This is a genomic window from Amycolatopsis sp. NPDC102522, assembly GCF_055584485.1.
The window spans coordinates 1-54,088 of the sequence record NZ_JBVJLY010000006.1 but is presented as its reverse complement, the minus strand read 5'-3'; the positions used below and the strand labels follow the sequence as shown (position 1 = coordinate 54,088).

General features: G+C 68.3%; 64 protein-coding genes, 1 pseudogene and 1 other annotated feature (1 of these 66 cut by a window edge). Of the genes and pseudogenes, 36 read left to right on the top strand and 29 right to left on the bottom strand.

The window, feature by feature from the left end:
• On the bottom strand, positions 1-187 hold the 5' portion of the coding sequence (locus ACZ6YV_RS17005) for a hypothetical protein (protein WP_465510478.1). The gene continues 47 nt to the left of window position 1, outside the view; the window shows 187 of its 234 coding nt (coding positions 1-187); its start codon is at positions 185-187; the stop codon falls past the left edge of the window.
• Between the two features lie 180 nt (positions 188-367).
• Between ACZ6YV_RS17005 and ACZ6YV_RS17000 the strand changes: the two genes are divergently transcribed.
• The 6 genes from ACZ6YV_RS17000 to ACZ6YV_RS16975 all read left to right on the top strand — a co-directional run bounded on the left by ACZ6YV_RS17000 (position 368) and on the right by ACZ6YV_RS16975 (position 5,020).
• A complete protein-coding gene (locus tag ACZ6YV_RS17000; protein WP_465510477.1) occupies positions 368-1,552 on the top strand; it encodes a sensor histidine kinase in 1,185 nt (394 codons plus the stop codon).
• A complete protein-coding gene (locus ACZ6YV_RS16995; RefSeq protein WP_465510476.1) occupies positions 1,553-2,224 on the top strand; it encodes a response regulator in 672 nt (223 codons plus the stop codon).
• A gap of 100 nt (positions 2,225-2,324) precedes the next feature.
• Positions 2,325-2,900 carry a dihydrofolate reductase family protein gene (locus ACZ6YV_RS16990; protein ID WP_465510475.1) on the top strand — a complete coding sequence of 192 codons (576 nt, stop codon included), beginning with the start codon at positions 2,325-2,327 and terminating at the stop codon, positions 2,898-2,900.
• 69 nt (positions 2,901-2,969) lie between these two features.
• Positions 2,970-3,794: an ABC transporter ATP-binding protein gene (locus ACZ6YV_RS16985; RefSeq protein ID WP_465510474.1), complete on the top strand. Its 825-nt coding sequence runs from the start codon at positions 2,970-2,972 to the stop codon at positions 3,792-3,794.
• Between the two features lie 131 nt (positions 3,795-3,925).
• Positions 3,926-4,444, top strand: a complete 519-nt coding sequence (locus tag ACZ6YV_RS16980) for a DUF4232 domain-containing protein (protein ID WP_465510473.1) — start codon at positions 3,926-3,928, stop codon at positions 4,442-4,444.
• A 24-nt stretch (positions 4,445-4,468) separates the two neighbouring features.
• A complete protein-coding gene (locus ACZ6YV_RS16975) occupies positions 4,469-5,020 on the top strand; it encodes a DUF4232 domain-containing protein (protein WP_465510472.1) in 552 nt (183 codons plus the stop codon).
• Positions 5,021-5,062: 42 nt separating this feature from the next.
• Here ACZ6YV_RS16975 and ACZ6YV_RS16970 read toward each other — a convergent pair whose 3' ends face one another.
• Positions 5,063-5,476: an ATP-binding protein gene (locus ACZ6YV_RS16970; RefSeq protein ID WP_465510471.1), complete on the bottom strand. Its 414-nt coding sequence runs from the start codon at positions 5,474-5,476 to the stop codon at positions 5,063-5,065.
• Between the two features lie 153 nt (positions 5,477-5,629).
• Between ACZ6YV_RS16970 and ACZ6YV_RS16965 the strand changes: the two genes are divergently transcribed.
• Positions 5,630-5,980: an STAS domain-containing protein gene (locus ACZ6YV_RS16965; RefSeq protein ID WP_465510470.1), complete on the top strand. Its 351-nt coding sequence runs from the start codon at positions 5,630-5,632 to the stop codon at positions 5,978-5,980.
• A 13-nt stretch (positions 5,981-5,993) separates the two neighbouring features.
• On the opposite strand, the gene ACZ6YV_RS16960 is transcribed toward ACZ6YV_RS16965, so the two are convergent.
• Together ACZ6YV_RS16960 and ACZ6YV_RS16955 are read right to left on the bottom strand one after the other, a co-directional pair.
• Entirely contained in the window at positions 5,994-6,449 is a 456-nt protein-coding gene (locus tag ACZ6YV_RS16960) for an STAS domain-containing protein (RefSeq protein WP_465510469.1), read from the bottom strand.
• Between the two features lie 230 nt (positions 6,450-6,679).
• Complete coding sequence (locus tag ACZ6YV_RS16955; RefSeq protein WP_465510468.1) at positions 6,680-7,018, bottom strand: winged helix-turn-helix transcriptional regulator; 339 nt, start codon at positions 7,016-7,018, stop codon at positions 6,680-6,682.
• A 68-nt stretch (positions 7,019-7,086) separates the two neighbouring features.
• Here ACZ6YV_RS16955 and ACZ6YV_RS16950 point away from each other — a divergent pair, with 68 nt between their 5' ends.
• Positions 7,087-7,644: a carboxymuconolactone decarboxylase family protein gene (locus ACZ6YV_RS16950; RefSeq protein WP_465510467.1), complete on the top strand. Its 558-nt coding sequence runs from the start codon at positions 7,087-7,089 to the stop codon at positions 7,642-7,644.
• Here the strand turns inward: ACZ6YV_RS16950 and ACZ6YV_RS16945 are convergent.
• Together ACZ6YV_RS16945 and ACZ6YV_RS16940 are read right to left on the bottom strand one after the other, a co-directional pair.
• Positions 7,641-7,847 (bottom strand): hypothetical protein, encoded by a 207-nt coding sequence (locus tag ACZ6YV_RS16945; RefSeq protein WP_465510466.1) that lies wholly within the window; start codon positions 7,845-7,847, stop codon positions 7,641-7,643. The two genes, ACZ6YV_RS16950 and ACZ6YV_RS16945, sit on opposite strands and share 4 nt — an antisense overlap.
• A gap of 89 nt (positions 7,848-7,936) precedes the next feature.
• Entirely contained in the window at positions 7,937-8,923 is a 987-nt protein-coding gene (locus ACZ6YV_RS16940) for a LysR family transcriptional regulator (protein ID WP_378237003.1), read from the bottom strand.
• 90 nt (positions 8,924-9,013) lie between these two features.
• On the opposite strand from ACZ6YV_RS16940, the gene ACZ6YV_RS16935 reads away from it, so the two are divergent.
• The gene (locus ACZ6YV_RS16935; RefSeq protein WP_465510465.1) at positions 9,014-10,429 is read left to right on the top strand and encodes an aminopeptidase P family protein; all 1,416 of its coding nucleotides are present in this window, start codon (positions 9,014-9,016) and stop codon (positions 10,427-10,429) included.
• A gap of 44 nt (positions 10,430-10,473) precedes the next feature.
• On the opposite strand, the gene ACZ6YV_RS16930 is transcribed toward ACZ6YV_RS16935, so the two are convergent.
• On the bottom strand, positions 10,474-11,607 hold the full coding sequence (locus ACZ6YV_RS16930) for a metalloprotease (protein ID WP_465510464.1): 1,134 nt from the start codon (positions 11,605-11,607) through the stop codon (positions 10,474-10,476).
• Positions 11,608-11,860: 253 nt separating this feature from the next.
• Between ACZ6YV_RS16930 and ACZ6YV_RS16925 the strand changes: the two genes are divergently transcribed.
• The 6 genes from ACZ6YV_RS16925 to ACZ6YV_RS16900 all read left to right on the top strand — a co-directional run bounded on the left by ACZ6YV_RS16925 (position 11,861) and on the right by ACZ6YV_RS16900 (position 17,218).
• The gene (locus ACZ6YV_RS16925) at positions 11,861-12,460 is read left to right on the top strand and encodes a helix-turn-helix domain-containing protein (protein ID WP_465510463.1); all 600 of its coding nucleotides are present in this window, start codon (positions 11,861-11,863) and stop codon (positions 12,458-12,460) included.
• A 78-nt stretch (positions 12,461-12,538) separates the two neighbouring features.
• Positions 12,539-13,699, top strand: coding sequence for an NAD(P)/FAD-dependent oxidoreductase (locus tag ACZ6YV_RS16920; RefSeq protein ID WP_465510462.1), 1,161 nt, complete (start codon positions 12,539-12,541; stop codon positions 13,697-13,699).
• On the top strand, positions 13,696-13,962 hold the full coding sequence (locus tag ACZ6YV_RS16915; protein WP_378236998.1) for a (2Fe-2S)-binding protein: 267 nt from the start codon (positions 13,696-13,698) through the stop codon (positions 13,960-13,962). The genes ACZ6YV_RS16920 and ACZ6YV_RS16915 overlap by 4 nt, the downstream gene beginning before the upstream one ends.
• Positions 13,959-15,308: an FAD/NAD(P)-dependent oxidoreductase gene (locus ACZ6YV_RS16910; protein WP_465510461.1), complete on the top strand. Its 1,350-nt coding sequence runs from the start codon at positions 13,959-13,961 to the stop codon at positions 15,306-15,308. Before ACZ6YV_RS16915 ends, ACZ6YV_RS16910 begins: the two co-directional genes overlap by 4 nt.
• The gene (locus ACZ6YV_RS16905; RefSeq protein WP_465510460.1) at positions 15,305-16,216 is read left to right on the top strand and encodes a dihydrodipicolinate synthase family protein; all 912 of its coding nucleotides are present in this window, start codon (positions 15,305-15,307) and stop codon (positions 16,214-16,216) included. The genes ACZ6YV_RS16910 and ACZ6YV_RS16905 overlap by 4 nt, the downstream gene beginning before the upstream one ends.
• On the top strand, positions 16,217-17,218 hold the full coding sequence (locus ACZ6YV_RS16900; RefSeq protein WP_465510459.1) for a proline racemase family protein: 1,002 nt from the start codon (positions 16,217-16,219) through the stop codon (positions 17,216-17,218).
• A gap of 249 nt (positions 17,219-17,467) precedes the next feature.
• On the opposite strand, the gene ACZ6YV_RS16895 is transcribed toward ACZ6YV_RS16900, so the two are convergent.
• From ACZ6YV_RS16895 to ACZ6YV_RS16885, 3 genes are read right to left on the bottom strand one after another with little or no spacing between them, the layout of a single operon-like run.
• A complete protein-coding gene (locus ACZ6YV_RS16895; RefSeq protein ID WP_465510458.1) occupies positions 17,468-18,682 on the bottom strand; it encodes a metal-dependent hydrolase family protein in 1,215 nt (404 codons plus the stop codon).
• Entirely contained in the window at positions 18,679-19,122 is a 444-nt protein-coding gene (locus ACZ6YV_RS16890; protein ID WP_465510457.1) for a GAF domain-containing protein, read from the bottom strand. Before ACZ6YV_RS16890 ends, ACZ6YV_RS16895 begins: the two co-directional genes overlap by 4 nt.
• Positions 19,119-20,510, bottom strand: a complete 1,392-nt coding sequence (locus ACZ6YV_RS16885) for an MFS transporter (RefSeq protein WP_465510456.1) — start codon at positions 20,508-20,510, stop codon at positions 19,119-19,121. Before ACZ6YV_RS16885 ends, ACZ6YV_RS16890 begins: the two co-directional genes overlap by 4 nt.
• A 135-nt stretch (positions 20,511-20,645) precedes the next feature.
• Between ACZ6YV_RS16885 and ACZ6YV_RS16880 the strand changes: the two genes are divergently transcribed.
• From ACZ6YV_RS16880 to ACZ6YV_RS16855, 6 genes are all read left to right on the top strand, one after another.
• Positions 20,646-21,572 carry a MurR/RpiR family transcriptional regulator gene (locus ACZ6YV_RS16880; protein WP_465510455.1) on the top strand — a complete coding sequence of 309 codons (927 nt, stop codon included), beginning with the start codon at positions 20,646-20,648 and terminating at the stop codon, positions 21,570-21,572.
• An 80-nt stretch (positions 21,573-21,652) separates the two neighbouring features.
• Complete coding sequence (locus tag ACZ6YV_RS16875) at positions 21,653-21,826, top strand: hypothetical protein (protein WP_465510454.1); 174 nt, start codon at positions 21,653-21,655, stop codon at positions 21,824-21,826.
• Between the two features lie 96 nt (positions 21,827-21,922).
• Positions 21,923-22,228, top strand: a complete 306-nt coding sequence (locus ACZ6YV_RS16870) for a hypothetical protein (RefSeq protein WP_465510453.1) — start codon at positions 21,923-21,925, stop codon at positions 22,226-22,228.
• Positions 22,221-23,303 (top strand): VanZ family protein, encoded by a 1,083-nt coding sequence (locus tag ACZ6YV_RS16865; protein WP_465510452.1) that lies wholly within the window; start codon positions 22,221-22,223, stop codon positions 23,301-23,303. The genes ACZ6YV_RS16870 and ACZ6YV_RS16865 overlap by 8 nt, the downstream gene beginning before the upstream one ends.
• An 85-nt stretch (positions 23,304-23,388) precedes the next feature.
• Positions 23,389-24,354 carry a hypothetical protein gene (locus ACZ6YV_RS16860; RefSeq protein WP_465510451.1) on the top strand — a complete coding sequence of 322 codons (966 nt, stop codon included), beginning with the start codon at positions 23,389-23,391 and terminating at the stop codon, positions 24,352-24,354.
• A gap of 99 nt (positions 24,355-24,453) precedes the next feature.
• Positions 24,454-24,840, top strand: a complete 387-nt coding sequence (locus ACZ6YV_RS16855; protein WP_465510450.1) for a hypothetical protein — start codon at positions 24,454-24,456, stop codon at positions 24,838-24,840.
• Here the strand turns inward: ACZ6YV_RS16855 and ACZ6YV_RS16850 are convergent, their stop codons facing one another.
• The gene (locus ACZ6YV_RS16850; RefSeq protein ID WP_465510449.1) at positions 24,841-25,935 is read right to left on the bottom strand and encodes a S1 family peptidase; all 1,095 of its coding nucleotides are present in this window, start codon (positions 25,933-25,935) and stop codon (positions 24,841-24,843) included.
• Between the two features lie 427 nt (positions 25,936-26,362).
• Between ACZ6YV_RS16850 and ACZ6YV_RS16845 the strand changes: the two genes are divergently transcribed.
• Entirely contained in the window at positions 26,363-27,532 is a 1,170-nt protein-coding gene (locus ACZ6YV_RS16845; RefSeq protein WP_465510448.1) for an LLM class flavin-dependent oxidoreductase, read from the top strand.
• A 168-nt stretch (positions 27,533-27,700) separates the two neighbouring features.
• Positions 27,701-27,823 (top strand): annotated as a pseudogene (locus tag ACZ6YV_RS16840) (pentapeptide repeat-containing protein); the annotation flags it as partial.
• Positions 27,824-28,248: 425 nt separating this feature from the next.
• Here ACZ6YV_RS16840 and ACZ6YV_RS16835 read toward each other — a convergent pair.
• Positions 28,249-29,022 (bottom strand): S1 family peptidase, encoded by a 774-nt coding sequence (locus tag ACZ6YV_RS16835; RefSeq protein WP_465510447.1) that lies wholly within the window; start codon positions 29,020-29,022, stop codon positions 28,249-28,251.
• 935 nt (positions 29,023-29,957) lie between these two features.
• Positions 29,958-30,335 (bottom strand): hypothetical protein, encoded by a 378-nt coding sequence (locus ACZ6YV_RS16830; RefSeq protein ID WP_465510446.1) that lies wholly within the window; start codon positions 30,333-30,335, stop codon positions 29,958-29,960.
• On the opposite strand from ACZ6YV_RS16830, the gene ACZ6YV_RS16825 reads away from it, so the two are divergent.
• Complete coding sequence (locus tag ACZ6YV_RS16825) at positions 30,325-30,450, top strand: hypothetical protein (protein ID WP_465510445.1); 126 nt, start codon at positions 30,325-30,327, stop codon at positions 30,448-30,450. The genes ACZ6YV_RS16830 and ACZ6YV_RS16825 overlap by 11 nt on opposite strands.
• A gap of 296 nt (positions 30,451-30,746) precedes the next feature.
• On the opposite strand, the gene ACZ6YV_RS16820 is transcribed toward ACZ6YV_RS16825, so the two are convergent.
• Both ACZ6YV_RS16820 and ACZ6YV_RS16815 read right to left on the bottom strand, forming a co-directional pair.
• Positions 30,747-31,328 (bottom strand): MepB family protein, encoded by a 582-nt coding sequence (locus ACZ6YV_RS16820; RefSeq protein ID WP_465510444.1) that lies wholly within the window; start codon positions 31,326-31,328, stop codon positions 30,747-30,749.
• A 209-nt stretch (positions 31,329-31,537) separates the two neighbouring features.
• Positions 31,538-31,927 (bottom strand): hypothetical protein, encoded by a 390-nt coding sequence (locus ACZ6YV_RS16815; protein WP_465510443.1) that lies wholly within the window; start codon positions 31,925-31,927, stop codon positions 31,538-31,540.
• Positions 31,928-32,171: 244 nt separating this feature from the next.
• On the opposite strand from ACZ6YV_RS16815, the gene pip reads away from it, so the two are divergent.
• Complete coding sequence (gene pip / locus ACZ6YV_RS16810) at positions 32,172-33,128, top strand: prolyl aminopeptidase (RefSeq protein ID WP_465510442.1); 957 nt, start codon at positions 32,172-32,174, stop codon at positions 33,126-33,128.
• A 774-nt stretch (positions 33,129-33,902) separates the two neighbouring features.
• On the top strand, positions 33,903-34,145 hold the full coding sequence (locus ACZ6YV_RS16805; protein WP_465510441.1) for a hypothetical protein: 243 nt from the start codon (positions 33,903-33,905) through the stop codon (positions 34,143-34,145).
• Between the two features lie 844 nt (positions 34,146-34,989).
• Here the strand turns inward: ACZ6YV_RS16805 and ACZ6YV_RS16800 are convergent.
• Positions 34,990-35,532, bottom strand: a complete 543-nt coding sequence (locus ACZ6YV_RS16800) for an IS3 family transposase (RefSeq protein ID WP_465510723.1) — start codon at positions 35,530-35,532, stop codon at positions 34,990-34,992.
• A gap of 37 nt (positions 35,533-35,569) precedes the next feature.
• Here ACZ6YV_RS16800 and ACZ6YV_RS16795 point away from each other — a divergent pair, with 37 nt between their 5' ends.
• Positions 35,570-35,956, top strand: coding sequence for a helix-turn-helix domain-containing protein (locus ACZ6YV_RS16795; protein ID WP_465510440.1), 387 nt, complete (start codon positions 35,570-35,572; stop codon positions 35,954-35,956).
• Positions 35,946-36,146 (top strand): hypothetical protein, encoded by a 201-nt coding sequence (locus ACZ6YV_RS16790; RefSeq protein WP_465510439.1) that lies wholly within the window; start codon positions 35,946-35,948, stop codon positions 36,144-36,146. The genes ACZ6YV_RS16795 and ACZ6YV_RS16790 overlap by 11 nt, the downstream gene beginning before the upstream one ends.
• A 45-nt stretch (positions 36,147-36,191) precedes the next feature.
• On the opposite strand, the gene ACZ6YV_RS16785 is transcribed toward ACZ6YV_RS16790, so the two are convergent.
• Both ACZ6YV_RS16785 and ACZ6YV_RS16780 read right to left on the bottom strand, forming a co-directional pair.
• Complete coding sequence (locus tag ACZ6YV_RS16785) at positions 36,192-36,791, bottom strand: hypothetical protein (protein ID WP_465510438.1); 600 nt, start codon at positions 36,789-36,791, stop codon at positions 36,192-36,194.
• Between the two features lie 49 nt (positions 36,792-36,840).
• Complete coding sequence (locus ACZ6YV_RS16780) at positions 36,841-37,401, bottom strand: hypothetical protein (RefSeq protein ID WP_465510437.1); 561 nt, start codon at positions 37,399-37,401, stop codon at positions 36,841-36,843.
• A gap of 1,087 nt (positions 37,402-38,488) precedes the next feature.
• Here ACZ6YV_RS16780 and ACZ6YV_RS16775 point away from each other — a divergent pair.
• The 3 genes from ACZ6YV_RS16775 (at position 38,489) to ACZ6YV_RS16765 (ending at position 42,092) form a co-directional block, all read left to right on the top strand.
• A complete protein-coding gene (locus ACZ6YV_RS16775) occupies positions 38,489-39,121 on the top strand; it encodes an LppU/SCO3897 family protein (protein ID WP_465510436.1) in 633 nt (210 codons plus the stop codon).
• Positions 39,122-39,631: 510 nt separating this feature from the next.
• Positions 39,632-40,282 carry a hypothetical protein gene (locus ACZ6YV_RS16770; protein ID WP_465510435.1) on the top strand — a complete coding sequence of 217 codons (651 nt, stop codon included), beginning with the start codon at positions 39,632-39,634 and terminating at the stop codon, positions 40,280-40,282.
• 778 nt (positions 40,283-41,060) lie between these two features.
• Positions 41,061-42,092 carry an ankyrin repeat domain-containing protein gene (locus ACZ6YV_RS16765; protein ID WP_465510434.1) on the top strand — a complete coding sequence of 344 codons (1,032 nt, stop codon included), beginning with the start codon at positions 41,061-41,063 and terminating at the stop codon, positions 42,090-42,092.
• 424 nt (positions 42,093-42,516) lie between these two features.
• Here ACZ6YV_RS16765 and ACZ6YV_RS16760 read toward each other — a convergent pair whose 3' ends face one another.
• On the bottom strand, positions 42,517-43,089 hold the full coding sequence (locus ACZ6YV_RS16760; RefSeq protein ID WP_465510433.1) for a hypothetical protein: 573 nt from the start codon (positions 43,087-43,089) through the stop codon (positions 42,517-42,519).
• 92 nt (positions 43,090-43,181) lie between these two features.
• Here ACZ6YV_RS16760 and ACZ6YV_RS16755 point away from each other — a divergent pair, with 92 nt between their 5' ends.
• The gene (locus ACZ6YV_RS16755; protein WP_465510432.1) at positions 43,182-44,060 is read left to right on the top strand and encodes an oxidoreductase; all 879 of its coding nucleotides are present in this window, start codon (positions 43,182-43,184) and stop codon (positions 44,058-44,060) included.
• 13 nt (positions 44,061-44,073) lie between these two features.
• Here ACZ6YV_RS16755 and ACZ6YV_RS16750 read toward each other — a convergent pair whose 3' ends face one another.
• Positions 44,074-44,940 (bottom strand): LysR family transcriptional regulator, encoded by an 867-nt coding sequence (locus ACZ6YV_RS16750; RefSeq protein WP_465510431.1) that lies wholly within the window; start codon positions 44,938-44,940, stop codon positions 44,074-44,076.
• Positions 44,941-45,060: 120 nt separating this feature from the next.
• On the opposite strand from ACZ6YV_RS16750, the gene ACZ6YV_RS16745 reads away from it, so the two are divergent.
• Positions 45,061-45,648 carry a dihydrofolate reductase family protein gene (locus ACZ6YV_RS16745; protein WP_465510430.1) on the top strand — a complete coding sequence of 196 codons (588 nt, stop codon included), beginning with the start codon at positions 45,061-45,063 and terminating at the stop codon, positions 45,646-45,648.
• On the opposite strand, the gene ACZ6YV_RS16740 is transcribed toward ACZ6YV_RS16745, so the two are convergent.
• On the bottom strand, positions 45,636-45,935 hold the full coding sequence (locus ACZ6YV_RS16740) for a helix-turn-helix domain-containing protein (protein ID WP_465510429.1): 300 nt from the start codon (positions 45,933-45,935) through the stop codon (positions 45,636-45,638). The two genes, ACZ6YV_RS16745 and ACZ6YV_RS16740, sit on opposite strands and share 13 nt — an antisense overlap.
• 212 nt (positions 45,936-46,147) lie before the next feature.
• On the opposite strand from ACZ6YV_RS16740, the gene ACZ6YV_RS16735 reads away from it, so the two are divergent.
• Positions 46,148-46,507 carry a hypothetical protein gene (locus ACZ6YV_RS16735; protein ID WP_465510428.1) on the top strand — a complete coding sequence of 120 codons (360 nt, stop codon included), beginning with the start codon at positions 46,148-46,150 and terminating at the stop codon, positions 46,505-46,507.
• Positions 46,508-46,593: 86 nt separating this feature from the next.
• A protein-coding gene (locus tag ACZ6YV_RS16730) for an IS3 family transposase (protein WP_465510427.1) occupies positions 46,594-47,833 on the top strand; the annotation gives its coding sequence in 2 pieces (ribosomal slippage) (positions 46,594-46,886 and positions 46,885-47,833; 1,242 coding nt in all).
• Positions 46,877-47,005 (top strand) — a sequence feature (AL1L pseudoknot). Its footprint overlaps the gene before it by 129 nt.
• A gap of 54 nt (positions 47,834-47,887) precedes the next feature.
• On the opposite strand, the gene ACZ6YV_RS16725 is transcribed toward ACZ6YV_RS16730, so the two are convergent.
• From ACZ6YV_RS16725 to ACZ6YV_RS16705, 5 genes are all read right to left on the bottom strand, one after another.
• Positions 47,888-48,100 (bottom strand): hypothetical protein, encoded by a 213-nt coding sequence (locus ACZ6YV_RS16725; protein WP_465510426.1) that lies wholly within the window; start codon positions 48,098-48,100, stop codon positions 47,888-47,890.
• 114 nt (positions 48,101-48,214) lie between these two features.
• The gene (locus ACZ6YV_RS16720; protein ID WP_465510425.1) at positions 48,215-48,520 is read right to left on the bottom strand and encodes a hypothetical protein; all 306 of its coding nucleotides are present in this window, start codon (positions 48,518-48,520) and stop codon (positions 48,215-48,217) included.
• A gap of 1 nt (position 48,521) precedes the next feature.
• Positions 48,522-48,743, bottom strand: a complete 222-nt coding sequence (locus tag ACZ6YV_RS16715) for a hypothetical protein (RefSeq protein ID WP_465510424.1) — start codon at positions 48,741-48,743, stop codon at positions 48,522-48,524.
• Positions 48,740-49,426, bottom strand: a complete 687-nt coding sequence (locus ACZ6YV_RS16710; RefSeq protein ID WP_465510423.1) for a response regulator transcription factor — start codon at positions 49,424-49,426, stop codon at positions 48,740-48,742. Before ACZ6YV_RS16710 ends, ACZ6YV_RS16715 begins: the two co-directional genes overlap by 4 nt.
• The gene (locus ACZ6YV_RS16705; protein ID WP_465510422.1) at positions 49,423-50,634 is read right to left on the bottom strand and encodes a sensor histidine kinase; all 1,212 of its coding nucleotides are present in this window, start codon (positions 50,632-50,634) and stop codon (positions 49,423-49,425) included. Before ACZ6YV_RS16705 ends, ACZ6YV_RS16710 begins: the two co-directional genes overlap by 4 nt.
• A 193-nt stretch (positions 50,635-50,827) precedes the next feature.
• Here ACZ6YV_RS16705 and ACZ6YV_RS16700 point away from each other — a divergent pair, with 193 nt between their 5' ends.
• Positions 50,828-51,961 (top strand): alpha/beta hydrolase family protein, encoded by a 1,134-nt coding sequence (locus tag ACZ6YV_RS16700; RefSeq protein WP_465510421.1) that lies wholly within the window; start codon positions 50,828-50,830, stop codon positions 51,959-51,961.
• Positions 51,962-51,980: 19 nt separating this feature from the next.
• Here the strand turns inward: ACZ6YV_RS16700 and ACZ6YV_RS16695 are convergent, their stop codons facing one another.
• The 3 genes from ACZ6YV_RS16695 to ACZ6YV_RS16685 form a co-directional block, all read right to left on the bottom strand.
• Complete coding sequence (locus ACZ6YV_RS16695) at positions 51,981-52,784, bottom strand: hypothetical protein (RefSeq protein ID WP_465510420.1); 804 nt, start codon at positions 52,782-52,784, stop codon at positions 51,981-51,983.
• Positions 52,693-53,427, bottom strand: coding sequence for an AbiV family abortive infection protein (locus ACZ6YV_RS16690; protein ID WP_465510722.1), 735 nt, complete (start codon positions 53,425-53,427; stop codon positions 52,693-52,695). Before ACZ6YV_RS16690 ends, ACZ6YV_RS16695 begins: the two co-directional genes overlap by 92 nt.
• 215 nt (positions 53,428-53,642) lie before the next feature.
• Positions 53,643-53,984 (bottom strand): DUF4760 domain-containing protein, encoded by a 342-nt coding sequence (locus ACZ6YV_RS16685; RefSeq protein WP_465510419.1) that lies wholly within the window; start codon positions 53,982-53,984, stop codon positions 53,643-53,645.
• Between the last annotated feature and the right edge of the window lie 104 nt (positions 53,985-54,088).

The following is a 54,088-nucleotide window of genomic DNA, read 5'->3' as shown; positions in this document are numbered from 1 at the left end:
CCGTTCCGGCCGCGGCGAGCAGCAGGAACACGATCAGCCTGCCGCTCCACTCACCGGGTACCCAGTCGAACGCTCCCCATAACTGGGTCGCGGAATGGTCGAAGAGACCGCGGATGCTCGCCTGCACGAAGACGGCGACGGCCACCATCCCGAAGATCTGCAGCCCTAGATAGCCGCCCTTGCCCATGCTCCCCGCCCCCTGTTTCCCGGTCTTGGGACCAGCGTCCCGCGGGCGCGCCGCGACCACATCGGCATCGCGTCGCGCGTCTTGTCCGACCAAAGTCGAGCCCTGCCGCGACCGAGGTCGGGGCCGGGATCGTCCCGTGTCCGGCTGCGCCGCCCCTGGCGGGTCCACCATGATGGGCCCGTGATCACCGACGACGGCGCCCAGCCGCTTCTCCGTCCGTGGGGACAGGCCTGGCGCCTGCTCGCCGCGGCCGCGCTGGGTGTGGTGCTCTGGATGATCACCGCGGCGCAACTGCCGGTGGGCGCGGCGGGACCGAGGGTCGAGTGGCTGATCACCGGTGATCCGCTGCTGGCGCTCGCCGGCCTGATCGCGCTGCTGTGGCGCCGTCGCTTCCCGGTCACGATCACGCTCGCGGTCATCCTCGCCTCGACGGCTTCGACGCTGGCGAGTGGCGCGGCGTTGCTGGCGCTCTGTTCGCTGGCCGCCAGGCGGCGTCCTGCCGAAACGGCGGTCGCCGCGGTGTTGTCCGTGGTCACGGCGGTGCTGACCACCGACCTCTACCCGCGGCGCGCCCCGCCTGAGCCGCTGTGGCTGCTGATCAGCCTGCCCCTGCTGATGGTCGGCATCGTGGTGGCCGTCGGCGCCGCGATCGGCGCGCGCCGGGACGAGGTGCGTTCCCTACGGGAGCAGGTCGAAGGCGCGGAACGGGAGCAGGCCGCCCGCGCGGCCGAGGCCCGGATCGTGGAGCGGCACCGGATCGCCCGCGAGATGCACGACGTCCTCGCGCACCGCGTCTCGCTGGTCGCCATGCAGGCCGGGGTGCTGGGGCACCGCCGTGACCTGCCGCCCGACCAGGTCGCGGAGCTGGCCCGGGGGATCGCCGACGGCTCCCATCAGGCGCTGGAGGAGCTACGCGACGTCCTCGGTGTGCTCCGGGCGAGCCCGGACGAACTGGAGCCGCCGCAGCCCTCGCTCGCCGACCTGCCCGCGCTCGTCGCGGACGCGCGGGCACTGGGGCTGGACGTCACCCTGACGACCACGACGGCGGGCGAGCCGCCCGACGCGATCGCGAGGACCGTCTACCGGATCGTGCAGGAAGGGCTGACCAACGCGGGCAAGCACGCGCCGGGGGCGAAGGTGGCTGTCACCGTCGAGGGAAAGGCGGGGGACGGCTTGCGGGCGACGATCCGGGATTCCGGTGCGGCGCGGAAGGTCCCGGGCCCGCCCGCTTCGGGATTCGGGTTGCTCGGCCTCACCGAGCGGGTCGAACTGGCGCGCGGCGAACTGGACCACCACGCGGTACCCGGCGGCGGATTCGTCCTCGCCGCGCGGCTACCGTGGCCGGTCCGCGAAGGGAGCGAGTGAATGGACAGCGAGCGGGTACGGGTCGTGCTCGTCGACGACGAACATCTGGTGCGGATGGCGTTGCGGCTCATCGTGGACGGCGAACCGGACCTCGTCGTGGTCGGAGAGGCCGCCGACGGCGACACCGCGGTGACCGTGGTGGGGGAGCAGCGGCCCGACGTCGTCCTGATGGACGTCCGGATGCCAGGTCGCGACGGGCTGAGCGCGACCGAGGAGATCCTCCGTTTCCCGGAACCGCCGCGGGTCCTGGTGCTCACCACGTTCGACTCGGACGAGATGGTGCTGGGCGCGCTGCGCGTCGGCGCGCTCGGGTTCGTCCTCAAGGACACCCCGCCGCCGCGGATCCTGGCGGCGATCCGGACGGTCGCCACCGGGGAACCCGCGCTGTCGCCCGCCGCCACCGCCCGGCTGATCACCGCGGCCACCGGGCCGCACTCCTCCGACGCGCGCCGGGCTTCGCGCGACACGGCACTCGAGCTGCTGGCCACGCTGACCGACCGCGAACGCGAGACCGCGGGCGCCATCGCCGAGGGCCTGTCCAACACCGACATCGCGCGGCGGCTGGAGATCACCGTCGCGACGGTCAAGGCCCACACCAGCAGCATGCTCTCGAAACTCGGCGTCGAGAACCGGGTCCAGATCGCCCTGCTCGTCCGCGACGCGGAGAGGTGAAACTTTCTTCCGGCAGGCTGTCGAATCCGCCGGGTCCCAGTCGACGCTGTGTTGAAGATGCAGTGTCGAAAGCAGTTCGGAACCACCAAGGAGAAACCAGATGCGCACCCTGATCGCCACCGCGTTCGTCTCGCTCGACGGCGTCGTCGAGGGGCCCGGCGGGGAGCCGGGCTACCGCAACTCCGGCTGGACCTTCAACGGGATCGAGTTCGACGAAGCGGCCTACGAGCTCAAGGGCCGTGAACAGGGCGAGGCCGCGGCGATGCTGCTGGGCCGGGTCAGCTACCAGGCGTTTTCGCCGGTGTGGCCGGACATGACCGCCGAATTCGCCGGCTACAACGCGATGCCGAAGTACGTCGTTTCGACCACGCTGCGGGAGGAGGACCTCGTCGGCAACTGGGGCGAGACCACGATCCTGCGTTCGCTGGAGGACGTCGCGAAGCTCAAGGAGACCGAGGGCGGGCCGATCATCGTCCACGGCAGCGCGGAACTGAACCGGAACCTCGCCGACGCCGGCCTGATCGACCGCTACCACCTGCTGGTGTTCCCGGTCCTGCTCGGCGCGGGCAAGAAGCTGTTCAGCGACACCGACAAGGACAAGCAGAGCCTCAAACTCGTCGAGAGCGAGTCCTATGGCAACGGCGTCCAGAAGCTGGTCTACGACATCGTCGGATGATCGGACCCCGGACGAGACCAGGCCGCGCGCCCTGCGATCATGAACCGCGGTCAGGTCCGAGGAGGTCCCGTGCACAAGCCCGTCTTCGTCCAGCCGAACCTCGACGGACCGGCGGTGGAGCTTGCCGGGGTCGAGGTACACGTCGGCCGCGTGCCGCTGGTGTCGGACGTGGACTGGCGGGTGGACTACGGCCAGCGCTGGGTCGTGCTGGGCCGCAACGGCGCCGGGAAGTCGACCATCCTTTCGGTGGCCTCGACACAACGGTTCCCCAGCGCCGGCACGGCTGTCGTGCTCGGCCACCGCATGGGCGCGGTCGACCTGCGTGACGTGCGGACGCACATCGGCTTCGTCGGGGCCAACCAGCGGCTGCCCGACGCGGAGAACCACGACGCGTACACCGTGGTGCTCACCGGCTTCAGCGGAAGTGTCCTTCCGCTGTGGGACCGCTACGACGACTCGATCCGGGACAGGGCCTCGAAACTGCTCGAACTGGTCGGCTGCACCGAACTGTGCGACCGGCCGGTGCGGGTGTGCTCGCAAGGCGAACGCGCCCGGGTCCGGCTCGCCAGGGCGCTCATGGCCGACCCGCTGCTGCTCCTGCTGGACGAGCCGTTCGCCGGTCTCGACCTGCCGGGCCGCGAGGATCTCCTGATGGCGCTGGAGAACCTGACGCTGGCCCAGCCGGAACTGGCCACCGTCACCGTGACGCATCACCTGGAGGAGATCCCGGCGACGGCCACGCACGCCCTGATGGTGCGCCGCGGCAAGGTCACCGGGGCGGGGCCGATCGACGAGGTCCTCACCGACGGGGGACTGTCCGCCTGTTACGAACGGGACGTCCAGGTCCACCGCATCAACGGCCGCTGGGCCGCGCACGCGGCTCGACGTTCGTAAAGACGCTCGTCACTCCTCGGGGTTGCTTTCGGGGGATCAACATCATCTTCGCGCATCTTCCGGGCGTAGGTGGGCATCTTTCCCAGTGAGTTCGATCAACGTGAATCGATCACCGAGCGGGAGGAGATGTCATGAACGTCCAGGTGAAGCGAGCGGCCGCGGCGATGACCGTCGGGGGACTGGTCACCGGTGGGCTCCTGGTCGCGGGCGGCGTCGCCGGAGCGATGCCGAGCGACAAACTCTGCGGCGCCTCCGACGTCGAGGTGGCCGTGACGCCGGATCCGTCGCACTCGGCGGGCCACGAGGCTTACGTCCTCACCTACACCGCGGCGTCGCCGACCACGAACTGCAAGCTCCAGGGCGCGCCCACCGCGCTGACGTTCGTCGACGACGGTCAGCTGATCGACGACGTCGCCGCCGTACCGGACGCCACCGCGGCGAACGCGGCGCCGGTGAACCTGCGCGAGGGGCACCCGGCGGTGTCGCGCATCGTGCAGGCCTCCGCCGAGGCGCCGAACCCGCGCACACCGACGACGGTCACCTTCGACCTGCCGACCGGGCCGGGCGGTGTTCCCGTCGTCGCGGACTGGCCCGCCGGCGGGCCGTTGAAGGGTGCCATCGTCCAGGTCACCGCCGTCACCGCCGCCTGAATCTCGCCGATCGAGGGAGAAACCATGTCCGGCAAGCAGATCAAGCGTGTTTCCCTGGGTGTCGCGGTGCTCACCGGAACGCTCGTGCTGACGGCGGTCGTCCCGGCCGAAGCCGCCGCGAAGCGGTGCGGTTCGGCGGATCTCGCGGTCTCCTTGGGTGAGCCGAAGCAGCTCGAAGAGTCGACGGGCCAGTACGACGTTCCGCTGACCTTCAAGAACATCTCGTCGCGCGCCTGCGGCCTGCACGGGGTGCCCGGTGTCGACCTGGTCGGCCCGGGCGACCCGAACGGGCCTGTCTATCACCTGCCGCGGGTGGACAACGGCGTGCGGGTCAACGAGGTCCCGCCGGGTTCGACGGCGACCGCGACCGTCACCGTGCTGTCCCCGACGCCGGGTTCGGTCGGCAGCGGAGGCTCCACGTCCTGGACACCCTCGAAGCTGGTGACCATCCCGCCTGGCCAGACCGAGGCGTTGAGCGTGGACTGGCCGTCCGGGCTGCCTGTGCTGCGCCAGGACGCCGCCACGCGGCCGGGCAGCTGGGTCAACGGGATCCTCGCCGATCCTCTGGTGGGCTGAACAAAGAGCACGGGCGCCCCGATGCGGGGCGCCCGTGGCTTTTCAGACGGAGGGGCAGGGCCAGGCGAGCCGGACGATGGTCCCGGTGGGCGTGCTCGTCACCGAAGCCTCCGGCGCGAAGGCCCGGATGATCGGCAAGCCGCGTCCGCCGTCCGGGCGGCGGCCGTCGCGCCAGCGGCCCTCGTCGGCGACGGTGATCTTGATGTGGGCGTCTTCGCGAGTGGCGGTGACGGTCATGACGTTGTCGTCGGTGCCGTCCGGATAGGCGTGCTTGACGACGTTCGTCATCGCTTCGTAGGCGGTGAGTTTGAGATCCTCGGCCAGCTCGCGGGGAAGGCCTTGTTCGAGGGCCCAGTTCGCCAGGAGATCCCGCAACGCGGCTGCCTGGGCGGGGACGGCGGCGACCTCGAGGACCAGCTCGTCGGTGCTTTTGCGCACCGGCTCGTCGATCGGCATCACGGAGCTCTCCTCCTCGTCCGCCGCGGCCCACGACCGCCGGATCCATCGACCAGGCTAAGGCACCGCCGGAATCGGGACGCGAGTGCCGCGCGGGTGAGTGCCGCCATCCGATATGTTCGGGACTCTCGGGGTGCCGATCGTGAGGGGTGGATGACGGTGACGAGCGGAGACGGCGACAACCGGGAGGTTCCGTTCTCGGTGACCGTCGCCAGGCCGGATGGCGCGGACGTCGTCATCGCGGTGGCGGGCGAGATCGACCTGACGACGTCCGAAGACCTCAAGGAGACGTTCGAGGAAGCGCTGGAACCCGTGCCCGGCAGGCTCGTCGTCGACCTGGAAGGCGTGGAATTCTGTGATTCCACCGGTCTGGCGACCCTGGTCAGGATCAACGACCGGTGCGTCACCCAGGGCGTCGACCTGAGTTTCCTGCCGTCGCCCACGATCCGGCGATTGGCCTTGAAGACGGGGTTGTCCACGCTTCTGCCACTCGCCGGATCCTGAACGGTCCCGCGGCTCAGAGATTCGGCGTGGGCAGGGCTTTCGGTACTTCGCGGAGAGCGCTGTCGAGGTACCGGTAGACGGGGATGTGCGTCTCGACGCCGAACAGGTGCAGCAACCGCAGCACGGGCCGGGTGTCGGCGACGACCCCGGTCGTGCGGTGTTCGGAGTGGGCGCGGGCGGCGGCGGATTCGATGACCCGCAACCCGGCGACGCCGAGGAAACTGACCTGGGTGAGGTCGAGCACCGTGGCGGCGGGGAGGTCGCCCCGCAGGGCGCGCTCGAGCCGCCCGGCGGTGGCGAGGTCGATCTCGCCTGTCGCGGAGACGACGAGCACATGTTCACTCCATCGGGTCCGCCGGACCCGCAGCAGCTCGTCCGCCGGACGGGGCCGCGGAACCGCGGAGTGGATGACGGTGCGGAGAGCGGGGCCGTCTCGGCTGCCACGCGTGAACGGAATTCGGTCGGTCATGATGCTGTCTCCCGGATAAGCCGGGGACGAGACGGACAACGGGCAAGCCTGCACAATGCTGCGCAAGTCAACTCGCCGCCGCGTCGCCCTGTGAAGGAGCGGAGCCGCGGACATGCGGGTCGTTCGCGCGGGCTGGTGGACTCAACCTACGTACTACTCACCGTACGCCGTTCACTCCGCCTGGCAATACCGAGTGTGGTGATCAAGACATGATTCACGCCGGCGCATGATCACTCGCGTAAGGCCTTTTCCCAGGCGAGGCCCCATTTTTCGAGTGGATTCAACGCGTCGAGGAGCTGTTCGCCCAGTGGTGTCAGACGGTAACCTTCCCCGCCGGTTTCGACGATGCGGGCTTCGGTGAGCTCCCCGAGCCGGGTGGCGAGCACGCTCGACGACATGCGCTCGCAGCGCCGCTGGAGTTCCCGGAACCCGACGTCGCCGTGGCGCAGCTCCCAGATCACCCGCAGGGTCCACCGCCGCCCCAGCAGATCGAGCGCGGCCATGAGCGGGCGGCCGGTTTCGGATCCTCGGACCGGCCCTCCGGGACGCGGGATCGGATCCTCGGGCATGCCACCCCCTTGTGCTTCGACTTCAGAAGCAGCATAGTGATTCGAAAGTCGAAGCACCCGAGGTGGTCATGGCCCGCATCGCACCGCTCGCCCCTCCCTACGAGGCGGACGTCGAACAAGCCCTCCGGAAATGGATGCCGCCCGGCGTGGCGCATGATCCGCTGACGCTGTTCCGGGTGCTGCAGCACCATCCGGAGCTGGCGTCGCGGATGCGCGTCCTGGGCGCGGGGCTGCTCGCGCACGGCGAACTACCCGCGCTGGACCGGGAAATCGTCATCGCGCGGGTGACCGCACGATGCGGATGCCGCTACGAATGGGGTGTCCACGCAGCGGTTTTCGCAGCCGGCGTCGGGCTGACGCCGGAACAGGTCGAGGCGACCGTGTCCGGCGACGCCGGGCATCCGGCGTGGTCCGCGCGGCATCGGGCCCTGATCGCCGCCGTGGACGAACTCCATGACACGGCAACGGTTTCCGGCGACGCGTGGGCCGCGCTCGCCGAGCACTATCCGGTTCCGCGGCTCCTGGAGTTCCTGGTGCTCGCGGGCTGGTACCGGACGATCGCCTACGTCGCCAACGGTGTCCGTCTCGAAGAGGAGCCCTGGGCCGTCCCGTATCCCGATCGCTAGGGCGTGTCTGCTTTCCTCGTGTTGTCCCGTTCTCGTTTCGAGGCCTTCCACGCGGCGAGGACGCACAGGAGTGCCGCCACGAAGCCCGCCGCGGTGAGTGTCCCGGCCCAGACGGCGCCGGTGCTGGCGAGAAGGTAGAGCTGGATCGCGGCGGTGCCCGTGTAGACGACCGCCAGTCCCAGCCACAGCCGTTGCGTCATCATCTCCCGTCTCCGTTCGCCCGGTACGGGAGGTCAATCGCGGCGAAGCGGGATCGGGTTACAGGCTGTTCGAAAGCGGTCGTTTCCTGGCCTCAAGCGCCGGTCGCGCGGAAGAAGTCCACCAGCCCGTCCCAGGACCGGGAGTCCCGCCGCCGTTCCCACCAGGTCCGGAACGGTGTCGACGCCATCGCGTGCCGCGTGTACGACGTCATCATCGCGCGGTACACGTTTTCCGCCTGGTCCCACGTCAGCCGTTCCTTGCGCCAGGACAGCACCAGCCGCATCCGCATGGGGTCGTCCTTCAGCGGCCGGACGACCATGCCCGGCAGTTCGGGCGCGGTGGGTTCCACGAGTTGCACCGCCTGCCCGGCGGCGATCAGGTGCCGTCCGCCGCCGTTGGGGCATTCGAAGCGGATCCGCGGCGTGAACCCGGCGCGATGCGTCGCCGCGCGCAGCGACGTCAGCGAGCCGTCCTCAGGGCCCGGCGGTCCGATCCACGCTTCGTCCGCGAGATCGGCGAGGTCGACTTCGAAACTGTCGGCGAGCCGATGCCGGGCGGGAAGCCCGATGAAGACGGGCACCCAGGAGAACAGCACCCGATGGCCCAGATGCTTCGCCAGCGGCACTTCCTGGTCGTCGGACATGGCGATGACGGCGATGTCGAGGGTCGCTCGGGCCAGCGCCTGCGCCAGCACCGCGCTCGACGGTTCCACATGGACTGTCACGTCGAGGCCCGGCAACGCGTCGTCCAGCCGCTCCACGAAGGTCGGCAGGCAGTCCATTTGGGACGATCCGAGCCTCACCGGGCCGTCGCCCAGCGCGCCGAGCAGATCGCTTTCGAACCGGTCGAACTCCACGAGCAGGGTCAGCGCGCGGCGCAGCGTCTGCTCGCCGAACGGGGTCGGGGTCACGCCCGTATGGCTGCGGACGAACAGCGGCGCGCCGATCTGCCGTTCGAGCCGCTGGAGCAGCGAGGTCAGCGACGGCTGGGACATGCCGAGCGCGGCGGCCGCCTGCGAGAGGCTGCCCGCTTCGGCGATGGCGCAGATCGCCCGCAGGTGCCGGATCTCCAGGGCCATAGACGGAGTCTATCGCCGCCGGTCATTACGCCGGACGCCTTCGCGGTGTGAGGGTGCGGCGAGGACTCCGACAACGTGAAAGGGGAGCCGATGACCGGCGACCGAACCCGGCCGGATCTGCGCGCGCTGCTGGCCGCCAAGGGGTTCCGTAACTGGATCCGCGAAGGCTGGGAGCCCGCCGACACCACCGTCGCGGTGCCACCGGGCACCGCCGAGGCCGCGGCCGCCCATCGCGGCAGGCTGTCCGCGGAACTGCCCGGACAGCGGATCGCGCTGGCGGCCGGCCGGGCCGCGGTGCGGTCCAACGACACCTTCCACGGCTTCCGCGCCGACAGCGACTTCGTCTGGCTCACCGGCTGCCAGCGCGAAGGCGCGATCCTGGTGCTGACCCCGGCGGGGGACAGCCACCACGCCACGCTGTACGTCCCGCGCCCGGCCGAGCCGGACGAGCCCGACTTCGTGGGCGACGCCGACACCAGCCCGCTGTGGGTCGGCACCGCCGCCGGACCCGCCGCGTACGGCGACGCGCTCGGCATCGAATGTCGTCCGTTGGAGGATCTCCCTCACGGCTTGCGCGGGCGGAACCCGAGCTTCCTGGTCGGTGCCGGGGTCGATCCCGCGCTCGACGCGTACGGCTTCGGCCACAGCGAACGGCTCCGGACGACCCTCGCGGACTCGCGCCGGATCAAGGACGAGTGGGAGATCGGCCAGTTGCGCGACGCTGTCGACGCCACCGCGCTCGGCTTCGCGGACGTGCTGGCCGCGCTGCCGGAGGCGGTCCGCGGCGGCGGGGAACGCTGGCTGCAGGGCACCTTCGATCGGCGTGCCCGCACTGAGGGCACCGGCCCCGGCTACACCTCCATCGTCGCGGCCGGGCCGCACGCGCCGATCCTGCACTGGACGCGCTGCGACGGACAGGTGACCGAAGACAGCCTCCTGCTGCTCGACGCGGGAGTCGAGCTGGATTCCTTGTACACGGCCGACATCACCCGTACCTTCCCGGTCTGCGGGGAGTTCACGACGGCCCAGCGCGACGTCTACGACCTGGTGCACAAGGCACATCTCGCGGCACTGGCGGAGGTGCGCCCGGGCCAGGACTTCGCCGCCTTCCAGACGACGGCGCTCGGCGTGCTCGCGTCGGGGTTGCACGATTGGGGCCTGCTTCCGGTTTCGGTGGACGAGGCGCTGTCGCCGGACGGGCAGCAGCATCGGCGGTACATCGTCTGCGGGACCGGCCACTTCCTGGGGCTGGACGTCCACGACTGCGCCTCCGCTAGTCCCGGCGCCTATCGCCAAGGCGCGCTCGCCGAGGGCATGGCGCTGGCGGTGGAGCCCGGTCTGTACTTCCACGCCGGCGACCGCACGGTGCCGCCGGAACTGCGCGGCCTCGGCATCCGCATCGAGGACAACGTCGTGGTCACCGGATCCGGGCACGACCTGCTCTCCGGTGGGTTCCCCTCGACCGCCGACGAGGTCACCGCCTGGGTCCGGGCCGCCAGGAGCTGAAGGGAGCTTTCCCCGCATGGCATGCGGGGAAAGCTCCCTTCAGCTCAGTACGAGATCGTGTGCCCGGCGAGGATCCGTTCGGCCGCGCCGGTCGTGGACAGTCCCGCGGCCGGCCGGTCCTCGGTGAAGTACTCGCGGAAGTCCTGGCTGAAGTCGCGGGTCATCAGCGCGATCGTGCGGTTCCAGTTCCCGCCGTCCGGCCCGTTCGAGGCCCACAGGTCCAGCAGGGACGAACCGACCCGGCCCTGCACGGTGTCGCCGGCGTCCCAGCCGGGCGTCGAAGCGTCGTTCCGGAAGCTGTAGGAGCCGCCGTTGTCGTAGACGTAACGGTAGTCGCCCAGGGCGTAGGCGGCGACGGCGTCGGCGAACCCTTCGGTCCACGCGCACGATTCCGAACTGTGCTTCTCGATGTAGTGCGGATTGCAGTCGTCGACCACGGGGAAGCCGTGCCCGTAGAGCTGCCACTGCAGCCAGTGCCCGGCTTCGTGGAGCACGAGATGCTTCGAATCCGGCATCGTCGCGCCGAGGAAGACGTAGTTCGTGTTCGGGTAGTCCCAATAGCCGCCGTCGGCGACCTTCGGATCCCAGACGAACGTGATCTGGTCACAGCGGCCGTCGGACTGGCGGCTCGACCAGCAGGACGAAGCGGGGTTCGCGCGCTTCCAGTAGAGGACGTTGAGCGTGTCCACCACCTTCCACGCCCGCTGCAGCGTGGACGGCACCTTCACCGTGCCGAGGTCCTGGGTGCTGGACACGTTCGTGCGGCGCGTGGAGTCGAAGGTGTAGTCGGTGGTGTTGTTCGCGGCTTTGACGACCCGCCACATCGACGTGCTGCTCGACCGGAACCTGACGTACGCCTCGGCCAGGGAAGCGGTGTGGCAGGCGGCGAACCGGCCGTCCGACGCGCCGGTGATCCCCGCGGCCAGCCTGCTCGCCGCTCCGGAACCGGTGCGTCCCCAGAGCTCCCAGTTCGCGTTCCGCGCCACCTGCGTGCGCACGGGTTTGCCGGTCCCGGCCTCCGCGTCGAGATGGTCGAAGGCGAGTGTGCCGGTGAGACAGGCGTTCGCGGACGCCGTCGCCGGGGCGGTGGCCACGGCGACGGTCAGCCCGAGGGTGGTGACGAGCACCGCGCCGAACGCCCGAAGTCGTCGGCCTGCGGATCTGCGGATCAGCTGCACGGGAATCTCCTCGCTCGAGGGAACCGACGGTGCGCCCGTGACCCTGTGTCGACGGTGACACACCGGTTGGTGAAGGAGTTTCATCGCGGCCGGAGCCGCCCACCATCGCGTCGCCCCATCGGCCACGGCTATGCCCTCCCCGTCGGGAGCCGTGTCATGATGTCCGCGAACTCGATCGGCAAAGCGAACGATTCGCCCTCCGGTCGTACGGTTTGACGAACGACAGGGTTTGACGAACGACAGGGGAACGGCAGTGGAGGACGAGACGCCCTCGATCCGGGACATGCTGGCGGTCAACCTGCGCGCGGCCAGGGCGGCGAGGGGGCTTTCGCTGTCCGAGCTGTCGCGGCGGTCGGGCATCGGCAAGGCGACGCTGTCGCAGCTGGAGTCCGGTGGCGGCAATCCGACCATCGAAACCGTGTTCAGCCTGTCCAGGGTCCTGGAGGTGGCGATCTCCGACCTGCTCGACCACCGGGCGGGCGGCGCACTCATCGTGGTGCGCGGCGCCGACGTCGAGGTGCTCAGCGGCGAGGGTGTCGATCTCCGGCCGCTGCGGCGGATCGAGACCGGTGAGGGCGTCTTCGAGGTGTACGACCAGGTGGTGCGCGGTGACGCGCCGCAGCGCTCCCAGGGGCATGTCGGGATCGAGCACACCGTCGTGCAGTCCGGTTCGCTGCGGGTCGAGGTGGCGGGCCGGACCGTCGAGGTCGGCCCTGGGGATTACGTCGCCTTCGACGCCCGCGAGCCGCATTGCTACACCGCTTCGGACGGGCCGGTGCACTCGGTCCTGCTGCTGCAGTACCGCGCCGACGAACGGCTCGACGGCAGGCCGCATCCGGTACTTAAGGGCTGACCCCTCCCGAGCTATTGACACCTCTCCGGGAAGGAACCTAGTCTCCGATCGTTCGCTATACCGAACGCTGGAGGGTCGATGAACCGAACGCGCGTGGTGGTACTCGGCGCGGGGATCGTCGGCGCCGCGTGTGCCCGTGAGCTGAGCCTGGCGGGCTTCGACGTCGTGGTCGTGGATCGCGGCCGTCCCGCCGGAGGCACCACCTCGCACGGCGAGGGCAACATCCTCGTCTCCGACAAGGGGCACGGCGCCGAACTCGAACTCGCGAAACTTTCGACAGTGCTGTGGCCTCAGGTCGTCGCCGAGATCGCCGACGAGGACGCGCGTGCCGCTTCGGCGATCGAGTACGACCCCAAGGGCGGCATCGTGGTCGCCACCACGGACGACGGTGCCCGCGCTCTCACCGCGTTCGCCGCTTCGCAATCCGGGGTCCGCGCGGAACCGTTGTCCGCCAAGGAACTCGCCGACGCCGAACCAGCGCTGACCCGTGAGGTGACCGCCGCGTTCCACTACCCGGAGGACGCCCAGGTGCAGCCCGCAGGTGCGGCGCTGGCCCTGCTCGGGTCCGCGCTGCGCCACGGCGCCCGGTTGCGGTCCGACACCGAGGTCGTCGGCGCGTCCGTCCACAAGGGACGGATCACCGGCGTCCGCGTGCCCGGCGAGGTCATCGAGGCCGACGTCGTCGTGAACGCGGCGGGCCCGTGGGCCGGTGAAGTTTCGGCACGGCTCGGCGCCCCGATCGCGATCCGCCCCCGCCGGGGCGAGGTGCTGGTGACCACGCCGATGCCCGGTGTCATCCGGCACAAGGTCTACGACGCCGATTACGTCGGCGCGGTCGGGGCCGATTCGAGCGAGCTGCAGACCTCCGCCGTCGTCGAGTCGACCTGGGGCGGCACCGTGCTGATCGGCTCGTCCCGCCGCCGGGTGGACTTCGACGACACGATCCGCCCGGAGGTGCTGAGCGCCATCGCGGTCAAGGCGCTGCGGCTGTTCCCGGCGCTCGCCGACGTCGCGGTGATGCGGGCGTACGGCGGATTCCGTCCCTATGTGGACGATCACCTCCCGGTGCTCGGCGAGGATCCCCGGCTGGGGAACCTCTGGCACACCACCGGGCACGAAGGCGCCGGCATCGGGCTGAGCGTCGGCACCGCGCGGTTGCTGCGCGAACTGCTCATCGGGGCGGAACCCGCGATGCCCGTCGAAGAGTTCACTGTGGCGCGCCCGGCGGTGCTGGCGTGAGCGCCCGGCCGATCCGGATCACCGTCGACGGCGAAGCCCTGACCGGGATCGCGGGCCAAAGCGTGGCGGGAGTACTGCTCGCCGCGGGCAGGATCTCCTGGCGCACCACGCGTTCCGGTGCGCCACGCGGCGTGTTCTGCGGGATCGGGGCGTGCTTCGACTGCCTGCTCACGGTCAACGACGTGCCCGACGTCCGCGCGTGCCGCCGTCCGGCCGCCGACGGCGACGAGATCCGTACCCAGTCACGGGAGGAGAACGCGTGAGCCGGCATGTGGTGATCGTCGGCGCCGGGCCCGCCGGGCTCGCGGCCGCCGAGCACGCCTTGCGGGCCGGTGCCCGCGTCACGGTACTGGACCAGGCGGAAACGCCCGGTGGCCAGTACCACCGCATGTCGCCGGAGGACTACGCGGCACGGCATGGCGGACCGGAATTCGACCGGCGTCGCCGGATGCTCGCGCATCCGCGGTGCCGCTGGTGGCCCGGGTCCGCCGTCTGGGCGTTCGACCGGGCGGAGCGCCGGGTGCACCTGCTGCGAGGACAGTCCGACGGCGGTGGACGGCAGCGGCTGACCCTCGTCCCGGACGCGCTGATCCTGGCGACCGGCGCGCACGACCGCACCCTGCCGTTCCCGGGCTGGGAACTCCCGGGCGTGTACACCGCGGGCGCGGCGCAGGCGCTGGCCAAGGGGGAGCGGGTCGCGATCGGAAGGCGTGTCCTCGTCGCCGGGGCCGGGCCGTTCCTGCTGCCGGTCGCGGAATCGCTGCTGGGTGTCGGGGCCGAGGTGGTCGCGGTACTCGAAGCGAACCCGCTCTCGACCGTCCGAAAAGGATGGTCGGCCCGCCCGTGGCGTCTGGCCGCGCACGTCGGCAAGGCGGGCGAACTGGCGCGGTACGCCGCGGCGCTGGCCCGCCATCGCGTCCCGTACCGGTTTGGCCGGACCGTGATCGAAGCCCGCGGCGCCGACCGCGTCCGCGAAGTCGTGACCGCCGGGGTCCGTGCGGACTGGTCGATCGTCCACGGCACCGAGCGGACGTACGAGGTGGACGCGGTCTGCGTCGGACACGGCTTCGTGCCGCAACCGGAACTGGCCGTCGCCGCGGGCTGCGCCCTGGACGGTGGTTTCGTCCGGGTCGACGGTGCGCAGCGGACCACAGCGGACGGTGTCTTCGCCGCGGGCGAGATCACCGGTATCGGCGGCGCCGTCACCGCCGCGGCCGAGGGCGCGGTGGCGGGACACGCCGCCGCCGGGGGAGAGCCGTCCCCGGCATTGCTCCGTGCGCGCGACCGGGCCCTCGCCTTCGCCGGGCGACTCGCCACGGCCCATCCGATCGGCCCGGCCTGGCGAGGCTGGCTGCGCGAAGACACGATCGTCTGCCGCTGCGAGGAAACCACGTACGGCGAATTGACGCGGGCGGCCGAGGACGCGGCTTGCCCCGGCTCGCACGCCCTGAAACTCGGCACCCGGGCAGGTCTCGGCCCGTGCCAGGGCCGGATGTGCGGCCCGACCGTGTCCGAACTCCGCGGTGGGACCGAACGGCACCACCGCCCCATCGCCCAGCCGATCCGGCTCGGCGAGCTCGCCGCCCGAACCGAAGGAGAACCTGAATGAGCACCCCCGACCTCGGTGGCGTCGTCGTCGCGACCGCTCTCCCGTACCGGGCGGACGAGTCGGCGCCCGCCGGGCTGGCCGTGGACTACGACGCCTACGCCGCGCACTGCCGGTGGCTGATCGACAACGGCTGCCGGGGCGTCGGCCCGAACGGTTCCCTCGGCGAATACTCGTCGCTGACCGACGAGGAGCGCCGCCGGGTGGCCCGCACCGCGATCGAAACCGTGGGCGAGGACGGGATCGTCGTCGTCGGTGTGCACGGTCCCGGATCGCACCAGGCCAGGCACTGGGCCGAGGTCGCGGCCGAGGACGGCGCCGACGGCCTACTGTGCCTGCCGCCCACGATGTACCGCGCGAACCGCGGCGAGGTGCTCGCGCATTTCGAGGCGGTGGCGTCGGTCGGCCTGCCGGTGATGGTCTACAACAACCCGATCGACACCAAGGTCGACCTCACCCCGGCCTTGCTGGCCGAGATCGCGCAGATCGACAACGTGGTCGCGGTCAAGGAGTTCTCCGGTGACGTGCGGCGGGTGCTGGAGATCCGCGAACAGGCGCCGGGCCTCGACGTGATCAGCGGCGCCGACGACGTCGTGCTGGAAAGCCTGCTGATGGGCGCGACGGGCTGGTTCGCCGGCTTCCCCAACGTGTTCCCGGCCGAGTCGGCGCGCCTGTTCGAACTGGCGCGGGCCGGCAAACTCGAGGAGGCCAGGGCGCTCTACGAGCCGCTGGTCGCGGCGTTCCGCTGGGACTCGCGCACCGAGTTCGTCCAGGCGATCAAACTCGGGATGGACCTCGTCGGCCGCTACGGCGGGCCGTGCCGTCCGCCCCGGGGCCCGCTGACCGGCGAGCACCACGAGCAGGTCACCGCCGACATGCGCCGCGCGCTCGCCTCGCTGGGGGTGGCGTAGGTGCGGTCGATCCGGTCGATCACCGCCGTCGACTCGCACACCGAGGGCATGCCGACGCGGGTGGTGACCGGCGGGGTCGGCGTCATCCCCGGTGACACCATGGCCGAACGCCGCCGCTACTTCATGGCGCAGATGGACCACCTGCGGCAGTTCCTGATGAACGAGCCGCGCGGCCATTCCGCGATGAGCGGCGCGATCCTGCAGCCGCCGACCCGGCCGGACGCGGACTGGGGGGTGGTCTACATCGAGGTGTCGGGCTGTCTGCCGATGTGCGGGCACGGCACGATCGGCGTGGCGACCGTGCTGGTGGAGACCGGCATGGTCGAGGTGACCGAACCGAAGACCGTGGTGCGCCTGGACACCCCTGCCGGGCTCGTGCACGCCGAGGTCGACGTCCGTGACGGCCGTGCGGAACGCGTCAAGCTGCGCAACGTCGCGTCGTTCCTCGCCGAGCGCGACGCCGTCGTCGAGGTGCCAGGTCTCGGCGAGGTGCGCTACGACCTGGCCTACGGCGGCAACTTCTACGCGATCCTCGAACTGTCCCAAGTGGACATCCCGTTCGACAGGGCGGAGAAAGACCGGATCCTCGCCGCGGGACTGGACATCATGGCGGCGATCAACGACCAGCGTCCGCCGAAGCATCCGGCCGATCCGCTGATCGGCGGGTGCAAGCACGTCCAGTTCCTCGCTCCGGGCTCGGATGCCCGCGCTTCGCGGAACGCGATGGCGATCCATCCCGGCTGGTTCGACCGGTCGCCGTGCGGCACCGGCACCTCGGCCCGGATGGCTCAACTGCACGCCCGCGGTGAGCTGCCGCTGCACACGCCGTTCGAGAACAGCTCGTTCATCGGCACCACGTTCACCGGCGAACTGGTCGCCGAGACCACCGTCGGAGGCGTCGCCGCCGTGGTGCCGGAGTTCTCCGGGCGGGCTTGGATCACCGGCAACGCCACCTACCTGCTGGACCCCGACGACCCGTTCCCCGCCGGGTTCGTCCTCTGACCGCGTTTCGTCCTCTGCTTGCGCTCCTTGCGCGTGCGACTACCGCAATCAGAGGACGAAATGCGTGATCAGATGGACGACACGCGGCGAGCCCTGGTCGCGCGTGTCGTCCATCCAGTCACGTGAGTTCGCCGTCTGATCACGCGAGTCACGTGTCTGATCACGCGAGTCACGTGTCTGATCACGCGAGTTACGCCTTTGGCCCCGGTCCGCGCACGCGCGACTACCGCAATCAGAGGACGAAATGCGTCAGGCGGAGACCACCGTTCCGCCCTGGACGATGTGCCGGAACTTCTCCGGCTCGGTGAGGACGCCGATGTCCTCCAGTGGATCCCGGTCCACGACGAGCAGATCCGCGTGCGCGCCGGGGGACAGGGTGCCGATCTCGCCGGTCAGGTTCAGCAGGTCCGCCGCCGTCGACGTCGCGGAGCGGATCACCTCCAGCGCGGATTGGACCTCGCCGCGCAGCCGGAACTCGTGGTTCTGGTGCCGGTGCATCCCGCCGAGGAGGTCGGTGCCGTACACCAGTTTCACACCGCCGCGAGCGGCTCGCTCCAAAGCGGCCATACCCGCCCCGAGGACCTCGTCGACCTTGCGCCAGCTGGATTCCGGCAGGCCGTGCTCGCGCCCTTCCTCCTTCAGCGCCCAGTACGTGACCAAGGTGGGCACGAGGTACGCGTCGTGCCGCAGGAAGAGTTCGACACTGAGATCGTCGATCAGGTTGCCGTGCTCGATCGACCGCACACCCAGCTCCAGGGCGCGGTTCACCGCACGGGCGGTGTAGGCGTGCGCGGCGACGTAGCGGTTGGCCGACTCCGCCTCCTCGACGATCGCGCGCAGTTCGTCGGCGGAATACTGCGTCGAGTCGATCCGGTCGGTGGGGGAGGCGACGCCGCCCGAGGCCATCACCTTGATGTGGTGCGCGCCCTTGCGCAGTTCGTCGCGCGCCGCCGCGCGGACCGCGTCGACACCGTCGGCGACCCGGCCGAGACCGGCGCAGCACGGGTGGTCTTCGCTGGCGTTGGCGCCGCGGGTCCGGCTGTCGCCGTGCCCGCCGGTCTGGCTCAGCGCGCGTCCGCAGAACAGCAGGCGCGGGCCACGGAACAGGCCCTCGGCCTGCGCGTCGGCGAGACCGTAGTCGGCGCCGGAGGCGTCCCGGACGGTGGTGAAGCCCCGGTCCAGCATCCGGCTCATGGTGCGGGCGCTGTGCGCGGTCACGTAAGTGGGCGAAGACGCGGGGAGCGAACCGAGATCCGCTGTCGACGCGGTCACGTGTACGTGGGCGTCGACGAGACCCGGCAGCACGAACGCGCCACGCAGGTCCTCGGTCCGCACGTCGTCCGCGCTGAGACCTTCGCCGATCTCGACGATCCGGCCGTCGGCGCACCGGAGGTCTCCCTCGGTGTACTCGCCCTTGACCGGGTCCAGCAGGCGGGCGTTGCGCAGCAGCAGCGATCCGTTCATCGGGTCTCCTCCAGGAGTTCGCGCAGAGCCGGGACAGCCAACGGTGCCAGAGATCGGGCCGCCGCGACGGAATCGTCGTCGTAGCTGCCCTCGGCGTCGAGGATGTTGAGGACGCCGAGGGTGCGGCCGTCGTCGTCCACCACCGGCACGTTGATCACCGCGCCGCAACCGAGCCTGTCGATGAGTTCGTGATCGGCGAAGATCTCCCGCACGGCCGCGCTGTCCGGCCCGAAGTAGGGTTCCTGCCCGGTGACGCACCGCTCCAGCCAGCCCGCCGCCACCTCGACGGTCTTCTCGCCGCCGACCGGGTAATCCGCCGGGTGGCTGCTGTGCACCCGGCGCAGCGCCCGCCGTTCGGGCACCCACGCCAGCACGGTGAACAGCCGTACGCCGATGGTGGCGCGGGTCTTGTCCTCCACAGTGGACAGTGGAACGGTCACTTCGTCATCTCCTTCGCGGTCTTCACGGGCGCGCCGTGTTCGGTCAGTTCTTCCAGGGAGCGGCCGGCGGTGGAGAGGCCGAACACGACCACGCACACCACCCCGGCCGCCAGGACGGCGGTGGTCAGGCCGAAGACGCCGGCGAAGCCGAGGCTTGCCGAGGACAGGCCGATGATCGTCGGGGCCAGGATGCTGCCGACCCGGCCGAACGCGCTGGACAGCCCGGTGCCGCTGGCGCGGATCCAGGTCGGGAACACCTCGGGGGTGTAGGAGTAGACGCCGGCGTAGGTGCCGTTGAGGAAGAACGACAGCACCGCCCCGGCGAGGGTGATCGACCACGGCGCGTCCATCTGGCTCAGCCAGAACGCGCTCACCGCCGAACCCGCGAGGTACAGCGCGATGGTGTGTTTGCGGTCGAGCCGTTCCGAAAGCCAGGCCGCGGAGAAGTACCCGGGGATCTGCGCCAGGTAGATGATGATGGAGAACTCGAAGCTCTTGGTCACCGTGATGCCGCGTTCGACGAGCAGCGTCGGGATCCAGGAGAAGAAACCGTAGTAGGAGAACGTGATCACGAACCACACGGTCCAGATCACCGCCGTGCGGCGCGCCATCGCCGGGCTCCACAGGAACTTCAGCGCGCTGAACAGGTTGACCTTGGGGGTTTCCGTCGCGGGCTGGGCGTCGGCCTCGGGGACGGGCGGAAGTTCCCGCCCGGTCGCCTTTTCGACGTCCCGCTCCAGTTTCGCGACGATCTTCTCGGCCTCGGCGTGCCGTCCGTTCGCGACGAGGAACCGCGGTGATTCCGGCAGGGAACGGCGCCACCACAGCAGCATGACGATCGGCAGCGCGGTGATCAGCTGGGCGACCCGCCAGCCTTCCGGCACCGTCGGGACGATGAACCGCCCGATCAGCGCGGCCATGACGAACCCGAACGAGAAGAACCCGGCGAGCGCGCCGACGAACCAGCCGCGCCGTTTGGCGGGGACGAACTCCGACAGGAACGGCGCGATGATCGCGCTTTCGGCACCCGCACCGGCTCCGGCCAGCACCCGGGCGCCCAGGAAGACCTCGTAGTTGGGGGAGAACGCGGCCAGCACGGAGAACACCGCGTAGAAGGCCAGCGCGTACATCATGACCTTCTTGCGGCCGATGCGGTCGCCCAGCAGACCGGCGGCGATCGCGCCGAAGAGGAAGCCGAACGGCGTCGCCGAACCGATCAGCCCGAGCTGCCCGTTGTCGAGGCCCCAGGCCGCTTTCGCGCTCGGCAGGAGGAAGGCGACCACGGCGGAGTCCATACCGTCGAAGGTGTAACCGAGCCCGCCGATGAACAGGAGCAGGTAATGGGGACGGCTCAGCGGGAGCCGGTCCAGTCGTGCCAGAAGCGTCATGGGGAACGCCTTCCGTGGTTCGGGCGACGAGGAGTGCGGACAACGTATACTGCGTTTCGGCAAAACTGCAATGGTTGTTGCAAGTGGTCCGACGGGCACGATGCGTTACCGTGACGCGGTCGAGGGAGGGCGTGCGTGACAGAGACGGGAACCGACGACGGTTTCGAGGCGTGGCTTCGGGATCGGACGCCGGAACGCGGCCTGCGGCCGAAGTCGGCCGCCGTGCTCGAAGTGCTGGTCTCGCAACCGCGCCGGGCGTCGTTCGGCTCGACGGCCGAGCTCGCCCAGCTCGCCGGGGTCAACGTCGCCACCGTCACCCGCACCGCGCAGGCTTTGGGCTTCGCCGGTTGGCCCGCGCTGCAACAGGAACTGCGGGCGCGGTACCTGTCTTCGCTGAGCGCGCCGCAGGTCGCCGAAGAACACCGGGACGTCGACTCGCCCGGATCGGCGTCGCTGCGCCGCGACCTCGACAGCCTCGCTCTGCTCAACCGGCGGCTCGCCGAGGACGAGATCCGCAACGTCGCGGAGGCCGTCGCCGCCGCGCGACGCACGCTCGTCATCGCCGACGGCAGTTACGCCGCGGTCGGGATCGCCTTCGCGCACAACGCGCGGCTCGCCGGTTACGACGTCCACGCGGTCACCGCGGGCGATGCCGAACTCGCCAACGCCACGGCGAAACTCTCCTCCGAGGACGTGCTGATCGCGATCAGTTTCTGGCGGCTGTACGAAAGCACCGTGCTCGCGGCGGACGAGGCCAAGGCCAGGGGAGCCCGCGCCTTCGCCATCACCGACGCGGCCAGCCCCGCACTGGCGGGCGCCGTCGAGCAGGTGCTGATGGTGCCTGCGGAAGGCGTGACCTTCTTCCCGTCGCTGACCGCGGGCATGAGCCTGGTGCAGGCCATCGTCGCCCAGCTCGCCGCCGTCGATCCGGTCCGCACCGGAGAATCCATCGAAGCGGCCGAGGCCATGTGGTCACGGTTCGATCTGCTGCATCGCCGTCCCGGGTCGGCCGAAAGGCCGGTGCCGAAAAGGCCGACCGGTCGAGGCGACTCCGCCGGATGACCGATCCGCCGCCCCCTGCCGGGAGGCGATCCTGGTTCCAGGCCGCCGGAACAGGCGGCACGGGGACCGAGGAGGCAGCAATGACGATCATCGCGACTTTGGGTGCTTACGCCGGGCTCGCACTGCTGGCACTGATGGCGGCGACTCCGCTGCTGGTCGAACTCGACCAGCGCTTCCCGGTCACCCGCCGGGCCAAGACGGCCAAGGCGGCCAAACGGGAACACCGGGTGCCCGCCGGACTCGCTTCAGCGTGACGCAGAGCACAGAGAACCGCGCGGGCCTACCTCACGTGAGTGATTCCGAACCCGTCAAGTCGTAACTTTGTGTCGCGTTATGAAACGCTCAGTGACGTGACCGTGGATCTCTGCCTCAACGCCCAACCCGCCGACGCCTTCGCGGAATTCCGGAGGAACGTCGACGAGCTGACCCAGGCGTACATCGACGCCTGCCGTCAAGGCCGCGCTCCGGGCGACGCCACACTCGACCTTCTGCAGCGGGTCCACCGCGAGGACCGCAACTGGGTCGTCGTCCATCTGACCTTCGCCATCGCCGCGCTCGCGCATCAGCGAGCCCTCGCCCCGGCCGACGCCGTCACCCGGCCAGGTGGCGTAACGGGTGCTCCGGAGCGAGCGTTGTTAGCTTCCGCGAGTGACTGATCCGACCATCTCCGCGGTCATCGCGGTGTTCGCGGGTTTCGTGCTCGCGGGCCTCCTGGCCGTCCCGTACATCGCCGCCAGCTACCGGCGACGCGGCGAACTCGGGCTCTGGCGGGTCTTGCTGGTGTTCGGATTCCTGGTCTACGCCATGTCTTTGTGGACGTACACGTTGCTCCCCATCCCGGAGACGACGGCGTCCTGGTGCGCCGAGCACGCGTCCAGCCATCTACAACTGCGCCCCTTCCAGTTCGTCGCCGACATCCGCCGCGAACAGACCGGCGCCGGCCTCCGGGCGTTCCTGCGCAATCCCGCCGTCCAGCAGGCGGTGTTCAACATCGCGCTGTTCGTGCCGCTCGGGATGTTCGTGCGGCACCTCTTCCGGCGGGGTTTCCTCACCACCGTCGCCCTCGGCTTCGCGGTCTCGCTGTTCATCGAGTGCACCCAGCTCACCGGGGTCTGGTTCCTGTTCGAGTGCCCGTACCGGCTGGCCGACGTCGACGACCTGCTGATGAACACCCTCGGCGCCGCCGTCGGCTTCGGGCTCGCCCCCTTGCTTCGCCTGGTGCCGGGGAAGGAGCCGTCCGCCCCGCCGGGAACCCCGCGACCGGTCACCGCGCGGCGCCGTCTGCTCGGGATGGCCGTCGACGTCCTCGCGGTCGTCCTGCTCGGTACCACCGCCGGGATCGTGACGGTGGTGCTCGCGGGCGAACAGAACGCCGTCGTCACCGCGCTGATCGGCACCCTGCTGCCCGCGGTGCTCCTGCTGTTCGTCATCCCCGTCGCGGGCAACGGCGCCAGCTTCGGCCAGCGGATCGTGCTGCTGCGCCCCGCCGGTCCGGACGGCGGGAAACCCGCCCTGTGGCGGATGATCCTGCGGTTCCTGGCCGGTTCCGGCGGCTACTACACCCTGCTCACCCTGGCGTCCGCGGTGAACGGCGGGTTCGAGCCGCTCGCGAACCTGTTGTTCTTCGTCAGCGGCATCCTCGCGATCCGGCCGCAAGGCCACCAAGGGCTGTCCGGGCTGATCGCCGGCCTGAGCGTGGTCGACGCGCGCGCGACCGACGAAGCCGGGTAGTCCTGGTAACAGGATCCGCCTGACCTGGTTGCGCCGCGCCCGGGACGCCAGGCTCGGAGACGAAAAGCGACAGGGAGGAAACACAATGCGCTTTCGTCAACGTCTGGTCCTGCCAGTACTTCTGGCCGCCGTCGCCGCCGGGATCGGGACGGCACCCGCGGAAGCCAAGGGAGGCGCGGTGGACATCACCGCGCCGTCCCTCTATCCGGAAGGGGTCGCCTGGGATCCGGGCAGGCAGACCGCTCTGGTGGGCTCCGTCCGGTTCGGCACGGTCGCGGTGGTCCAGCGCGACCGGACCGTCCGCACCCTGGTGAGCGACCCCGGCATGGTGTCGGTGTTCGGCATCGCCGTCGACGCGGCACGAGGCAGGCTCCTGGTCACCTACGGCGATCTCGGGCTCGGGGAACGGTCCGCGCCGTCGCCGGTGAACCGGCAGTCCGGGCTCGGGATCTTCGATCTGCGTACGGGAAAGCGGATCGCGCTGGTCGACCTGGCCGTCGGCGACGGTGACCACGCCGCCAACGACGTCGCGGTCGATCCACGCGGGAACGCCTACGTCACCGACACCCTCGGCGACGCGCTGTTCCGCGTCGACCCGCGAGGCCGGATCACCGCGCACGTCACCAGTCCGGAGTTCGCGAGTGAGGGGTTCGGACTCAACGGCGTCGTCTGGCATCCGGACGGCTACGTGCTCACCGTCCTGTACAAGTCGGGACGGCTGTTCAAAGTGGACATGGACTCGGGGAAGGCCGCCGACGTCGTGCTGGAGCGTCCGCTGATCGGCGGGGACGGACTCGTCCTGCGCCGCGACGGCGCGCTCGTCTCGGTCACCAACGACCTCGGTGGTCCGGGACCGAGGGCGGTCCGTGTGGTGACGTCCGCCGATCACTGGCGTACCGCGGCCGAGCGGCGGATCGTGACTCCGTGGCCGGACGGGAAACCGACCACCGCGGCGGCGACCCCGTCCGGGGTCATGGTGCTGACCGGCCACCTCGACGCGCTGCTCGCGGGCGACTCGTCGGTGCGGACGTTCCAGCTTCGCCGCTTCTGACGCCCGCCACCCGATCGGGTCGATCCTGCCGTTCGCGCGAGTCATTACGCCTGGCAGCGGGCTCGGACCGGAACACTCCGCGCGGTGAACGTGGAGTCGATGGACGACGTGGCCGACTGCCTGCTCTCGGTGGCCTGGAACATCTTCCCGTTGATGGGGAAACCTCCCGAGAGCCCGGGCAACCGGACGGAAGAGGTCCGAACCCTCCTCGTCGACGCGTGTCACGGCGCCGGGATGCTGGCCCGCGAGTGGGCGGCGGAACACGGGGCGGGAACCGAGGAGGACCGCGTTCCGTTCCTGCGGCTCGCGGAGGTCGGGACGGACGCGAACCTGTTCCTGTGCATGGTTTCCGGCACGCTGGTCGCCGATCAGGAGCGGATCCGCCGCCGGTGGGCGGAGATCGAGACGCTGGTCCGCGAGGCGGGCGAACTCGCCGGGTGGATCAGGGGGCGGCCGAGGGTCCGGCCGCCCCTCCCGGCGGGGTGATCAGTCCTTTTCGAGGGTCAGGCCGTAGCGGTTGAGCACCTCCTTGACGGGCTGGAAGAAGGTGGTGCCGCCCGAGCGGCAGTCGCCGGAACCACCCGACGTCATTCCCTGTGCCTGCACGAGTTTCGTACCGGAACCCGACGAGGGGCGGCTGACGAACGAGCCGCCGGAGTCGCCCGGTTCGGCGCAGGCGTTGGTCTGGGTGAGGCCCCGCACGACGTTCCCGTTGCCGTAGTTGACCGTCTGGTCGAGCGCTTCGACCCGGCCGCACTGCCAGTGGGTGGTGATCCCGGACCGGCAGATCCGCCCGCCGACGCCGACGACGTCCGCACCCTCGATCCGCACGTCGCTACCGTCCTCGTACCGGTCGACCCGGGGCGGGGTCGAGACGTCGGAGTGGGTCACCTCGACGGTCCCGTAGTCGTTGCCGGGGAAGGACGACCTCGCGACCCGGCCGATGGTGCCGTCGACGCCGTGCACGGTGCCGCCGAGTTCGGTGCAGTGGCCCGCGGTGATCACGTAGTGGTCGTCATCGTCGTGGGCGTTGAACCCGACCGAACAGGCGCCACCGCTGAAGTAGAGACCCTGCCCGCCGACCACGCTCCACAACGGACGGGGCGCGCTCTCGACCCGCTCCACCCGGACCGGGACACCCGCCGCTTCGGCCCACGCCCGGCCCGCGGCGTCGCCGCCCACCACGCTGACGACGACCTCGTTCGCGGGCGCGTCGACATACCAGCCCGCGACCGAGCCCGGCAGTCCCGCGGTTCTTTCGTCCAATGTGGACTGGATTCTCTTCAGTTCGGCGGAACTGTGCCGCACCACCTTCGGGACCGCGCCCGCCGAACGGATCCCGGCCGAGCGGCTCGCGTCGGTGGTGCCGACGACCAGCCGGCCGGTCGTCGTGTCCAGCCAGGAACCGGCGAAAGCGGCTCCGAGCGAAGTACCGAGCTTCTGCTGTGCGGCGGCCAGCGTGGCCGGGCTCGCCGCTTCGTTCAGCGCCGAAGTCGCCGCCGAGGCCGGGGCCGCGAAGGCGGTGACGGCTGCCGCGGCTCCGATCAGGACGGTCGTGGTGCGCAGAGGACGTCGTATCACGAAAACCTCCATGTATCGCGGAATTCGTTGCGGGATGTGGAACGAGAATCGACGTTACGACAGTGGCGTCGTAAGCGAATGCCGCCATTGGAGTAGCACTGACAATTCCCCTTTCCGGCGCAAGGGGACGTGCCATTGCCGGGCTCTGCTCACTCTTGTGAGTGGATCATGCCCGATTTACCGTCCCCGATGTGTTGTCGGGTTCACGACAATCCGCGACCGGGGTGTGGCATTCGGGAAAAGGCGTGTCCGGTGCCCGTCACCTGATTGTGTGCGGCTGAACCCGTTTGCCCGCCTTGATGACGAACGGGTTTCGTTCGCATCCGTGGCGTTCCGGCCCCGTTGCGCCGAACGTGCGACTTCTGTAACGCGGCGCGCGCACGCGCTGACTGATCTTTCGGTGACCCGGAGCAGACGGAGGCTGTGGATGAAGATCGACCTGTTCAACGAGATCCAGAACCCGCGGCCGTGGCCCGAAGGACACGAGGGACTCAGGTTCTCCCAAGCGATCGAACAGGCCGTCCTCGCCGACGAACTGGGCTACGACTGCTGGTGGCAGGTCGAACACCACGGGGCGGAGGAGTTCAGCCTGTCGTCCGCGCCGGAACTGATGCTGGCCGCGCTTTCGCAGCGGACCAGCCGGATCCGGCTCGGCCATTCCGCCGTGCTCGCGCCCGGCCGGTTCAACCATCCGATCCGCGTCGCCGAACGCGCCGCGACCCTCGACCATCTCAGCGGAGGCCGGGTCGAACTCGGCCTGACCCGCTCGACGATCCCGGAATGGCGCCTGTTCGGCATCGAACCGGACGAGGCCCGCGCCCAGACGCAGCAGGCGTTCGAAATGATCCCGCGAATGTGGACTTCCGAACGGTTCTCCTGTGAGAACGACGCTTACCGCGTCGACGACGTGCCGATCTCGCCGAAACCGGTCCAGAAGCCCCATCCGCCGCTCTGGCAGGCTGCGGCGAGTCCGGCGTCGTTCGAAGAAGCGGGCAGGCGCGGGGTGGGTGTCCTGGGCACGACGATGTGGGAATCGCTGGAGCGCGCGGGAAGGCTGATCAAGCTCTACCGGGACGCGGCCGGGGAATGCGCCGATCCGGTCGGGGCGTTCGTCAACAACCAGGTCGGGTTCTTCACGTTCGTCCACTGTGCCGACACCGACGAAGAGGCGATGCGCAACGGCGCCGCCGCGGCCGCGGCCTGGTACACGGTGACGGCTCTGACGTTCTTCGAGGCAGCGAGCGAGTTCGTGCGCCTCAACGCCCGGCAGGAGCAGATCGTCGCCGCGCCCGACGGTGGCGGCCTCACCGGCGACTTCCTGCGTGGTGAGGCGACGAACGTCCCGACGGAGGCGAATCTCCTGATCGCCCGGATCCTGCAGGGCGAGTCCGTGCCGGACGACGAGATCTTCAGCGTGCTGAGCGCCCAGGACTCGCTGATCGTGGGCAGTCCGGAGACCTGCCGCAAGAAGCTGCGGGCCTACGCGGAGCTGGGCATCGACCGGATGATGTGCCTGCAGCAGATCGGTGGCATCCCGCACGAGAAGGTGTTGAAGAGCATCCGGCTCATCGGCGAGCTCATCCCCGAGCTGCGCTGAGGCATCCCTGTCCCGTGAGCGAGGACGGCAAACGCGGTGTCGAGGTCCTGTCGAGACGGGCGATCGTGGTCGTCTTCGTGCTGGTCTACGGCGGGCCGGACCGGCAGCTGGAGGCGATCAAGACCGCGGGCACCCTCGTGCTCGCCGCCGCTCGAGGACGCCCGGGCGGACGCCCTCGAGTGGCGGCTGACCGAGCAGTACACCCGTGCCGCCGACCAGCTCGGCAACGACAAGGCGCCGGTCCGGCTCGCCGGTCTCTGCGCGCTCGAAAGGCTGGCGCAGGACAACCCGGGCAACGCCGAGGCCGCTGGTAGGAACTCTGTCGTCATCGGTGTCGAGGACATCGACGACACCGTCAGCGCGCTCGCGACCCAAGGTGTCAAGTGCGGCTCGATCCCGGATCCGGAGGGCAACAGGATCAACTTCGTATGGGAGAACCCCGACTATCAGCCTCCTTCCGGACAAAGCTGCTTCCCGGGCGGGCTGGTGGAGTGAAGTGGCCGCCCGCCATCGGACTTTGACAGGGTTCTTGTCGACGTCGTGAAGGCCTCCTTCCTTACCTTGAAGGTAGGGAAGGAGGCCTTCACGGCAGTGGGCCGCGGTTTGTGTCGGTGCCCTCCGCCCTCGTGGGATGGTGCCGAATATCGAACGCTTGGTTTTGTCGCTCACGGGGCGATCGAGGCGCTCGGGACGTGGCCGTCAGAGCCCGTGAGGGGTTATAACGTCGTTTCCCACGCCGTCACCGCGCCGCCCGTGACCTGGTCGATCCAGGCGCGATAGCCGGGGACGCTGTTGTAGATCCCGGGACCGTTGAGGCAGTTGCTGCTGTTGTTGCCGGATCGGCTGGTGGCGCCGGTCAGCTTACCGTCCAAGATGGACGGACCACCGGAATCGCCGTAGCAGGCGCTGGTTCCGGGTGCGCCCTGGAAGCAGATCTCTTTGCCTCGCTTGAAATCGGCGGTGCACCTGGAGTCTGCGACGGTAGTGGTGTCCACTTCGCGAAGCTGTGGCGAGGCACCACCGCAACCAGGGGTACCGCAGGTCTGACCGTGTCCGATCAGCTTGTTGACGGTGCCGACGGCCGGGCTGGAGGCCGCGATCTTGATCGGCGTGGCAGTGGCTGCTCGCGACAGCTTCACCACGGCGATGTCGTTCGCGCCAAGGGTCGCGCTCGCCGCGGTGATGAGCTCGCCGCCGGAGCCGGTGTTGATCGCGCCGATCCGGGCGGAGAAGCCGCCACCTGTGGAGCCCTGGACGCAGTGTTTTGCCGTGACAAGCCATTGCGGGGCGACCAGCGACGCCCCGCAGAAATGACGGCCATTGCGCTGCAGCGAAGCGAAGAACGAGTAAGGAGTCGTGACGACCTTGCCGCCGATGATGAAAGGTTCGATCGGCGGCCTGGCCGGTGATTCGGCCACAGCCGAAGGCCCGGCGAGGAGCGACCCGGCGACGAGGGCGGCGGCGATCATGGACATACGTCGGATCCACATGGTTTTTCGGCCTCCTGTACTGAAAGGGGAGTCCAGCATGGGACGGGATTCAGCAGTGTCAGATCGATCAACACCCGACCGTAGTGCTCTGTAAAGTATCCGGTACCTCCCTTGGTACTGAATCGGACATACCATCGATGGGTGAGGCAAAGGACAGCCGGCGGGACTATCGGCTGAGCCCTTGGACGTGCCCTACGACCTCGACGCCATTTTCGGCAAGCTCGGCTACTCCTCGCGGTCTTCTTCTATGATCGGATTCACCCCCGATGGAGCAGGGCAGCGCCACATCAGGGTGATTCGCGACCGCCTTCGGCACGAGACCCGGTTCGATGACGAGTGGCCATCCGCACCCGCCGAACGGAGCCACCGTGCCCGAGCACGCCGCCCCCTGGATCGCGCTTGTGTCTATCGTCGCCATGGTGATGGGCAACTTTCTTGCTTGTTCGTGGCGCATGCTCGTTGAAGGACGAAGAGAAAACGGGGAATGGTCGCGGCGCTCAGTGCTGAAACCGGCGCCGATGTCTCTTGCCACGGCCGGTGCGGTGGTTCGCCCTCGGACGGGCTTTTGCTTGCTCGGCCCAGACGAGTAGCGCGTTCCTCGCTTCGACAGGGTTCGTGTCCCTAGTGTGTTTTGTGGCCTCCGGGAGGAAGAGGCCCGTCGAGCTCCCCGTCGGCGTTCGGGCTCGGCCGGATCACCAGGATCGGGTCTACGGCCCGATCCTGGTGACCGGCGTCGTGCTCGTCCTGGGCACTGTGGGGTGGTTGGTGCTGACCGAGAGGCAATGTTCGTGAGGACATCCCCGGTACCCCCGTGCTGTCAAGTCTTCTTTTCCGGCGCCGTCGACACGGAAAGCCTCGTGACCTTCCTGGGCAGATGAGTCGCCCGGGAAGGTCACGAGGCTGGTACTGCGGTGTTTCAATGGCGGGGCTGTCGTTCAGCAGCTCGAGGCCGTGACAGGAGCACCGTAGATCGGGTTCGCTGCTCCTGCGACCCAGACATATGGCCTGATCGGCTTGTTGTCGAGCCATGAGTCCCAGACGGGCCCGAACCAGCCTCCACCCGCGGCGATCGTCCGCGTCTCGCGCCAGGGGAATTGAGTGCCGGCGCTGTTCTCCCAGCCCATGCTGATTGTGACGGGACTACCTGCGAATTTGGCGTAGCCGACGCCGACCTTGCCAGGGCGGCCCTGAGTGCCGGTGATGTCACCGGTGATCTCACCGTTACCGATATTGTGCCGGGATTGGGCGTAGCCGCACTGGTTGGCCTTCACGGTGGACGGGGTCGCGATGGCGGTGGTCGTGATGCCGGTCATCGCGGCCACGGCGATCGCGACCGGGATGAGCAGGCGTCTCTCGCCGCGTTGCGGGCTCCCGTTCGGCGCGGCGCAGCCGGTCGGCGTGCTCGGCTGCGGTGATCGCTGTCGGTAGCCACACTTCTTTCACCGCGACGTCGACGTCCAAAGTCTCGTCTCGTGCCCGCCAGACCCTGCCGAACCCGCCCGCGCCGAGCTTCCTGATGAGGCGATACCGCCCGACGACGAGATGCCCCGGCTCTGCCGATTGTGTCACGCATCGCAGTCTAGTAGGCGCACGAAGCAACGATGGACGGGACGACGGCGCCACCATCACCAGCGGACACTGGATCGGCGACGCGGATACTGTGTCGCACCGACTGTCCTTACCGAAATATGAGACGACATGGGCACCGTCGTCGAAGGGATCTTCTACAGCAGCTGTCGCAGTAGATCCGAGGTAAACGGGATCCGGGGTTGCATCTGAACAAACCGTTCGACTTGCCATCGCTTTGTCTGAACCGCCTGCTTGGACTCCGCCTGAACCCAAGGGGCATAGACTCTGATCGCACGTTTACCCCCCTTCCCCTCGACCGACATGATGCCGCGACGCACCAGTTCCTGGCTGTTGAATATGAAGAGCCCGCGATGATCCTTGTTGAAGACCGCGATCACGATGGAGCTGATCGAGTCAGTGGTATCGAACGGTGCGATCTCACTGTCCGGGGCGGCTCTCGTCCAGATCGTCACGAACTGTCCGACCTTGGTAGGAGTTGTTTTGGCGACACGGAACGCGACACTTCGATCGTCGACAGCAAGTCGACATGCGCCGTATTCCGCACTCTCGACTTCCCGGACGGCGGGACGAGTCACTACGAGTCCTGAATCTTCGAACACTTCACGAACCGACTCGACCAGTTGAACAGGAACGCCGCCAAGTGCCGGATCGGTGGCCCATCGATGAGCGGCGCCGTCGCCGGTCTCGTCGATGGTCACACCTGGAAGATCCTTCACGAGCAACTCCTTGGCTTGAGAACAAATTCGAGACAGCCTCACGTACGGCGACATCGAGCGCGGGCACGTCTGCCGCGGCGTCCTATCGCCGTTCTGTCAGGGTTTCTTGCTGCCGTCACAAGATCTTGGCACGGTGACACGGTCGGCTCCAACCTGGACGCCAGGCCCACGCGGACCACGTGCGTCTTCGACCCACAATGCCGGGCGGTTCAGCATTCGGGTCGCTGAATCACCCGCGGCATTGGGATCTCCGTCCAGGGAAGAGTGATCTTCCCCTTCAACGTCCATTGCGCCGTACCAATGGCGTATTTGTTGTTCCAGACTGTCGCTCCGGGCACGCGATGGTTGTTCTCGGTGAGAACGATGTCGGCGATGCCGACCGGAGTCTCTCGGATGTTCATGACCGCTTCCCGTCTCAGCCGACGTCCCACGACGTGCAAACCGGACGCTGCGAACGATCCGTTGAAGTGCGCGCCAAAGCACTTCGCAGCCGCGTATCCGGCGAGCGCCCGCGCCTTTGCCGTGTCGAGGTTGCCGGCTTTCAGGTACTCCTCGACGTTGATCGGCTTCGCGCCGCTCTGGCGAAGCTCGACCGTCACCGCCTTCTCCGTCACTGCCTGCGCTGGCACTGCGGCTCTGATCACGCGAGTTCGGTGAACGGGTCACCGTGTTTGCCCGCGTACTTACGACACGCACTTCGGCGCAGGACACTAGGGCGTGCCGAGTGCGGCCAGGTGCCACGCCCACGGTGCAGCACCCTCCTCTGGGTCCACGGCGAACCGCCCCCTCTCGTCTGGCACCCGTGTGCGAGATCATGCGTGTATGGCGAGTACATCTGACGACATGCGTTACCCACCGATCGATCCATACGAGTCAGGCATGCTGGATGTCGGCGACGGCCATTCGCTTTATTGGGAGGTGTCGGGCAACCCCGGCGGCAAGCCGGTTGTCGTGCTGCACGGCGGTCCCGGCACGGGGAGCTTTCCTGGGATGCGGAGCCTCTTCGACCCGGAACGCTACCGTGTGATCCTGTTTGACCAGCGCAATTCCGGGCGCAGCATCCCTTCGGCTGCCGACCCGGTCGTCGACCTGTCGACCAACACCACGCAGCACCTCGTCAGGGACATCGAGACACTGCGGGGCCATCTGGGAATCACCCGCTGGCTGGTCTGGGGTCGCTCATGGGGCGTAACACTCGCTCTCGCCTACGCCGAAGCGCATCCCGAGCAGGTGACCGAACTGGTACTCGCAGCCATCACCAACGGCGACCGACGCGACACCAACTGGATCACCCGCGACATGGGCCGCGTTTTCCCGCGCGAGTGGGAACGATTCCGCGACAGTGTGCCCGCCTCCGAACGCGACGGTGACCTGTCGGCCGCCTACAGCCGGTTGCTCCACGACCCCGACCCCGAGATCCGGGCCACGGCCGCACACAGGTGGTGCGAATGGGAGGACACGCACATCTCGCTGGCCCCCGACGCCACCCCGTTCCTGTCGATCGCCGACCCGGCATTTCAGTTGACCTTCGCCCGCCTCGTCACCCACTACTGGTCCAATGGCTGCTTTCTCGACGAAGAGCAACTGCAGCGCGACATCGGGCGACTCCACGGGATTCCCGCCGTGCTGATCCACGGGCGCTACGACGCCAGCAGTCCACTCGGGATCGCTTGGTCACTGCACCGGGCCTGGCCCGGGAGCGAACTCGTCGTTCTCGACGACACCGGCCATAACGGCAGCAGCATGACCACCGCGATCATCGCCGCCACCGACCGCTTCGCCGAGGACCGGGAGTGGTAATCGCTGTGGCAGGCCGCCCCGAGACCTCCACCAACCGCCGATCAGCCCATCGGCAGGTCGCGAGGTGACGTCTCCTGGTTCGGCAGGGCGAGCTGCAGCGTGCAACGGCCTGGTATTTCTCCTGATCGGGCGGAACTGAATCGGAAGGGGCAGATGGTGTTGAGGACCGGGACTACGCGACTTGTCCGGCCTGCGTGGCTATGGCCGTACATGATCAGCGAGTTCGTGGGCGATGAAGGCGCCATCGAGGTCTACCGTCGCGCGGTTCCTGCGCGGTGAGCTTCGCGAGATCAGCGTCACCGAAAAGGGGCCGAACAGCGCACGGCTCAGCTCGTGATTCAGGAAAAGGCACCGCCGTTTCGACGGCGGAGCCTTCTCTTTTTACGGTTCGCTTATCGTCAAGCCGGTTATGAGCTGACGGTGTCGAGTGACCGACGTCTCCGCGGCACTGTTGGACACTCGCCGCGGACCGCTGACCCTGTTCTGTGCCAGTCAAGTGTGCTTCGGCCGCTAAAAGCGGTCTGGTCCCCACGTGGTCCCCAAGCACTTGCTTCGGTACGTAACGAAGAATCTTTTACGGTGTTCCGATGACCGCAGAACTCCTGCCCTCGGGCTACAAATACGGCCTGGTCAACAAGCTTCTTCTCGAAAGAGGACGCTTGGTGCCGGTTCCTGCGTTCACGTTCGACGCCGACGGCCGGACCAGTGTCCAGCAGGTCGCCGACGCCCAGGTGTGGTACCCGGCAGTGTCCTTGTGCGCCGTCCGCTGGTGCCGTGCTGTCCGAACGTCTGCTGGCCGCGGCCACTGGGGCTCTCGTGGCGGACCCCGGCTTCCGGAGGACAGTGGAGGACCTTCCCGGGTGGACCGGTGAGGGCCTCCACGGTGACGTCCGTGCGGTTGTCGTCGCCGTGCTGCGGACGCTGGCGGATGTCGCGCCCGGCACGCCGGAGTACGCGGTGGAGTTCGACTTCGGCGGCCTCGCCGACATGGTCACCGATGCGGGGACGTCGACGTAACTCCCCGGGAAACCGCTCGAGCTGTCGAGAGCGGGCGCCTGCCTGTCCTCGGATCACCCGGTGCAGGAAGAGACTCATGAATGTGCGTGGTCGCAAGGGGATCCGGACGGCCGATGCTGCCTATGCCTCGCGCGTGGTCGAGGTTCTCCAGCAGGTCGGTGAGTTCACCGACCTGGCCGATCCGTCGACCGCCACGCTGGTCCGGGACGCCGTCGCCCGGCATGCCGCAGACCCGGACGCCGGGTTCGAGGTCATCGTCGACAACCCCAGCCTGGCGAACTGGCGACTGCGACCCCACCTCAACGCCCGCCGGCCGGGTCCGCCTGGCCTGCTACCGGTACGAGGAAACCGCAGCCGACGTCGAGCGAGTCAGTCGCATCGACGCGGCACTCGAGCGGATCGGACGGTTCTGACAGCTCGGATCGGACCGAGGCGTGCTGGTTTGGCATCTGTTTGAGCAACGAAGAACACCAAGGCTGTGAAGGATCTCGGCGCGGGCTTGCTTACGGTGGCTACTGCCCTTCAGCGTGCTTTGTAGGATCTAGGGTGCCGTCAAACTGGACGGATGCCCCGCCAAACCAGCCGATCAGGAGTAAGAACCTCAATGAGCCACGTCATCAAGGTTCGGTCCACGCTGGTCTATTCGCTTCGCCGGGCTAGGAATACTGTGGTGCTTGCGTTTCAGCTGCCGCCAAATCGGTTGCAACATACCTACCGGCGATATCGGCGGCAGTGGCCAGCGTGGGCTCGTGCGTCCGAGAGCACCAAGGATGAGGCCACCAAGATCAACAGATCACTGTATGAGGGGCCTCGATCTTCCCGGACAGCTTCGTGGTGGCTTGGCCTACGCTGCTTGCTGCCGGTTTAGGTACTCGATGTAGACCTCGTTGGGGGTCTTGTAGTCGAGCCCTGAGTGGAGACGTTTGTTATTGTAGCGCAGCTCTACGTATGCTGTGATATCCGCGGTGGCCTGTTTTCGTGTTGTGTAAATCACTCGATGGGCTCGCTCGTTTTTAAGGGCGCCGAAGAATGATTCGGCCATACTGTTGTCGTAGCAGATTCCTGTGTGGCCGACGGAGTGCCGGATGCCGAGAGATCTGAGTGTGTTCGCGAATTGGGCGGACATGTAGTTGCTGCCGCGGTCGGTGTGGAATATCGCTCCGGGTTTGATTGAGTAGTTCCGGACGGCCATGTGCATGGCTTTCTCGATCAGGGGTGTTCGGTAGTTGTCGTCCATGGCCCATCCGATGACCGCTTTGGTGTGGCAGTCGATGACGGTCGCCAGATAGACCCATCCTTCCCAGGTGGGAATGTAGGTGATATCGCCGACCATTTTCTCGCATGGCGCGTCCGCGCTGAAGTCCCGACGCAGCAGACTTAGTTGGATATTTCCTACAGCATGGGCGTGGACTACCGTGGTTTACGTGCCGAATCCCCAGTCCACCCGCGAGGTGGTTGCCCTCGAACGACGAGCCGCGTTCGGGCGTCGGCTGCGGTTCCTGCGTGAGCGGGCCGGGATGACCCAGACGGCCGTCGCCGCGGCGGCCGGGGTGGACCGGTCCTTCTACGTGGAGGTCGAGGGCGCCAAGCACGGTGTGGCGATCGACAAGGTCTTCCTCATCGCGGACGCGTTGAAGGTCGCGGTCGTCGAGCTGTTCACGGACCTGGATGCCCCCGCCACGTCGCCTTCCCCGAGCCGAGGTCAGGCAGACACCAACTTCACCTCGCCGTGTGGCTCCCATGGAGGTGCGCACCCGGCCACAGGGCCAGCAGACGGCAGGGCTCTGCGCCCCTGCCGTCATGGGCACTGACCCGGCGGTGGAGGGACTGCACTCCTTGGCCGGCGCGGGTGCCGTCGGTGAACTCGCGGGGATACCCGCTGTCTTCGCGGTGGGGTGCGGCCACGCGCAGCAGGAAGCCATCTTCGTCGGCGGTGTTCCCGGCGAGCTTGTCCGCCAGGTCCACGGGCGAGTGCTCCAGCAGGTAATCGGTGTCCTCTAACGCGTTCGCCGTTTGGCGCGGGAGGCGCCGGAGAGAACGGTGACGTCAGAGGTGGGCGAGGTCCTCGGGTGTGGAGGTGCGCAGGGCGAGCGTGTCGAGGATGTCGCAGGTGCCGACGCAGAGCACGGTGTGCTCGTCGTGCCAGGGCAGTTCGACGACGGCGTGCTCGAGCACGGTGACACGCTGGCCGGTGACCGGGTGCCCGTCGCAGAGCACGGTCGTCGTGCTGCGCGGGGCCTGGTCGGTGGCGTGCTGGATGCGCCGGTCGTGCTCGAGCCGGGCGGCGGGGTCCGGCCCTGGGCCTGGGTCCTCGGGGTCGAACCGGTAGCGGTCGGGGTTGGCGTGGACGGCGGCACGGGTGAGGAAGTTGATCAGCTGGATCGCGGGGGTCTCGATGGGCAGGCCGCGTGGGTCGATGCCGCGGGTGGAGCGGACGGTGGTGATCGCCAGCCCCAGGCGGGTGCCGTGCGCGTAGATCACCTCCAGTGCCGAGGTCAGGTCGTCGGCTCCGTGGCTGGACCAGCTGGTGATCGCGCCGAGCCCGAGGCCGGCGCCGGCCACCGCGAGCGGGACGGGGAAGTCGGTGAGGTAGTCGGTGAGGGCGGGGCCCCGCGCCGGCGGGGCCCCGTTGTCGTCAGTGTCCATGCGAGGTATCGCAATCGTGGTCGGGAGGGGCGATGCCCCGCTGGATGGTTCAGTAGATGGTAGTGCGGGCCGAGGGGCCGCCGGAGAAGCAGACCGCCCCGTCGGTCAGGACCGCGAAGTTCGAGCCGTCGCTCCTGACCACGGCGTAGCCGGGTCCACGGGTCAGGCCGGGGATGGCGCGGATCTCTTCCCAGTAGGGACCGCTGGAGCCGCCAGAGAAGTGCTGGGTGCTCGTCCCACCGTTGTCATCCAGCCGGACGCGCCAACTCCGAGCGACAACCTCCCTGCGGACGTGGAAACCAGTCCTCAGGACTATGGACGCGTTGCCGATTCCGTCCTCCCATACCCAGGAACGGCCACAGGTCCCGTCGACCTCGTTCATCGGGGCAGCGTCGGCTGGAGCGCCTGTGGGCACCGAGTACTGGGTGCCGTCCGGTCTGGTCCGGATCTCGTACCCGTGCTTCTCGGCGACCGCCGCGTCGAACCGGCCGATGTGCATCTCGCCCTCGATCACGCGCGGCGAAGCGGCAGCGCTGGCGGGCGCGGCTCCTGCGACGCCCAACCCGGCCGCGGCAACGATCGCCGAGCACACAGCGAAAATCTGTCTCATCCTCACTATTAAATCCCCTCTTCTGAAGTCCGCATATTGAGAGCGGATGAATAAACCAGACTGGGAGCAGCGCGAATTATGACAGGCGGCCATCTTGTATTTCGATCCAAGGTCGAAATGTGGTAAACCTGCCGGAATATATTTCATGCGCTTCGGGTTACGTCAAAGTGTGGTCGCGACTCATCACCTGAGGTGCCCCAGGGGCACTGCGCCACTCACCGCAAGACCCGACTGCCGCGACAGCCACAAGTCGCCAGGACAGGGCTTGTGGCGACGTATGCCCCATCGGGCCCTGACGACATGTCCAGTGCTCAGCGTACCCTTGAGGGGTTGCTGCGCTGTATGGATTCTTCTCCGGACATCAGATCAGGCACCCCCATTTCATGCATCAAGAATTGCCTAGCGCAAGGCTCGACGCATCATATGAGCCCGCTCTTGGGCTGCTGCGACTTAATTCAAGTGGCAGGATGCTCACTGATCGAAAGTGTGCGCCCCCACTTCGTCTTGCGAGTGCCGTTCGACGCGACTTCTCCCATGTCTGATCGGCTTGACAACAATACCGTAGCGAGAAATTCCCAGGGCCCGTAATCCGCCAAGCGGGTGACCCTCATATGCTTTTATTATTATAGATATAAGCGCAAGTTGCCTCGAAAGTCTGTTCGGCAAGTACTGTTTCGCGCGTATTCGGAAGCCGGTTCCCCCAGGTGCGCCGCGTTCCGTCACGAGAGCCTCCTCGACGAACACCGACGCGTCCGCGCGCTCGACTGGTCCGCGCGCGGACCAGTCCTTGTGGCGCCGGGGGAGCAGGGGAGCCGACTCCACCACAACGTCGTCGATAGCCCGCCGAAGCTGGCCTGGTTCCCCCGTGGTGCGCCGGTGAACACCCTCGACCCGCACACCGACATGACTCCGGAGCGCCTGCGCGACTGGCTCGCCACCCCCAGCACGCGTCGCCGCCTTCCCTCGGGGTCGCCGACTCCGCCGGAAATCGGGCGGATATGGCTTCTGACCTGCGGCGCGGCCGTAACGTTTTCCCGGCGGTGAGCGCTAGGCCCCCCGAAGAGATCATCGGACCGGGGGAAGCACCGTGGAGAACCATCCCGCGCCCGCCGTCGAACAGACGGTGCCGCAGAAGAAGACGTGGCTGAAACCGGTCATCATCCTGGGAGTCATCGGCGCCATAGTCCTGCTCTGGATTTTCGACGAGACTCCGGTGACGGCGTCGCGTACCGAAGTAGGCGCCTGTCTCAGGGGCGACGTCGACAACCCGGAAAGTGTCAGGAACGCCGAGTGCGGGACGCCGGAAGCGAACTTCAAGGTCGTCGGGAAAAAGGGCGGGAAGTCGGAGGGCGGGGTCCTGATTTCGGGCGGGTCCGAATGCGACGAGTACCCCACCGCCGACCTGTACTACTTCCAGGGCAGGCAGGCGACTCCCGACGGCGTCCTGCTCTGCCTGGAGAACCTCAAGAATCCGGGCGCGCGATTGCCGGCTGTCGGGGACTGCCTCCCCGGGGATGCCTTCGCGGCGAAGAAGCTCGAGACGGTGGACTGCGCGGGAGCGCACTTCAAGGTGCTCGCCATCGAAAGAGAACCCGAGTTCCCCACTGAGACCACGACGTGCGCCTCCGTGCCGGCGACGGACATGAAGCTCACGTGGGCGTCGGGCGTGGGTGGGCTGATCCCGCGCGAACGCGTGCTGTGCCTCGACGAACTGAAGTAATAGTCAGCGCAGGAGGCCGGTCTCCCGCCGGTGGTCGAAGATGAGCTTGCCCACCGCGGAGAGACGGTCCTTTCCCTCGTAGCCCAGCCAGGCGACTTCCTCGATCTCGCTGCTGGCCACGGGGTGTTCGCGTCGGGATGACCACGCAGATCGAAGACACGGAAGTCGTTTCGAACGCCGTATTGCTGCGAGACGCCTTCAGCGCGGTGAGGTCGCGAGGCGCGTCGATCGTCGCGCCGGGTTGGTCAGCCGTCGCCGCTGCTGGTCTGCACAGACCACGCGTCAACTGGCTGACCGCGACCAACCAGACTCGCCGCTCAGGCCGGGACGACATGAGCCGCAACGCGCCGGGTGATCACACACGGTCATCTCCGCCGCGAACTCGCGATAGTTGAATACGTGATCTCACCAGTCTGAACTGCGGCTTTGGTGCCGCGTTGGGGTGAGCCAAGGCGGTAACGGGAGGCCAGGCGTTCGTGACGTCTCGTAGATCAAGGCGAGGTGATCGGGATGAACGACCGGGTTGTCCGGAAAGAACGTCGGCGGCGGCTGTACCTCGCCGCTGTTCCGAGCGCGGCGGTGCTGTTCGTCGTGCTGTGGAGCGTGCTGACGATGACGCGCGAGTTCACTTGGTCCGGGTTGCTGCTTGTGCTTCTGATTCCCCCGGCCACCGTGCTCGCGGTCTCGACGCTGGTGATGAGGCTGCGCACCGAGCGGCGCCTCACCGTCGGCCGGGTCGCCCAGTATCAGGCGCTGCGGGACCTGTTCGCCGCGACCGCTGGTCGCGAGGTCATCGCGTGGGAGTACAACGTGGTGTTCCTGCCGCTCGTGAGCGGGCGCGGTGTGGTGCGGGTCGACCGCGACGAACTGGCCGACGCGACCTGGGACCGCCGGGCTGCCGCCACCGTGGTGGGCGAGCGGTTCTGCCTGGACACGACCAGCCCGCAGGTCATCCATGACTTCACCACCGTCACCCCGCTGGCCGACGCCACCACCGACGTGACCCCGCTCGCACGTCCTGTGCCCTCGAGCTTCTGGTCGCCGCGCGCGTGGTGGCGCGACCTGCGGACCGACTGGGCCGAGAATCGCTCCGGTGCCACCGTCCCGACCGACGCCGACGTCGATGTCTTGATCACGCAGCTGCGCACCGCGACGACATAGACAGAGGGACACGACCTGCCGGATCGCGGCGAGCGGCTATCCGCGTTTACCCGGGCTCGACGACCGGCCTTGTCGGTGCTGGTCAGGCTTGTGTCGCCCGGTTGAGTTGTGCGTGTAGCTCGGCGAGGTCTTCGGCGGTGGTGTCCATCGCGCCGGTGCGTTCGTTGAAGTCGAGCAGCTCGCCGGCGTCTTCCTAGGTCCTGTCGGGGGGCGGTGTCGTTGAGCGGGTGGTGCATGCGCATGATCGGGGGCGGCATGGGCCGCCAGACGCTGCCGAGGTGGTAGCTGGTGACGATCGCGTCCGGGACGAGGTCGGTGGCCGGGTCGGTGAACTCGACGTCGCTCACGACGATCTCGAGCATGGTGTGGCGGCGGTCGACGCCGAGGTACTGCCCGGGTGTCGGGGTCGCGGAACAGTGTCCTGGTCGGGACCTTCCGGGCCAGGTCCCACAGGTCCCGGATCACGGACCGGTGTCGATCTCGGCCCCGGCATGCTGGAGATCGCCGGAGTCCGTGCCAAGGAGCTCGGACTTCGAGGTCGACCTGCTCGGGCCGACGCGCAGAATTTGCCGTTCCTGGAGGGGTCCTTAGGCACCGTGCCGGTTCGGCTGGCTGGTGGCGACGCGCTGCTGGATGAATTAGTGTGGCTGCGTGGCGTGCGAGGACGCCTCCGGGTCCGCGGATAGGACTGAGTCCACCTCAACGGTTGCGCCACCCAGCACCACCGGCGATCTCTTTCGATCTGGCTCGCGGACCGCCAGCGGACGAAGGAGATGTCATGTCACGGCTTCCGGCGCGCCCTGATATCGATCAGGTGCGGCACCAGGCGAAGGATCTGCTGCGAGCGGCCAAGGGTGGCGACCCGGCGGCTACGGCCCGGTTGAGATCGGTGGCAGGTGGGTTGAACCTGGCCTCGGCTCAGCTTGCGGTGGCGAGAGAGTACGGCTTCGCCGGCTGGGCCCGGCTCAAGACCGAGATCGAGCGGCGGGAACTGCTCAATCGCCTGGACGATGCCAGCTTGGCCAAGCTGGTGGCCGAGCAGCCGCGGTTGGCCGTGGAGCCGATGCAAAACTGGAGCGATCACCCGCTCGGCGCGACGCCGCTGGGCTACGTCGCGATGCTGCGCTACGACACCGCGAACCAAGTCTGGCGCGAGCTGCCCGGCACCGGCGCGATGGCGAAGACGCTACTGGCTGCGGGAGCGGCCGTTGATGGCGCTCCGGGTGACCGGGAGACCCCGCTGATCACCGCGGCCAGCTACGGCGACGCCGAGGTCGCACGGGTACTCATCGACGCTGGAGCGGACCTCGACGCCACCGCATCAGCCGATGCCGGCGGAGTCCCCGGCGGCACAGCGCTGCGGCATGCGGCGGTGTTCGGCATGGCCGACGTCGTCGACCTGCTGGTCGCGTCCGGCGCCCGTATAGGCAGCCTCGCCGAAGCTGCGGCCGCCGGAGACATCACCGGCTGGCTCCACCCCGGCGGCCCGCTGGAAGAGCGCATCTGCGGGCTGGTGATGGCCGCCGACCACGAACGCCTCGACGTCGTCGACCAACTCCTCGACGCCGGCACCCCCATCGACGCCGCCGACCCCTGGGGACGGCAAGCATTATGCGTAGCGGCGGCGAACGGCAGAGTCGCCGGCGTCCGGCACCTGCTCGGCCGTGGTGCCGACCCCCGTCAACGAGACGCCGCCCAGAACCGCACCGCGTTGGACTGGTGTCGCAACAACCATGTCGGGGACAGTCCACGACACGCGCAGATCGAAGCCATCCTCGAACCTCTCATCACAGGAAAGGCATCTCACTGAGCAGAATCGCGCTCCTGGATCAAGCGCTTCCGGCGGGGCCCGGCCGGCCGACGTGCTCGCCGGGACGGGGTCAAGCCCCGGATGTTTTGCCGGGGCTTGACCCCGTCCCGGCCTGGGCGCAGCGTGCGCGAGCTTCGCCGGGTTCGCGGGAGTGAGTGGTCGAGACCGGCGCTGTCCGCGCCGACGCAGGCACAGATTCGTGCCAGGGCAGGTGATCGGGGTAACAGAACAGCGATCGCGGCCGACTTCGGGAGGCACGCCCTGGTCAACGATTCAGCAGGATGCCCCCGTCTGCTGGGCCGTCGCCCACGTGTGGTGCCACGGCGGGCATGATTCTCAGCGCCTGGCGCCTCGCCATGCGGGAGGGGGTAGGTGCTGGCCTGGACAAGTCCAGGCCAGCACTTCTCACCATGGGAGTCGCGGCTCAGCCGCCGACCGTGGTGCCGCGAGACTGCTTGATGCCGTCGAGCAGGTAGGAGTACTGCGGGGTCAACGCCGCTGCCGTGGCGAAGCGCGGCCGGTCGAACCGGGTGGTCCCGTACACCGTCAGTCCCTGTGGTCCGTCGTCAAGTGGCACGTGGATGCCGTCGGCGCGTATCCGTCGCGCGGGCTCGGAGGAGCGGGGATCGAGGATCGACTTGAGGCATCCCTCGACATCGGTCTCCTCCTCGCGGTGCCAGACGATGGTGCAGCCATCGAGCGTGGTGACCTGCGGGCCAGTGCACCGGGCTTCACGGAGCGCACGCTCGCGGCGTTCCATGGCCTGATCGTCCGCGCGGGCACGTGCCGCGAACTCCGTGCCCGGTACGACCACGACCTGGGCGGCCTCGCCGTCGTGCTGGAACAGCCACACCTCGTCGGGCCAGCAACTCGCGGCGGCGCTGGTGATGCGCGAGGCGAGCCGGAGCTGGCCGTGCCCGCCGGCCGGACCCGAAGAGGCGCGCCCCAGCCTGCGGGAGGAAACCGCCTGGCTGAGCACTGTGTCGTCCGCGTTCAAGCATTCCCTTGTCGTGCGGGAGGTGCGGGAACACGCGGTGGCGTACGTCGGGTGACGCGGTCGAAGCGAGAGCCGTCTGCTTCGCTGTCGTCATGACAACAGCAGACGCCACGTCCGGCGGGCATTCGGTGATCGGTGGCGACCTCGACGTCACGCGGATCGGTTACGGCTCCATGAAACTGACCGGTTGGCCGGACGGCGCCCGCCGACCGGCCCGTGACACCGCGCTCGCCGTGTTACGTCGTGCGGTAGAGCTCGGGGTCAACCACATCGACACCAGCTACTACTACAACCGGGACGGCGTGGCCGCCAACGAGTTGATCCGCGCGGCGCTGCATCCGTATCCGGATGACCTGGTGATCGTCACCAAGGTCGGGCCGATCATGGAAGGGGACGAGGACCTCAAACCCGGTACCCGCGTCGGCCTGACCGCCGATGGGCTGCGCCGGGCCGTCGAGGCGAACCTGTCGTCGCTGGGAATCGACCGTCTCGACCTGGTGAACCTGCGGATGGACGCCGCCGTGACCCCCGAAGAAGGGTCGATGGAGTCGGCGCTCGAGACGCTGTCCGGGTTGCGGGATGAAGGGTTGATCCGGCATCTCGGCATCTCCAACGTGTCGGCGCCTCAGCTGGCCGAGGCACAGGCCGTCGCGCCGATCGTGTCCGTGCAGAACCTCTACAACTTCGGGCGCCGCGAGCACGACGCGATGGTGGATTCCTGTGCGCGAGCCGGGATCGCGTTCGTACCGTTCTTCCCGCTCAGTGACTTCGACGACGCCGTGACCGCGCGGCTGGCCAGGGTCGCGGCCCGGCGAGACGCGACCGTGCCGCAGGTCGCGCTGGCCTGGCTGCTGGCCCGGTCGCCGTCGATCCTGGTGATTCCCGGCACCGGGTCAGTCGCGCATCTGGAGGAGAACATCGCCGCTGGACAGCTGCGGCTGAGTGCCGAGGATCTCGCCGAACTGGCCTGAGCGCCGCCGCTCGTCAGCGAGTGTCGCGGGCGGTTCGGGCGAAGGCGCGGATGAGGTCGGTGGCCGCGTCGGTGCGCCAGACGAGAGCCCAGCGGGCGGGCGGGGCGTCGTCGATGGGGACGAAGGAGATTCCCGGCGAGTAACGCATGCTGTGGGCGTGCACGGGTGAAACGGCCTCGCCGGTGACCAGGATGGGGAACATCTCGGCCCAGTTGGTGGCGGTCGGGCCGATCTTGATGGCCCGGCCGCTGGGGGTGTGGGTGGGGACGAGCGCTTCGCGCCAGTAGCCGGGGCTCGCTCCTCCCATCACGACCTGATCGGCGAGGTCTTCGTAGGACACCGATTCCCGGTCTGCGAGCGGGTTTCCGGCCGCGACGGCGAGGACGACGGACTCGGTGTAGAGGACGGGGCCGACGGTGAGATCCGGTTCGTCGACGGGAAGCCAGAGCAGCGCCAGGTCGATTTCCCCACGGCGCAACGGGCCGAAGGGGTCGGCGAAGCCGATCTGCCGGATCCGCACGTCGGCGTGGGGATGGCCGGCGTGGAACGCTTCGCGGTGAGGGTCGAGTTCTTCCGCGTTGATGCCGATCATGCCCAGACGTAGTACGTCGGTCTTCTCCCGGGCGGCCGAGGTGGCCCGTTCGATGCTGCTGTGCAGGCTTTGCCTGATCGGGCGGAGGTCTTCGACGAGCTGCTTGCCGATCGGGGTCAGCCGGACATTGCGGCTGTCACGTTCGAACAGGACAGTGCCGATCCGGCGTTCCTGAGCCTTGACCACCTGACTGACCCGCGCCTGCGTCACATGCAGCCGCTCCGCGGTCCGGCCGAAGTGCAGTTCCTCGGCCAGGGTCAGCAGCACCTCGATGTCACGCAGCTCCACAACGACCTCTTCGCACGATAAGCGGGATTTATCGAACGCTAGCCGAGTGATCGTTGATCGACCGGACCGGATCGCCCGAAACTGAAGGGGAACTGACTGGCTTGGTCCCTTGGAGACTTAATGCGCAAGCTCACTTACTACATCGCCACGACGCTCGACGGCTTCATCGCGGACCCTTCGGGCGGCAACCCGTCCGTCCCCGGCGGTCCTCTCGTTCCCGCACCCGACTACGTCGAGCACCTGGTGAAGCACTATCCCGAGACCCTGCCGGTCATGGCCCGCGAGGCACTCGGCGTCACCGCGCCCGGTGAGCTCTTCGACACGGTGGTGGAGGGCCGTCGCTCCTACCGGATCGGCCTGGACGCGGGCGTGACCGACGCCTATCCGCACCTGCGGCATTACGTCTTCTCCACCACGCTCGGCGACAGCCCGGATCCCGCTGTCGAAGTGGTCGGCAGCGACCCGGTCGCGAAGGTCCGGGAGCTCAAATCCGACGAGGGCCTCGGCATCTGGCTCGTCGGCGGCGGTGAACTGGCCGGGACGCTCTACGCCGAGATCGACGAACTGATCCTGAAGGTCGCCCCCGTCACCATCGGCTCGGGCATCCCGCTCTTCGGCGGCAAGGCGACCTACGATCCGCACCACTTCACTCTCACCGAGAGCGTCGTGCTGCCCAGCGGAGCGCTCTTCCTCACCTACAGCCGCTGACGCGAGCGAGTGGAACTCGGTGATTCGCCGGTGTGACGGCGATAGATTCGCCGGAAGGCGGCCGGATCGGCGTAGCCGACCGGGGCGGCGACCTCGTCGACAGGCTGCCGGGTGGTGGTGAGCAGCTGTGCGGCGGCACTGACGCGGAGGCGGTGAACGAACTCGATCGGCGAGATCCGCATGCAGGCTTGGGTTCGCCGGGTGAGGGTTCTGGGGGACATCGACGCGGCGTCGGCGAGTTCGCCGAGGGTGAGCCGGCGGTCGAGGTTGGCGTGGCGGTCCCTCAAGCACGGAGCGGGCCTGAGGGCGGTTATGCCCTCCCGACCAGCGTCACCCCGCCTCTACGGTGGGGTGATGCTGGTAGTGCGGCTCCTCGGAACCCTGCTGTGGTTCGGTGTTTCGGCCGGCGTGCTCACCTACGCCGTCCACGACCTGAGCGTGCGGGACGCACCGACCTCCAGCATCGAGGGCACGGTCGTCGCGCACCGGCAGGAGCGTCATGTGTCGTCGCAGGGCACGGATTCGTACGTCACCTACCGTCCGCGGCGCGACCGGGGACTTCGAGCTCGGCGACAACCAACCGGCGACCGACACCGAACCGGGTACCTCGGTGGTGGTGCAGGTCTCGACGGCGACCGGCGAAATCATGTTCCTCCGCAAGGGCACCACCGTCGTGGACCTGCGCAACGCCGTTGACGGGTACATGGTCCTCATCGGGCTCGGCACGGTCGGCCTGCTCAGCGCCTTGGTGCGTGAACTCACCGTCGACGACTACACCTACCCACGGTGGCTCGGATTCATCTTCGGCGCGCTCGCCGCAGCCACCGGCGGATGGCTCGCCCTGATGCTCGCCGGGTGATTCACAGGCGGTACCCCACGACGGGCCCCGCTATCTGAACCGTCACGGGTCGGGGGCCGCTTCCTTTCGAGAGGATGATGGTCATCATGCCCAAGCGTTACCCGCCCGAGGTCCGTGAGAAGGCCGTCCGTCTGGCCCTGGATCGCCTGGATGAGCATGGATCCGCCTACGCCGCCGCGCACACCATCGGCCCGATGGTGGACGTGCATCCGGAAACGCTGCGTGTGTGGATCGTCAAGGCTCTTCAGCAGGACGCGCCGCCCGTCGCGGCGGCCGGCGAGCTTGCCGCGACCGAGCGCGCGGAGCTGGACCGGCTGCGCAAGGAGAACAAAGAACTCAAGCAGGCCAACGATATCTTGAAACTGGCGTCGGCTTTTTCGCGCGGGAACTCGACCCGCGACACCACTGATCGTCGGGTTCATCGACGAATACCGACAGGTCCACGGCGTCGAGTCGATCTGCCGTGTGCTCTGCGCACACGGGATCCAGATCGCGTCCAGGACCTACCGCAAGGCCCGCCGCCGGCCACCGTCGGAGCGGGATATCGCCGATGCCTACCTGACCAACGCACTGCGGGACGCGCAGGACACGCCCGAAGCGGTCTACGGGCGACGGAAAATGACCCGCTGGCTGCGCCGTCAAGGCCACCAGGTGGCGTTCTGCACCGTCGATCGCGTCATGCGAGACCTGGGCCTGCAAGGAATCACCCGGGGCCGTCCACCACGAACCACGATCCGCGCCAGAGACGGCGTGCGGGCTGATGACCGGCTCAACCGGGACTTCAGCGCCGATGCCCCGAACCTGGCGTGGGTGGCGGATTTCACCTACGTGTCGACACAGACCGGATGGGCCTACGTCGCGTTCGTCTTCGATGTCTACTCCCGCGCCATCGTCGGGTGGACCGCGGCGAGCACGAAGACGACCACTTTGGTGTCCAAGGCGCTGAACATGGCGCTCTGGCGGCGAGATCACCACGGGCATCCCGTCGAGCCAGGGTTGATCCACCACAGCGATGCCGGGAGTCAATATACGTCGCTTAGCTTCACTGATTCCCTTGCATCGCAAGGGCTATCAGCCTCCATCGGATCGGTCGGCGACGCCTATGACAATGCGCTGGCAGAGTCGATCATCGGGCTGTTCAAGACCGAACTGGTCAACCGGCACGGCCCGTTCACGAACCTGTCCGAGGTCGAGTACGCAGTGATGGAGTGGGTCGACTGGTACAACAACGCCCGCTTGCACTCCCGACTGGAGTACCTCACTCCGACCGAGTATGAGAACGCCTACTACGCTCAGCAGCCGCCACGCCGACCGGCGCTGGTCTGACACCGAAGCCGGTCCCTTACCCGTGACGGTTCATTTTTTCCGGGAGTGAAAGCCTTAGGGAGTCAGTCCGAAGCGGGCGGTTTGCTTAGCTGCGCTTTCACGACCGGGTTGTTTCGCCAGCCAGTCGACGAACGATTCGAGTGTGAGGGGCGCGCCGGTGGCGATGGCGTCCAGGTAGGTCTGTTCCGTTTCGTGACGGGCGTGCCCGATATCGACCCGTACCCCGCCGGCCACGACCTCGACAGTGCCCAGCACCCGCGCCCGCATCCACAGTCCTCCTGTACCAGACCCAGCCGACCGGCGTCCTCGATACAAGGCCTCTTCAAGATTTTCCGATCGTCCCCCGCGCACCGAACCACCAGTGCGGGAGCCGTGATGAATTCAGATGCCTATGTTCGTGTTCGGATAGCCGAGCTCCACCAGGAATTCGCCATTGTCCGGCAATGGCCACGGCGGATCGGCCGGGTTCACGCCCACGCTCGCGGGCGGGGAAAGCAGGGCAGGACGCGGCGCGAGACCGGCGAAGCCTCCGATATGCCCGCCGGTGAGGAGATCCCGCAGCTCTTTTCGTGAACCGAGCCCCGATTTCGCGTAGATGTTCCCAAGTGGGATTCGACGGTGTTCACCGTCACGAAGATTCCGCGGCGACTCCCGGTTGGTGAGGTGTTTGCCGACGAGACGGGCCACCTCAGCTTTCGCGGTCGGTCAGCCCGGCCAACGCGGTCAGGTCGAGGGCGACGTCGGCGCGCCGTTCGAACGGGACCGCGCCCGAGGCGGCGAAGCGGATCTTGGCCGAACGAAGCCAATGAGCGTCCGGGACGAGTCTCGGCGAACCGAGCAGGCGGCGGGCGTGCTCATGGAGAAGGAGGCCATCGGCGAGCGAACCGCCGAGCGCGGCCGGGATCCTCAACGGCTACGTGGAGATCGAGAAAGGGCTCCAGATGGTGTCACGAGGCCCGCTTCGTAGGCGAGGATGACCAGTTGGACCCGGTCGCGGGCGTCGAGTTTGGCCAGCAGCCGGGTCATGTAGGTCTTGGCGGTGGCGACGCTGATGCACAGTTCGCGGGCGATCTCGGTGTTGGACAGGCCTTTGCCGACCAAGGTCAGGACTTCGTTCTCGCGATCGGTGATGCCGGTGAGCCGCGGCCGTCGTGGGGGAGCGGTGCGGGGGCGGTCGATGAATTCCTTGATCAGCCGGCGGGTGACGCTGGGCGCGATCAGGGCATCCCCGATGGCGACGGTACGCACTGCCGCGAGAATGTCGTCCAGGGCCATGGCCTTGACAAGGAATCCGGATGCTCCGGCGCGCAGCGCGGCGTAGACGTATTCGTCGTCGTCAAAGGTGGTCAGGACGACCACCCGGGTGAAGCCGGTGCCTGTGGTGATCCGCCGGGTGGCCTCGATGCCGTCCATACCGGGCATCCGGATGTCCATCACCACGACGTCGGGGGCGAGCTCGGTGGTCAGCCGGACCGCTTCGGCGCCGTTCGCGGCCTCGCCCACGACCTCGACGTCGGCGGTACCGGTGATCACCATCTCGAGTGCGGCGCGGACCAGCGGCTGGTCGTCGGCGAGCAGGACGCGGACGGTCATCTTGCCGCCACCTCCGCGGGTGTCGGCAGCAGGGCGGCCACGAGGAAGCCTTCCACGGGATGAGGCCCGGCGGTAAAGGCACCGTGCAGCAGGGCGACCCGCTCACGCATGCCGGTCACCCCGTAGCCGGCGCAGAAGCCTGCCACGGGGCCAGGGCCGTGGTCGCGAACCTCGATGGCGAGTTCACCGGCGCGGTAGTCGATGCTCACCTGGCAGGAATCGGCGCCTGAATGTCGTACGGCGTTGGTCACCGATTCCTGGATGATCCGGAACGCCGTCAGGTCGATGTCCACGGGCAGCGGACGGGGCGTGCCCTGCCAACGCACCTGCACACGGACACCTGCTGCCGTGGTCGTCGAGGCGAGCTGCTCGACGTCGGCGAGGCCGGCTGCCGGCCGCGACGGAGCGGCTACCTGCTGGTCCTGGTCTGTCTCGCGTAGCACGCCGAGTATGTGCTGCAGTCCGGACAGCGTCTCGCGGCCTGTCTTCTCGACAGCACGCATCGCCTCCCGGGCGCGCACTGGCCGGGTCTCGGCGATCCGGACCGCGGCGCCGGCCTGCAGGGCGATGACGCCGATACTGTGGGCGACCGTGTCGTGCATTTCCCGAGCGATGCGCAGGCGCTCGACGGCGACCGACCGCGCGGCGGCCTGGGCGTGCAGTTGCCGGGTGTGCGCCTTGGCCTGGGACACCGAGTTGCCGATGAGCCAGGCGATGGCCACGGTCAGGGCCAGGTACGCCTCAGGCACGGTCCCGAACGCGCCCCCGGTGATCAACCGCGTGATGAGGTAACCGGCGAGCACGCAAAGCGTGCCGATTGCCGCGATGAGCGAGTTCCGCCGAGGTCGGGTGGCGGCGAAATAGCAGAGGGCGACATCCACCGCGAGGAACTGGGCGGGCGGAATCCCGTCCTGCCGCCAAGCCACGGTGGAAACGACCGTGGCGGCGACCACCAGCACGTAGCCCACCGGCGTTCTGCGACGCAGTTGCGCACTGCCGGCCACGACCAGCACGGCGGCGAGGACGAGCAACGCCCTGGCATCCATCGAACCAAGGCCGTTTCGGGGATAGCTGAGCGAGAGCACCTCCCGCGACGGCCGCACGACGTAGTCCACGATCGGCTGCAGCGCCGTCACGAACCACACCAGCGCCGTCCACCAACCTGGCGGAATGCGTTTGAGCAACGGCAGACGAGGTGAGACGGCCATCTCGCGATCGTAAAAGGTTCGGTCGGGAAAGGCATCGGGCCGCGGTTGTACAACCGCGGCTGTATCGGCCGGGCGAAGTGTCGGCGACGGTCCGACGACGGGGTGTGCCCATGGACCGCACTGTTGTCCGCGTGATGGAAGTCAGCGTGTCACGACAAATCCGGCTCGACGCGCATTTGATGGGGAGAAATTCATGAAATACAGATCAAGGGCCGCGGCCGTGGCCTTGGCCGTCATTGCCGGCACCCTGCTCACCGCGCCCGCTCGTGCGGGCGAGGTGACGGCACCGGTGCGCTCGACCACTCTGCGGCTGGCCGCACCCGGCGGCGGCCATCCGATCGGCATGGTCACACTGCACCTCGAAGACCACGACCGTGCCGACCCCTGGGTGCCCGGCGAACGCCGGGAACTGATGGTCTCCGTCTGGTATCCGGCCGAGGAGCCCTCGAGCATCCCCTCGACGTACATGACCGCCGCCGAATCCGGAATGTATCTGGAAGCCGCCGGCATTCCCGCGTCGCCGGATCTCCTGAGCACCGTGGTCACCCACTCCACCGTCGGCGCCAAACCACTGCGGACCCACAGCAAACGTCCCCTGGTCCTGCTTTCGCCCGGCTTCGGCCAGCCTCGGGCGACGCTCACCGGACTGGCGGAGGAGCTGTCCAGCCGCGGCTACGTCGTCGCCGCGATCGGCCACAACCACGAGGCGAACGGCACCACCTTCCCCGACGGGCACACCACCGGATGCGTGGTATGCGGTCAGCCGGACTCAGTCAAGGCGGGCGCGGGCGCGGTCCGTGCGGCGGATGTGGCCTTTGTGCTCGACCGACTCACCGGGAGATCCCCGGTGTGGCGGGGCGGGGGGCCGATCGACACCGACCGTATCGCCATGATCGGGCATTCGGCAGGTGGCTTCAGCACCATCCCGGCCATGTTGGCGGATCCGCGCATCAAGGCGGCGGTCAACATGGACGGCAACTTCCGCTACCCCAACGACATACCCGTGAACCGGCCTATGCTGATGCTGGGCAATCCCCATCACGTGCCGGGTGGCGGCGACCCGACCTGGGACGAGACCTGGCGCGAACTGACCGGCTGGAAGCGGTGGCTGAGTATCGACAGAGTGCAGCATCTTTCCTTCACCGACGTCGCGCCGTTGGCCGAGCAATTCGGTATGCCGGCCCAGGACCTCGACGGTGACCGCTGCGATGTCATCATCCGCGCCTACATCACCTCCTTCGTCGACAGGCATCTGCGAGGACGAAACGAACCGCTGCTGGACAGACCGTCAGCGCGCTATCCGGAAGTGGAATTCCACCGGCCCTGACCGATCCTTGATCGTCCGGTCACCTGCCGGGGACAGCGGCAGGTCGGCCGGGCTCCTCGGTCTTCCGGGGTGCCGGGCGCGGGTCCGGACCGCCGAAATCGGCCACCCGGTCCCAGATCCAGTCGGCCATCGATGGGGCGACGGGCTCGTCGGGCTGTCCGGGCCGGCGCCGGACCAGCGCCCCGAACGCGACGGCGACCAGGTACGCCCCGTTGTCGTCGGTCATCACCTGTTCCCAGGCCTCGTTCTCGGGCCAGTCGGGGTGCGCTGCCGGGTCGGCCTCGATCTCGGCGCACATGGCGATGATCTCGGCCGCTGACATGCGCATCACCGGCACCGACAAGGTGGCTGGGCCCTTCACGTGGTGACACCGATCCACGTCGCCACGGCCCAGCTTCCACCTTGCGACGTCAGCGACGACAGAGTCTTCACCACCCGGACCGCCGTCATCGTGCTCGACGGCGCCAGCGCCCACGCGCCCGTCCCGGTCAACCCCGCCACCTACGCCGACACCCTCGGCGCACACCTGCGCGACCACCTCGACTGCGACCCCGAAGCCGACCTCGCCGACGTGCTCGCCGACGCGATCACCGGCACCACAGCTCGGCTGGAACTGATCGCGGGCGCGTCCCCGTCCCCGTCCAGCACGGTCACGATCCTGCGCCGCCGCGGCGAGCACGTCGACATCCTCATGCTCGGAGACAACCTGCTGGTCCTTCCCAGCCGGATGATCACCGATCCCCGCCTCGGCAACCTCGACCTCCCCGAACACCGCCGCTACCGGCGGCGCCTCGCCGCCGGCACCGGATTCGACGACACCCACCGCGACCTGCTGGCCGCGCTCCAGCGCAGGCAAGCCGCACGCCGAAACACGCTCGGCGGGTACTGGATCGCCGAGACCGACCCCACGGCCGCCTACCACACCATCCGCACCGCCGTCCACATCGAGCAGACCCCGTGGGCGGTCTGCAGGTCGGCTTCCGTTGTTCCGGCAGGAGAGCGGTGGGGGACTGCACGGATCCGTCCTTGGCCTGGTCAACGTAGAAGCCCCGCTGTTTGGCGTTGTTGGCGTCGCGTGCGGCGATCTCGGCTTCTCTGTGCCGTTGCTCGTAGGCTTCTTCCCGCGAATCGAGGTTCGCTACCTGTTCGTGGACACGGCTGTAATCTCCCCAGAACTCGGCTAGTTCGTCTCCGAACACGACGGCTTGAAGGTACTTCGCAGTGTGACTCCGTCCGTGTTGAGCGAGCATGTCGACGACGCGGGGAGTGTCGTCGCCGTCGTTCCAGCTGAAGGAGAAAGTGTCGTAGATCCAGAGGGCCTTGCCGAGCTCTTCCTGTGCAAGGACGCTCAACGAGCGAGCGCGCCCATATGAGCCTGCGGCCAACAGGGTGTGGGCATCAGTGACGAGGGCGGATGCGTTGTCCATCAACGCTTTCCAGAACTCGCGTGCGGCGGACGGGCTCATCTCGACCATGGCGTCAGCCTGCCGCATCGACCATCCAGCCTCAACTCGACGTCGGCAGCAACACGAACACGCGCGCATGCCGCTGAGCGTGCTCGTTCGTCAGGCTGTGAGGTGGCGTGCGTCGCGACGCTCTCGGCAAGGCAAGGCGTCGTGCAGATGGCGTGTGCTGGCGTTTGTCGCCTTGCGGAAGCCGCAACGTACATCGCCGGCGGCGTTCAGCCGGCCGGTGGTGGCCGGGTCCCCAGCTGTAGTGCCTTGTAAACCTTTGTGGGGCTGTTGGCGGCGGTGCGCACCGCCAAGTCTTCGAAGTAGACCCAGAACTCTGTCTTGTGCAGCTTGCGCTCGGCGTACACGAACGGCGCGAGCGCGTCCCACAGTCGCACGATCATCGTGCCGTAGCTGCCGATGACCAGATCTTGATCGATCATGCGGTGTGCGACGAGCTTGCCGAGGTCGTCGTAGAAGATGCCGATCAGCGCGGCGTGGTCGCGTGGCTGCTTCGGCAGGCCGCAGATCCCGTACTGGGAAGGGTCGCGGCAGGGCAACTCAGTCAGCACGTGCTCTTGTGAGGTTCACCCCGGGTAGTGGACACCGAGTTAGCAGGACTGGTCGTCCTGTTGAAAGGATGTCTTCATGCCTGCTCGTAAGCGCCGTTCGTACA

Coding starts and splice junctions, on each gene's coding strand:
- ACZ6YV_RS16875 (WP_465510454.1), top strand. CDS start 21,653: ATGACGATCATCGCGACTTTGGGTGCTTACGCCGGGCTCGCACTGCTG.
- ACZ6YV_RS16945 (WP_465510466.1), bottom strand. CDS start 7,847: ATGATGACGCAACGGCTGTGGCTGGGACTGGCGGTCGTCTACACGGGC.
- ACZ6YV_RS16895 (WP_465510458.1), bottom strand. CDS start 18,682: ATGAACGGATCGCTGCTGCTGCGCAACGCCCGCCTGCTGGACCCGGTC.
- ACZ6YV_RS16975 (WP_465510472.1), top strand. CDS start 4,469: ATGTCCGGCAAGCAGATCAAGCGTGTTTCCCTGGGTGTCGCGGTGCTC.
- ACZ6YV_RS16785 (WP_465510438.1), bottom strand. CDS start 36,791: ATGGACACTGACGACAACGGGGCCCCGCCGGCGCGGGGCCCCGCCCTC.
- ACZ6YV_RS16980 (WP_465510473.1), top strand. CDS start 3,926: ATGAACGTCCAGGTGAAGCGAGCGGCCGCGGCGATGACCGTCGGGGGA.
- ACZ6YV_RS16960 (WP_465510469.1), bottom strand. CDS start 6,449: ATGACCGACCGAATTCCGTTCACGCGTGGCAGCCGAGACGGCCCCGCT.
- ACZ6YV_RS16700 (WP_465510421.1), top strand. CDS start 50,828: ATGAAATACAGATCAAGGGCCGCGGCCGTGGCCTTGGCCGTCATTGCC.
- ACZ6YV_RS16825 (WP_465510445.1), top strand. CDS start 30,325: ATGCCGGTCATCGCGGCCACGGCGATCGCGACCGGGATGAGCAGGCGT.
- ACZ6YV_RS16710 (WP_465510423.1), bottom strand. CDS start 49,426: ATGACCGTCCGCGTCCTGCTCGCCGACGACCAGCCGCTGGTCCGCGCC.
- ACZ6YV_RS16860 (WP_465510451.1), top strand. CDS start 23,389: ATGCGCTTTCGTCAACGTCTGGTCCTGCCAGTACTTCTGGCCGCCGTC.
- ACZ6YV_RS16905 (WP_465510460.1), top strand. CDS start 15,305: ATGAGCACCCCCGACCTCGGTGGCGTCGTCGTCGCGACCGCTCTCCCG.
- ACZ6YV_RS16735 (WP_465510428.1), top strand. CDS start 46,148: ATGTGTCGTCGCAGGGCACGGATTCGTACGTCACCTACCGTCCGCGGC.
- ACZ6YV_RS16780 (WP_465510437.1), bottom strand. CDS start 37,401: ATGAGACAGATTTTCGCTGTGTGCTCGGCGATCGTTGCCGCGGCCGGG.
- ACZ6YV_RS16940 (WP_378237003.1), bottom strand. CDS start 8,923: ATGGCCCTGGAGATCCGGCACCTGCGGGCGATCTGCGCCATCGCCGAA.
- ACZ6YV_RS16745 (WP_465510430.1), top strand. CDS start 45,061: ATGCGCAAGCTCACTTACTACATCGCCACGACGCTCGACGGCTTCATC.
- ACZ6YV_RS16725 (WP_465510426.1), bottom strand. CDS start 48,100: ATGCGGGCGCGGGTGCTGGGCACTGTCGAGGTCGTGGCCGGCGGGGTA.
- ACZ6YV_RS16690 (WP_465510722.1), bottom strand. CDS start 53,427: ATGAGCCCGTCCGCCGCACGCGAGTTCTGGAAAGCGTTGATGGACAAC.
- pip (WP_465510442.1), top strand. CDS start 32,172: ATGCGTTACCCACCGATCGATCCATACGAGTCAGGCATGCTGGATGTC.
- ACZ6YV_RS16835 (WP_465510447.1), bottom strand. CDS start 29,022: ATGTGGATCCGACGTATGTCCATGATCGCCGCCGCCCTCGTCGCCGGG.
- ACZ6YV_RS16755 (WP_465510432.1), top strand. CDS start 43,182: ATGACAACAGCAGACGCCACGTCCGGCGGGCATTCGGTGATCGGTGGC.
- ACZ6YV_RS16885 (WP_465510456.1), bottom strand. CDS start 20,510: ATGACGCTTCTGGCACGACTGGACCGGCTCCCGCTGAGCCGTCCCCAT.
- ACZ6YV_RS16855 (WP_465510450.1), top strand. CDS start 24,454: ATGGACGACGTGGCCGACTGCCTGCTCTCGGTGGCCTGGAACATCTTC.
- ACZ6YV_RS16845 (WP_465510448.1), top strand. CDS start 26,363: ATGAAGATCGACCTGTTCAACGAGATCCAGAACCCGCGGCCGTGGCCC.
- ACZ6YV_RS16765 (WP_465510434.1), top strand. CDS start 41,061: ATGTCACGGCTTCCGGCGCGCCCTGATATCGATCAGGTGCGGCACCAG.
- ACZ6YV_RS16935 (WP_465510465.1), top strand. CDS start 9,014: ATGACCGGCGACCGAACCCGGCCGGATCTGCGCGCGCTGCTGGCCGCC.
- ACZ6YV_RS16965 (WP_465510470.1), top strand. CDS start 5,630: ATGACGGTGACGAGCGGAGACGGCGACAACCGGGAGGTTCCGTTCTCG.
- ACZ6YV_RS16790 (WP_465510439.1), top strand. CDS start 35,946: ATGGGCACTGACCCGGCGGTGGAGGGACTGCACTCCTTGGCCGGCGCG.
- ACZ6YV_RS16970 (WP_465510471.1), bottom strand. CDS start 5,476: ATGCCGATCGACGAGCCGGTGCGCAAAAGCACCGACGAGCTGGTCCTC.
- ACZ6YV_RS16990 (WP_465510475.1), top strand. CDS start 2,325: ATGCGCACCCTGATCGCCACCGCGTTCGTCTCGCTCGACGGCGTCGTC.
- ACZ6YV_RS16950 (WP_465510467.1), top strand. CDS start 7,087: ATGGCCCGCATCGCACCGCTCGCCCCTCCCTACGAGGCGGACGTCGAA.
- ACZ6YV_RS16955 (WP_465510468.1), bottom strand. CDS start 7,018: ATGCCCGAGGATCCGATCCCGCGTCCCGGAGGGCCGGTCCGAGGATCC.
- ACZ6YV_RS16920 (WP_465510462.1), top strand. CDS start 12,539: ATGAACCGAACGCGCGTGGTGGTACTCGGCGCGGGGATCGTCGGCGCC.
- ACZ6YV_RS16995 (WP_465510476.1), top strand. CDS start 1,553: ATGGACAGCGAGCGGGTACGGGTCGTGCTCGTCGACGACGAACATCTG.
- ACZ6YV_RS16770 (WP_465510435.1), top strand. CDS start 39,632: ATGAACGACCGGGTTGTCCGGAAAGAACGTCGGCGGCGGCTGTACCTC.
- ACZ6YV_RS16830 (WP_465510446.1), bottom strand. CDS start 30,335: ATGACCGGCATCACGACCACCGCCATCGCGACCCCGTCCACCGTGAAG.
- ACZ6YV_RS16705 (WP_465510422.1), bottom strand. CDS start 50,634: ATGGCCGTCTCACCTCGTCTGCCGTTGCTCAAACGCATTCCGCCAGGT.